Annotated in this window: 51 protein-coding genes, 1 tRNA gene and 2 pseudogenes (1 of these 54 only partly in view); 21 read left to right on the top strand and 33 right to left on the bottom strand. The window is 67.2% G+C overall.

Going from position 1 to position 56,658, the window contains the following annotated elements; all coding sequences use genetic code 11:
• The 3 genes and pseudogenes from E3D03_RS09725 to E3D03_RS09715 form a co-directional block, all read right to left on the bottom strand.
• Nucleotides 1-2,191, bottom strand: a pseudogene (locus E3D03_RS09725) (DUF4159 domain-containing protein) (it extends 574 nt beyond the left edge of the window).
• Nucleotides 2,191-3,060 carry a DUF58 domain-containing protein gene (locus E3D03_RS09720; protein WP_263566790.1) on the bottom strand — a complete coding sequence of 290 codons (870 nt, stop codon included), beginning with the start codon at nt 3,058-3,060 and terminating at the stop codon, nt 2,191-2,193. The pseudogene E3D03_RS09725 and the gene E3D03_RS09720 overlap by 1 nt, the downstream one beginning before the upstream one ends.
• Nucleotides 3,057-4,058 carry an AAA family ATPase gene (locus tag E3D03_RS09715; RefSeq protein ID WP_263566789.1) on the bottom strand — a complete coding sequence of 334 codons (1,002 nt, stop codon included), beginning with the start codon at nt 4,056-4,058 and terminating at the stop codon, nt 3,057-3,059. The genes E3D03_RS09720 and E3D03_RS09715 overlap by 4 nt, the downstream gene beginning before the upstream one ends.
• Nucleotides 4,059-4,119: 61 nt before the next feature.
• On the opposite strand from E3D03_RS09715, the gene E3D03_RS09710 reads away from it, so the two are divergent.
• Together E3D03_RS09710 and E3D03_RS09705 are read left to right on the top strand one after the other, a co-directional pair.
• Nucleotides 4,120-4,665, top strand: coding sequence for a DUF1285 domain-containing protein (locus E3D03_RS09710; RefSeq protein WP_263566788.1), 546 nt, complete (start codon nt 4,120-4,122; stop codon nt 4,663-4,665).
• Nucleotides 4,666-4,667: 2 nt separating this feature from the next.
• Nucleotides 4,668-5,423, top strand: coding sequence for a hydroxypyruvate isomerase family protein (locus E3D03_RS09705; RefSeq protein ID WP_263566787.1), 756 nt, complete (start codon nt 4,668-4,670; stop codon nt 5,421-5,423).
• A gap of 120 nt (nt 5,424-5,543) precedes the next feature.
• On the opposite strand, the gene E3D03_RS09700 is transcribed toward E3D03_RS09705, so the two are convergent.
• The 5 genes from E3D03_RS09700 to E3D03_RS09680 all read right to left on the bottom strand — a co-directional run bounded on the left by E3D03_RS09700 (nt 5,544) and on the right by E3D03_RS09680 (nt 10,088).
• Nucleotides 5,544-5,741, bottom strand: a complete 198-nt coding sequence (locus E3D03_RS09700; RefSeq protein WP_062560930.1) for a hypothetical protein — start codon at nt 5,739-5,741, stop codon at nt 5,544-5,546.
• 128 nt (nt 5,742-5,869) lie between these two features.
• On the bottom strand, nt 5,870-8,188 hold the full coding sequence (locus tag E3D03_RS09695) for an aldehyde dehydrogenase family protein (protein ID WP_263566786.1): 2,319 nt from the start codon (nt 8,186-8,188) through the stop codon (nt 5,870-5,872).
• Nucleotides 8,189-8,190: 2 nt separating this feature from the next.
• On the bottom strand, nt 8,191-9,135 hold the full coding sequence (gene deoC, locus E3D03_RS09690; protein WP_263566785.1) for a deoxyribose-phosphate aldolase: 945 nt from the start codon (nt 9,133-9,135) through the stop codon (nt 8,191-8,193).
• A gap of 1 nt (nt 9,136) precedes the next feature.
• A complete protein-coding gene (locus E3D03_RS09685) occupies nt 9,137-9,796 on the bottom strand; it encodes a DUF1523 family protein (RefSeq protein WP_263566784.1) in 660 nt (219 codons plus the stop codon).
• Between the two features lie 10 nt (nt 9,797-9,806).
• The gene (locus tag E3D03_RS09680) at nt 9,807-10,088 is read right to left on the bottom strand and encodes a hypothetical protein (protein WP_026155393.1); all 282 of its coding nucleotides are present in this window, start codon (nt 10,086-10,088) and stop codon (nt 9,807-9,809) included.
• Nucleotides 10,089-10,194: 106 nt separating this feature from the next.
• Here E3D03_RS09680 and E3D03_RS09675 point away from each other — a divergent pair, with 106 nt between their 5' ends.
• The 5 genes from E3D03_RS09675 (at nt 10,195) to E3D03_RS09655 (ending at nt 15,718) form a co-directional block, all read left to right on the top strand.
• Nucleotides 10,195-11,487, top strand: coding sequence for an acetylornithine deacetylase/succinyl-diaminopimelate desuccinylase family protein (locus tag E3D03_RS09675; protein WP_263566783.1), 1,293 nt, complete (start codon nt 10,195-10,197; stop codon nt 11,485-11,487).
• 25 nt (nt 11,488-11,512) lie between these two features.
• The gene (locus E3D03_RS09670) at nt 11,513-11,806 is read left to right on the top strand and encodes an FtsB family cell division protein (RefSeq protein ID WP_263566782.1); all 294 of its coding nucleotides are present in this window, start codon (nt 11,513-11,515) and stop codon (nt 11,804-11,806) included.
• A gap of 204 nt (nt 11,807-12,010) precedes the next feature.
• Nucleotides 12,011-13,021 (top strand): pyruvate dehydrogenase (acetyl-transferring) E1 component subunit alpha, encoded by a 1,011-nt coding sequence (pdhA, locus tag E3D03_RS09665; RefSeq protein ID WP_062560936.1) that lies wholly within the window; start codon nt 12,011-12,013, stop codon nt 13,019-13,021.
• Between the two features lie 12 nt (nt 13,022-13,033).
• A complete protein-coding gene (locus tag E3D03_RS09660; protein WP_263566781.1) occupies nt 13,034-14,407 on the top strand; it encodes a pyruvate dehydrogenase complex E1 component subunit beta in 1,374 nt (457 codons plus the stop codon).
• A 12-nt stretch (nt 14,408-14,419) separates the two neighbouring features.
• Nucleotides 14,420-15,718 (top strand): pyruvate dehydrogenase complex dihydrolipoamide acetyltransferase, encoded by a 1,299-nt coding sequence (locus E3D03_RS09655; protein WP_263566780.1) that lies wholly within the window; start codon nt 14,420-14,422, stop codon nt 15,716-15,718.
• Nucleotides 15,719-15,822: 104 nt separating this feature from the next.
• Here the strand turns inward: E3D03_RS09655 and E3D03_RS09650 are convergent, their stop codons facing one another.
• From E3D03_RS09650 to E3D03_RS09640, 3 genes are all read right to left on the bottom strand, one after another.
• Nucleotides 15,823-18,885: an efflux RND transporter permease subunit gene (locus E3D03_RS09650; protein ID WP_263566779.1), complete on the bottom strand. Its 3,063-nt coding sequence runs from the start codon at nt 18,883-18,885 to the stop codon at nt 15,823-15,825.
• Nucleotides 18,882-20,057, bottom strand: coding sequence for an efflux RND transporter periplasmic adaptor subunit (locus E3D03_RS09645; protein ID WP_263566778.1), 1,176 nt, complete (start codon nt 20,055-20,057; stop codon nt 18,882-18,884). The genes E3D03_RS09650 and E3D03_RS09645 overlap by 4 nt, the downstream gene beginning before the upstream one ends.
• Before the next feature lie 71 nt (nt 20,058-20,128).
• Entirely contained in the window at nt 20,129-20,911 is a 783-nt protein-coding gene (locus E3D03_RS09640) for a division plane positioning ATPase MipZ (protein ID WP_263566777.1), read from the bottom strand.
• 267 nt (nt 20,912-21,178) lie between these two features.
• Here E3D03_RS09640 and E3D03_RS09635 point away from each other — a divergent pair, with 267 nt between their 5' ends.
• Nucleotides 21,179-21,403, top strand: a complete 225-nt coding sequence (locus E3D03_RS09635; protein WP_263566776.1) for a hypothetical protein — start codon at nt 21,179-21,181, stop codon at nt 21,401-21,403.
• Nucleotides 21,400-21,606: a hypothetical protein gene (locus tag E3D03_RS09630; protein ID WP_018000124.1), complete on the top strand. Its 207-nt coding sequence runs from the start codon at nt 21,400-21,402 to the stop codon at nt 21,604-21,606. The genes E3D03_RS09635 and E3D03_RS09630 overlap by 4 nt, the downstream gene beginning before the upstream one ends.
• Before the next feature lie 113 nt (nt 21,607-21,719).
• Here the strand turns inward: E3D03_RS09630 and rpmE are convergent, their stop codons facing one another.
• From rpmE to ffh, 8 genes are all read right to left on the bottom strand, one after another.
• A complete protein-coding gene (gene rpmE, locus E3D03_RS09625; RefSeq protein WP_062560942.1) occupies nt 21,720-21,941 on the bottom strand; it encodes a 50S ribosomal protein L31 in 222 nt (73 codons plus the stop codon).
• Nucleotides 21,942-21,952: 11 nt separating this feature from the next.
• A complete protein-coding gene (rplS, locus tag E3D03_RS09620) occupies nt 21,953-22,333 on the bottom strand; it encodes a 50S ribosomal protein L19 (protein WP_018000122.1) in 381 nt (126 codons plus the stop codon).
• On the bottom strand, nt 22,330-23,193 hold the full coding sequence (trmD, locus tag E3D03_RS09615; protein ID WP_263566775.1) for a tRNA (guanosine(37)-N1)-methyltransferase TrmD: 864 nt from the start codon (nt 23,191-23,193) through the stop codon (nt 22,330-22,332). Before trmD ends, rplS begins: the two co-directional genes overlap by 4 nt.
• Nucleotides 23,190-23,696 carry a ribosome maturation factor RimM gene (gene rimM, locus E3D03_RS09610; protein ID WP_263566774.1) on the bottom strand — a complete coding sequence of 169 codons (507 nt, stop codon included), beginning with the start codon at nt 23,694-23,696 and terminating at the stop codon, nt 23,190-23,192. The genes trmD and rimM overlap by 4 nt, the downstream gene beginning before the upstream one ends.
• 4 nt (nt 23,697-23,700) lie before the next feature.
• Complete coding sequence (rpsP, locus tag E3D03_RS09605) at nt 23,701-24,063, bottom strand: 30S ribosomal protein S16 (protein ID WP_062560944.1); 363 nt, start codon at nt 24,061-24,063, stop codon at nt 23,701-23,703.
• Between the two features lie 47 nt (nt 24,064-24,110).
• Entirely contained in the window at nt 24,111-24,407 is a 297-nt protein-coding gene (locus tag E3D03_RS09600; RefSeq protein ID WP_062560945.1) for a chorismate mutase, read from the bottom strand.
• A gap of 88 nt (nt 24,408-24,495) precedes the next feature.
• Nucleotides 24,496-25,026 (bottom strand): GNAT family N-acetyltransferase, encoded by a 531-nt coding sequence (locus E3D03_RS09595; RefSeq protein WP_263566773.1) that lies wholly within the window; start codon nt 25,024-25,026, stop codon nt 24,496-24,498.
• Nucleotides 25,027-26,523, bottom strand: coding sequence for a signal recognition particle protein (gene ffh / locus E3D03_RS09590; protein ID WP_263566772.1), 1,497 nt, complete (start codon nt 26,521-26,523; stop codon nt 25,027-25,029).
• Nucleotides 26,524-26,751: 228 nt separating this feature from the next.
• Here ffh and E3D03_RS09585 point away from each other — a divergent pair, with 228 nt between their 5' ends.
• Nucleotides 26,752-27,321: a peroxidase-related enzyme gene (locus E3D03_RS09585; protein ID WP_263566771.1), complete on the top strand. Its 570-nt coding sequence runs from the start codon at nt 26,752-26,754 to the stop codon at nt 27,319-27,321.
• Nucleotides 27,322-27,441: 120 nt separating this feature from the next.
• Here the strand turns inward: E3D03_RS09585 and E3D03_RS09580 are convergent, their stop codons facing one another.
• Nucleotides 27,442-29,400 carry a protein meaA gene (locus E3D03_RS09580; protein WP_263566770.1) on the bottom strand — a complete coding sequence of 653 codons (1,959 nt, stop codon included), beginning with the start codon at nt 29,398-29,400 and terminating at the stop codon, nt 27,442-27,444.
• Nucleotides 29,401-29,632: 232 nt separating this feature from the next.
• Here E3D03_RS09580 and E3D03_RS09575 point away from each other — a divergent pair, with 232 nt between their 5' ends.
• From E3D03_RS09575 to E3D03_RS09555, 5 genes are all read left to right on the top strand, one after another.
• Nucleotides 29,633-30,529, top strand: a complete 897-nt coding sequence (locus E3D03_RS09575) for an alpha/beta hydrolase (protein ID WP_263566769.1) — start codon at nt 29,633-29,635, stop codon at nt 30,527-30,529.
• A gap of 177 nt (nt 30,530-30,706) precedes the next feature.
• Nucleotides 30,707-31,996 carry a crotonyl-CoA carboxylase/reductase gene (gene ccrA, locus E3D03_RS09570; RefSeq protein ID WP_062560950.1) on the top strand — a complete coding sequence of 430 codons (1,290 nt, stop codon included), beginning with the start codon at nt 30,707-30,709 and terminating at the stop codon, nt 31,994-31,996.
• A gap of 146 nt (nt 31,997-32,142) precedes the next feature.
• Complete coding sequence (locus E3D03_RS09565) at nt 32,143-33,318, top strand: hypothetical protein (protein ID WP_263566768.1); 1,176 nt, start codon at nt 32,143-32,145, stop codon at nt 33,316-33,318.
• A 149-nt stretch (nt 33,319-33,467) separates the two neighbouring features.
• Complete coding sequence (gene gdhA / locus E3D03_RS09560; RefSeq protein WP_263566767.1) at nt 33,468-34,820, top strand: NADP-specific glutamate dehydrogenase; 1,353 nt, start codon at nt 33,468-33,470, stop codon at nt 34,818-34,820.
• Between the two features lie 102 nt (nt 34,821-34,922).
• A complete protein-coding gene (locus tag E3D03_RS09555) occupies nt 34,923-35,528 on the top strand; it encodes a gamma-glutamyl kinase (protein WP_263566766.1) in 606 nt (201 codons plus the stop codon).
• Here E3D03_RS09555 and E3D03_RS09550 read toward each other — a convergent pair.
• Nucleotides 35,516-35,968 carry a type II toxin-antitoxin system RatA family toxin gene (locus tag E3D03_RS09550; protein ID WP_263566765.1) on the bottom strand — a complete coding sequence of 151 codons (453 nt, stop codon included), beginning with the start codon at nt 35,966-35,968 and terminating at the stop codon, nt 35,516-35,518. The two genes, E3D03_RS09555 and E3D03_RS09550, sit on opposite strands and share 13 nt — an antisense overlap.
• A gap of 55 nt (nt 35,969-36,023) precedes the next feature.
• On the opposite strand from E3D03_RS09550, the gene E3D03_RS09545 reads away from it, so the two are divergent.
• The gene (locus tag E3D03_RS09545; protein ID WP_263566764.1) at nt 36,024-36,212 is read left to right on the top strand and encodes a hypothetical protein; all 189 of its coding nucleotides are present in this window, start codon (nt 36,024-36,026) and stop codon (nt 36,210-36,212) included.
• Nucleotides 36,213-36,331: 119 nt separating this feature from the next.
• On the opposite strand, the gene E3D03_RS09540 is transcribed toward E3D03_RS09545, so the two are convergent.
• Nucleotides 36,332-37,180, bottom strand: coding sequence for a neutral zinc metallopeptidase (locus tag E3D03_RS09540; RefSeq protein WP_263566763.1), 849 nt, complete (start codon nt 37,178-37,180; stop codon nt 36,332-36,334).
• A 162-nt stretch (nt 37,181-37,342) separates the two neighbouring features.
• Between E3D03_RS09540 and E3D03_RS09535 the strand changes: the two genes are divergently transcribed.
• From E3D03_RS09535 to E3D03_RS09520, 4 genes are all read left to right on the top strand, one after another.
• On the top strand, nt 37,343-37,939 hold the full coding sequence (locus E3D03_RS09535) for a DedA family protein (protein WP_062560956.1): 597 nt from the start codon (nt 37,343-37,345) through the stop codon (nt 37,937-37,939).
• 54 nt (nt 37,940-37,993) lie between these two features.
• Nucleotides 37,994-38,488, top strand: coding sequence for a disulfide bond formation protein B (locus E3D03_RS09530; protein WP_263566762.1), 495 nt, complete (start codon nt 37,994-37,996; stop codon nt 38,486-38,488).
• 72 nt (nt 38,489-38,560) lie between these two features.
• Nucleotides 38,561-41,311, top strand: coding sequence for a DNA gyrase subunit A (gene gyrA, locus E3D03_RS09525; RefSeq protein WP_411969813.1), 2,751 nt, complete (start codon nt 38,561-38,563; stop codon nt 41,309-41,311).
• A 46-nt stretch (nt 41,312-41,357) separates the two neighbouring features.
• Entirely contained in the window at nt 41,358-42,431 is a 1,074-nt protein-coding gene (locus E3D03_RS09520; protein WP_253879866.1) for an AI-2E family transporter, read from the top strand.
• Between the two features lie 14 nt (nt 42,432-42,445).
• On the opposite strand, the gene E3D03_RS09515 is transcribed toward E3D03_RS09520, so the two are convergent.
• The 3 genes from E3D03_RS09515 to E3D03_RS09505 form a co-directional block, all read right to left on the bottom strand.
• Nucleotides 42,446-44,968: a DUF3772 domain-containing protein gene (locus E3D03_RS09515; protein WP_263566761.1), complete on the bottom strand. Its 2,523-nt coding sequence runs from the start codon at nt 44,966-44,968 to the stop codon at nt 42,446-42,448.
• A 7-nt stretch (nt 44,969-44,975) separates the two neighbouring features.
• Nucleotides 44,976-46,007, bottom strand: coding sequence for a cysteine synthase A (locus E3D03_RS09510; RefSeq protein ID WP_263566760.1), 1,032 nt, complete (start codon nt 46,005-46,007; stop codon nt 44,976-44,978).
• A gap of 78 nt (nt 46,008-46,085) precedes the next feature.
• Complete coding sequence (locus E3D03_RS09505) at nt 46,086-47,147, bottom strand: NUDIX domain-containing protein (RefSeq protein WP_062560960.1); 1,062 nt, start codon at nt 47,145-47,147, stop codon at nt 46,086-46,088.
• A gap of 128 nt (nt 47,148-47,275) precedes the next feature.
• On the opposite strand from E3D03_RS09505, the gene E3D03_RS09500 reads away from it, so the two are divergent.
• A tRNA-Ser gene (locus E3D03_RS09500) sits at nt 47,276-47,365 on the top strand.
• Nucleotides 47,366-47,644: 279 nt separating this feature from the next.
• On the opposite strand, the gene E3D03_RS09495 is transcribed toward E3D03_RS09500, so the two are convergent.
• From E3D03_RS09495 to E3D03_RS09460, 8 genes and pseudogenes are all read right to left on the bottom strand, one after another.
• Entirely contained in the window at nt 47,645-50,584 is a 2,940-nt protein-coding gene (locus E3D03_RS09495; protein ID WP_263566759.1) for a type I restriction endonuclease subunit R, read from the bottom strand.
• Nucleotides 50,584-51,648, bottom strand: coding sequence for a macro domain-containing protein (locus E3D03_RS09490; RefSeq protein WP_263566758.1), 1,065 nt, complete (start codon nt 51,646-51,648; stop codon nt 50,584-50,586). The genes E3D03_RS09495 and E3D03_RS09490 overlap by 1 nt, the downstream gene beginning before the upstream one ends.
• Before the next feature lie 17 nt (nt 51,649-51,665).
• Complete coding sequence (locus E3D03_RS09485; RefSeq protein ID WP_263566757.1) at nt 51,666-52,193, bottom strand: DUF4433 domain-containing protein; 528 nt, start codon at nt 52,191-52,193, stop codon at nt 51,666-51,668.
• Nucleotides 52,183-53,601, bottom strand: a complete 1,419-nt coding sequence (locus E3D03_RS09480) for a hypothetical protein (protein WP_263566756.1) — start codon at nt 53,599-53,601, stop codon at nt 52,183-52,185. Before E3D03_RS09480 ends, E3D03_RS09485 begins: the two co-directional genes overlap by 11 nt.
• Nucleotides 53,598-55,736, bottom strand: coding sequence for a class I SAM-dependent DNA methyltransferase (locus E3D03_RS09475; RefSeq protein ID WP_263566755.1), 2,139 nt, complete (start codon nt 55,734-55,736; stop codon nt 53,598-53,600). The genes E3D03_RS09480 and E3D03_RS09475 overlap by 4 nt, the downstream gene beginning before the upstream one ends.
• Nucleotides 55,733-56,002: a helix-turn-helix domain-containing protein gene (locus E3D03_RS09470; RefSeq protein ID WP_263566754.1), complete on the bottom strand. Its 270-nt coding sequence runs from the start codon at nt 56,000-56,002 to the stop codon at nt 55,733-55,735. Before E3D03_RS09470 ends, E3D03_RS09475 begins: the two co-directional genes overlap by 4 nt.
• 15 nt (nt 56,003-56,017) lie before the next feature.
• Nucleotides 56,018-56,407: a hypothetical protein gene (locus E3D03_RS09465; RefSeq protein WP_263566753.1), complete on the bottom strand. Its 390-nt coding sequence runs from the start codon at nt 56,405-56,407 to the stop codon at nt 56,018-56,020.
• Nucleotides 56,404-56,658, bottom strand: a pseudogene (locus E3D03_RS09460) (recombinase family protein); the annotation flags it as partial. The pseudogene E3D03_RS09460 and the gene E3D03_RS09465, both read right to left, overlap by 4 nt.

The following is a 56,658-nucleotide window of genomic DNA, read 5'->3' as shown; positions in this document are numbered from 1 at the left end:
AGAAAGGTCAGCAGCGACAGGTCGTCGCTGTCGGGGTCGATGCCAACGGGCGGGCCGGGCTCGACCGTGGTGCGTTGGGTCAGCACCTGCGAGAGGCCGCGCAGCCCCGCCTCGGAGGCGATATCGACATCGGCGTCGCCTGTGATCACATAGGCCAGCGTCACCTCGTCGGCGGCGCGGGTCAGGCGCGGGTCGGGCGCCTCTTGCGCGCCAAGCGCCGCGGCCCAGAGCAGTGCGGCCAGGAACGCGAGCCATCTCATGCAAGCCCCCTGTCCGGTCTGCTGCGGCGCGTGCCCCGTTGCAGCCAGGCGCTGCCCAGGGCGTCCAGCGCGAACAGCGCCGCCGCGAAGGCCAGCAGCCAGCCGCGCAGATCCAGCCCGGGCGCCTCGGCCGCGCTTTCGATGCGGGCGCCGGGCCATTCGGCCAGCGCCATGGCGCCGCCGGCGTTCAGCGCCGCCATGCGCTCGCCGCCGCGATACAGCCCGGCCGGTGCGCCCGGCGCCGGCCCCTGCGCGAAATCGGCGGCGGCGACCGGCACCGGATCGGCGGGCGGCGCAGCGCGGCCGAAGCCGTCCAGCACCAGCTCGGGCAGCCAGAAGGGCTGCTCGGCCTGGTCCTTTTCCGGCTCGGCCAGGCTGACGCGGGCGCTACGCACCAGCCGGTCCAGCATCTCGACGAACAGGCCCGACAGCGCCAGCGAGGACCACTCGGCATTCGCCGTGGTATGGAACAGCACCAGCTGCCCCTGCCCCAGCGCCGCGCGCGTGACCAGCGGCGTGCCGTCGGTCAGCTGGGCGATGCTGCGCTCGGCCAGATCCGGCGCCGGCTCGGCCAAGAGCTGCGCGCGCACGGTGGCATCCCTGGGCACGGCCAAGCCGGCGAACAGGCCCTCGGGGGCGAAAGGCGCGATGCCGCGCGGGTCGCCCCAGCTCAACGCGCCGCCGATGTCGCGGCCGCCGGCGCGCAGGCGCACGGGCAGCAGCGGCTCCTCGGACAGCCGGTCCGAAGCCGCCATGCGCGGTCCGGCGAAGCGGATCAAGAGCCCGCCTTTCTCGACCCATTCCCGCAGCGCCGGCTCCTCGGGCAGGCTCAACTGGTCGGCGATGACGATGACGTCGGGCGCGGCTTGCAGCACGTCGCCCAGGCCGCCCTCGATCAGGTCGGTCGAGGGCGCCAGAGCCCGGCGCAGGTAATGCAGGGGCGAGAGCAGCCGCTGCCCCTCGCTGGCGCGGTCGTCGCCGACCAGCGCCACCTTGCGCCGGCGCAGGCTGTCGTCGGCCAGCACCACGGCACCGGCGGAAGCCTGGCCCTCGATCTCGTAGCGGGTGACGCGGTTGCGCAGTTCCGAAGGCAGGTCGATCGGCACCGGATGGCTGGCTACGCCGGCCTGGGTTTCCGCCGCCCCGGGCTTCAGCCGCGCCAGTTCGCGCGGCGTGCCCTGCGGGTCGAGACCGATGGCCAGCACGTCGGGCGCCGCGCCGCCGGTCGTGCGCAAGAGCAGCGCCGGCCGGTCGCCGGTCCCGGTTTGCAGCGACAGGCGCGGGCCCTGCGGCGGCACCACGCTGACCGGCCCGCGCGCGGCAAGCGCATCGAGCCATGCGGCGCGGTGGTCATGCTCCAGCCCGTCGCTGAGCCACAGGGTCGAGAAGCGCGCCGGCGCCTCGGCCAGCACGGCCGGCGGATCGGCGGGATAGCGCGTCTCCCAGGCCGCGGGACGCAGCGCACGCAGTTGCGCGGCAAGCTCGGGCGCCGGCTGGAAGGGCAGCGCGCCGGCGGCCTGCCCGTCCGCGACCAGCAGCGCCGCCGGCTGGCCGGCCGCGCCCGCCGCGTCCAGCGCCCGCAGCGCACGGTCCTGGCGCTGCGCCCAGTCGGGGGCGGCAGCCCAGCCGGCATCCATCACGATCAGCAAGGGCCCCTGCCCGCCCTGGTCCGGCGCCGGCTTCCAGACCGGGCCGGCAAAGCCCAGGATCAGCGCCGCAATCGCCAGCACCCGCAGCAGCAGCAGCCACCAGGGCGTGTGCCGCGCCACCGGACGCGCATCCCGAAGGCCCAAAAGCAGCCGGGTGCCCGGGAATCGCACCTGCCGCGGCGAAGGCGGCATGGCGCGCAGGATCAGCCACAGCACCGGCAGCGCCACCAGCGCCGACAGGATCCAGGGCGCGACGAAGCCGATGGGGCCCAGGACCAGCATCAGCCCTCCAGCACCGACCAGAGCCACAACAGCGCCTGCGCGGGCGGCTGGCCGGTGTCATGCGTGCCGAAATGCCAGCCCGAGGCCAGCGCGGCGCGGGAAAGCAGCGCGCGCCGCTCGGCCAGCCGCGCCAGATAGGCGTCGCGCAGCCCGGCCGCGTCGCGCGTATCGTGCCGCAGCGCGCCCGAGCCCGAGCGGAACAGCACCGCCCCCTCCCAGGGAAAGCCCTCTTCGTCGGGGTCGAGCACCTGCATCAGCGCCCCGCCGATCCCCAGCCCGGCCGCATGCGCGAGATAATCCAGCACCGGCTGCGGATCGCCCAGGAAATCGTCGAAAAGCACCACGCGCTGACCCGGCCGCAGCGCCTCGGCCGGCGGCGCATCCTCGTCGCCCGGCAGCGCCGGGCGCGAGACCAGCGCCTCGGCGATGCGCTCGGCCTGCATCCGGCCGGGGCGCGGCAGTTGCCCGGCCAGCGCCACGCGCTCGCCCCCCGCCAGCAGCGCCATGCCCAGCGCCAGCGCCAGCAGGTCGGCGCGGTCGCGCTTGGCTGGTCGCGACGGCGCGCCGGCGTAATCCATGCCCGCGGCCGCGGAAACCCAAAGCGAGGCCGATTGCGCCACCTGCGCCTCGCGGTCGCGGACGAACTGCCCGTCCGAGCGGGCCGAGCGGCGCCAGTCGATGCTGCGCGCGGTGTCGCCGGCCGTCGCCGGGCGGTATTGCCAGAAATCCTCGCCCGTGCCGGCGCGGCGCTGGCCATGGGCGCCGGGAACCAGCGCCGCCGCCAGCCGCTCGGCCGAGAGCATCAGCGCCGGCAGGCCGGCCGAGGCCGCCTCGGCCCCCGCCCGCAGCTGGTCGGGGCGCGTGTTCACGCCGCGGCCCGCATCCGGTCGCCCAGCAGCCGGGCGATGACGCCTTCGATGGTTTCGCCGCGGGCGCGGGCGGCAAAGCTCAACGCCATGCGGTGGCGCAGCACCGGCGCGGCCATGGCCTCGACATCGTCGAGCGTCGGCGCGAAGCGACCGTTCAGCGCCGCCCGCGCCCGCGTGACCAGCGTCAGCGCCTGTGCCGCGCGCGGCCCCGGGCCCCAGACCAGGGTGTCAGCCACCCAGACCGGCGCCTCGGGCGCACCGGGACGGGCCGCGCGCACCAGGTCGAGAATGGCGTTCAGCACCGATTCGCCGACCGGCATGCGCCGGATCAGCGCCTGGGCCGCAATCAGCCCCTCGGCGTCGAATACGGCATGCGATTGCCCCTGCTCGGTGCCGGTGGTGGCCAGCAGGATGGCGCGTTCAGTGTCGCGGTCGGGATAGTCCACGTCGATCTGCAGCAGGAAGCGGTCGAGCTGCGCCTCGGGCAGCGGATAGGTGCCCTCCTGCTCGATCGGGTTCTGGGTGGCGAGAACGTGAAAGGGCCGGCCCAGCGGGCGATGCTCGCCACCGATGGTGACCTCGCCCTCCTGCATGGCCTGCAGCAGCGCGGATTGGGTGCGCGGGCTGGCGCGGTTGATCTCGTCGGCCATCAACAGGCGGGTGAAGACCGGCCCCTGGATGAAGCGGAAGGCGCGGCTGCCGTCGGGCAGGATGTCCAAGACTTCCGAGCCCAGGATATCGGCCGGCATCAGGTCGGGGGTGAACTGGATGCGCGCGGTATCAAGGCCCAGCACGGTCGCCAGCGTATCGACCAGCATGGTCTTGCCAAGGCCCGGCTGGCCGACCAGAAGCGCGTGGCCGCCGGACAGGATCGCGGCCAGCACCTGCTCGACCACGGCGTGCTGGCCGACGAAGCGGCGCTCGACGCTGGCGCGGGCGCGGCCCAGCCTTTCGGTCAGCGTCAGGATTTCGGAAACCAGTTTTTCATCCTCGGCCATGACAACGCCCCGTTTCTGCTTTAGGACAGCATAAAGCCAGGCGTGACGGGGTCCACAGGGAATGGTGGAAAAGACTGACAATGCTGTGAGCGACGCGGCCGGAATCGCCGCCGCCGCCAGCCGCGCCTCGGCCAAGGGGCCGCCGCCGGTGCATCTGTGGAATCCGCCCTTCTGCGGCGATCTCGACATGGAGATCCGGCCCGACGGCAGCTGGTTCTACAACGGCACCCCCATCGGCCGGCCCGAGATGGTGCGACTTTTCGCCTCGATCCTGAAGCGCGAGGGTAACGATTACTTCCTGGTCACCCCGGTCGAAAAGGTCGGCATCCGCGTGGTCGACGCCCCCTTCGTCGCCGTCGATGCCGATATCGGCGCGGGCATCGACTTCACCACCAATGTGGGCGACCGCGTGACGGCCGGCCCCGACCACCTGATCGAACTGCGCGGCACGGTCGAGGAGCCGCGGCCCTATGTCCACATCCGGCGCGGGCTGTGGGCGCTGATCGACCGCAAGACATTCTACCGACTGGCCGATGCGGCTACGCCCGGCGAAAGCGGGCGTATGGAAGTGCATTCGGAAGGGGCGGTCTTTGCCCTGGAGCCCTGAGCATGGCGCGTTTCGCGGCCAACCTGACCTATCTCTTCACCGAGCTGCCGATGCAGCAGCGCTTCGCCGCCGCGCGCAAGGCCGGCTTCGACGGGGTCGAGATCCTGTTTCCCTATGACCTGGCGGTCAAGGAGCTGAGCCAGGCCGCGCATGGCGCCGGGGTCGAATTCGTGCTGATGAACACGCCGCCGCCGAACTGGGCCGGCGGCCCGCGCGGCTTCGCGGCCGAGCCGGGCAACGAGGCGCGCTTTCGCAGCGATTTCGACCGCGCCCTGCGCTATGCCCAGGCGCTGCGGGCCCGGCACCTGCATGTCATGGCCGGCAAGGCCCAGGGCAATGAGGCGCGCCGCACCCTGATCGAGAACCTGAAATGGGCCTGCGCCCGCGCCCCCCAGGCCAGCCTGACCATCGAGCCGATGAACAAGGCCGACATGCCGGGCTATTTCCTCGACAGCTTCGATCTGGCGGCCGAGATCATCGCCGCCGTGGACGCGCCGAACCTGGGGCTGCAATTCGACGCCTATCAGGCGCAGATGATCCATGGCGACGCGCTCGAGGTGTGGCAGCGCCATGCCGCCCTGGTGCGCCATGTCCAGATCGCCAGCTGCCCCGGCCGGCACGAGCCGCGCCAGGGCGACATCGACTTCGCCGCCTTCTTTCGCGCCGTGGACGGGTCCGGCTACCAAGGCTGGGTGGGGGCGGAATACACGCCGCTGACCTCGACCGAGGCGGGGTTGCGCTGGCTGCGCTCGGCCTGACGGGGCAGCCTGGCGCGACAGCAATGGCCCGGCCGGATGCAGGGGACCGGCGGGATGCGGTTCCACGCCTGCAGGACTTCCGCGGGCGGGCGTGGCCGGGATGACCGCAGGCCTGCCCGATCAGCCTTCGTCCGGCCTCGATAGTGCCGCGTCAAGGCATTGATCAAGTCCGATCACCAAGGTCTCGTCGTTCAGCGCCTGGCGCGCCCGCACGATGACAGGGCCGCTCATGACTTCGATGCCCAGGCCGCTGCGGACAGCCCACGTGATCGTCCGGCCAAGGTCGGACCTCGGCCCGCCCGAACTCGCATCGGCCATCAAGCAAGTCCGCGCCCACCTTAAGCCATTCTCTTTTGTGAAAATATCCTGCGGGGGAAGCCCGTCGGACCGCAGGGCCGATGGGCGTGGGGGCGCAAAGCCCCCATCTTCAAGACGGCGCCCTTGCTTCAATAGACCGCGCTGCCGGTCCCGGCAGGAAGCGCGCCATAGGGCAGCCAGATCGTCTTGATCCGGCTCGCCGCGCGCAGGAATTCCCGACCCTGCGCGGCCGGATCGCTCCAGTCGCGCGGCGGCGGCACCCAGACCGGGATCAGCGTCGCGCCCGCCAGGCCTTGGGTCGCGGCCAGCCCCTCGCCCTGCCCGGCATGCCAGATCGCCGAAACCCCGTCATGCCCGGCCAGCGCTGCCGACAACGCATCGCGCGGGCCGGTAACGATATTGACCACGCCGCCCGGCACATCCGAACAGGCCAGCACCTGCGCCAAGGTCAGGGCCGCCATCGGCCGGTCCTGCGAGGGCACCGCCACCACGGCATTGCCCATGGCGATGGCCGGCAGCACCAGCGACAGGAACCCCGCCAGCGGCGCCGCGACCGGGGCGATCAGCCCCATGACGCCATGCGGTTCGGGCTGGACATGGCACAGATGCCCGGGCTTCGCCGCGACCGTGGCACCGTCGTATTTGTCGGCGAAGCCGGCGTAGAAGAAGCAGCGGCGGATGGCGGCATCGACCTCGGCGGGGCTCGCGTAGCCGGCGAATTCGGCCCGGCGCTGCGCCAGGTTCTCGGCCAGGAAATACAGCACCTGCGCCCGGCCGTGACCGCCCAGACCCTGCCATTTCGCCAAGCTGCCCTGCGCCGCCTCGACGGCGTTGCGAATGTCCTTGCGGTTGCCCAGCGGGATCAGCTCGTCCTGGGCCAGATAGCTGGCGCCGCCATCCGGCCGCTTCTGCGCGCCGCCGATATAGAGCTTGACGGTGCGGTCTATCCCCGGGGCCTCGGCCGGCACGATCTCGGCCGGCAGCGGGTCGCGTTGCGCCGCGACGGGCGCGGCGAGATAGTCCAGCATGCCCTCGCGCCCGCCTTCGCGGCCATAGCCCGAATCGCGCATGCCGCCAAAGGGCGCCGCCGCGTCGAAGAGATTGGCGCAATTGACCCAGACCACGCCGGCCTTGATCCGCGCCGCAAGGTCGGTCGCCACCGCCGCATTCTCGGACCAGACCGAGGCCGCCAGCCCGTAGCGGGTATTGTTGGCCAGATCCGCCGCCTCGTCCGGGGTGCGGAAGGTCGAGAGCGTGGCGATGGGACCGAAGATCTCCTCGATCATGCCGGGGTTCGCGGGCGCGATATTGCGCAGATAGCCCGGCGCGATGAAACAGCCCTTGCCGGGCAGGCCGCCGACCAGCTCCGCCCCCGCCTCCACCGCGCGGTCGAGGATGCAGAGGATGCGCTCCTTCTGCACCGGATCGACGATGGCGCCGATGTCGGTGGACTTGTCCAGCGGCGGGCCGGTGCGCAGCCGCGCCATCCGGGCGCGCAGCAGGGTTTCGAACCGGGCCGAGACGCTTTCCGCGACCAGGATGCGCGAGCCGGCGCAGCAGACCTGGCCCTGGTTGAACCAGATGGAATCGACGACGCCCTCGACCGCGGCATCCAGATCGGCATCCGCCATGACGACGAAGGGCGACTTGCCGCCCAGCTCCAGCGTCAGCTTCTTGCCCGAGCCGGCGCAGGCGCGGGCGATCTGGCGCCCGACCTCGGTCGAGCCGGTGAAGGCCAGCTTGTCGACCGGGGCCGCGACCAGCGCCTCGCCGGTGTCGCCGTCGCCGGTGACGATGTTGACCACGCCCGCCGGCAGGCCGACATGGGCGCAGATCTCGGCAAAGGCCAGCGCGGTCAGCGGCGTATATTCGGCCGGCTTCAGCACCACGGTATTGCCGGCCGCCAGCGCCGGCGCCACCTTCCAGGCCAGCATCAGCAGCGGGAAATTCCACGGGATGATCTGGCCGCAGACGCCCAGGGCGCGGTGGCCGGGAAACTCGGTCTCGGCCAGTTCGGCCCAGCCGGCGTGATGATAGAAATGCCGCACCACCAGCGGCACGTCGGTGTCGCGGCTTTCGCGGATCGGCTTGCCGTTGTCGAGCGTCTCCAGCACCGCCAGGAACCGCTCGCGCTTCTGGATCGTCCGCGCGATGGCGTAGAGAAAGCGCGCCCGGTCGTGGCCCGGCATGGCCCCCCAGCCGCGTTGCGCCCGGCGCGCGGCGCGCACGGCCTTTGCCACGTCCCGCGCGGTGCCCTGCGTGACCTGCGCCAGTGCCTCGCCGGTCGAGGGGTCGCGGCTGGCGAAGGTCTCGCCCGCCCTGGTGAAGCGGCCGGCGATGAAATGGCCGAATGCGCCGCGTTCGCGCAGCCAATCGCGGACGGCGGCCGAATCCTCGGGCGCGGGGCCGTATTCCATGCTTTCCATGATCTCTGCCACCTTCGGCATGCTCACCCCGCCGCCAGCCTGTGGGCGCTGGCATAGCGCCCGGTCACGAAATGCGAGATCTGCCGCTCGATATCGCCCAGAAGCGAGCTGGCGCCGATGCGGAAGAGGTCGGGGCGCAGCCAGTCGCGACCCAGTTCCTCGGCCATCAGCACCTGCCAGTTCAGCGCGTCCTTGGCCGTCTTCAGCCCGCCGGCCGGCTTGAAACCCACGGCAAAGCCGGTGCGGTCGCGATAGTCGCGGATCGCGCGCAGCATGACCAACGAGACCGGCAGCGTGGCGTTCACCGGCTCTTTCCCGGTCGAGGTCTTGATGAAATCCGCCCCCGCCTGCATGGCGACATGGCTTGCGCGCGCGACATTGGTCAGGGTCTTCAGCTCTCCCGTCGCCAGGATCGCCTTCATCAGCGCCGGGCCGCAGGCCTCGCGCATGGCGCAGATTTCGTCGTAAAGCGCCGCCCATTCGCCGCGCAGCGCATGGGCGCGGGAAATCACGATGTCGATCTCATCGGCGCCCTGGTCCAGCGCATAGCGGATCTCGGCCAGCCGCAGGTCCAGGGGCATCAGCCCGGCCGGAAAGCCGGTCGCGACCGAGGCCACCGGCACGCCCGTGCCCTCCAGCGCCCGTTTGGCGGCCGCCACCATGGTGGGATAGACGCAGACCGCGCCGGTGGTCAGACGCTCGACCCCCATCAGCGCCAGGTCGCCGGCATCGACCGGCTGGCGCGCCTTGGCGCAAAGCCGGGCCACGCGGTCGGCCGTATCGTCGCCCGACAGCGTGGTCAGGTCGATGCAGCGCACCGCGTTCAGAAGCCAGGCCGCCTGCCATTCCTTCTTGAGGCTGCGGCGCGCGGGCAGGCTGGCGGCGCGCCGCTCGGCCGCGGGGGTGTTGACGGTGATGCCCTCGAACCAGTCGAGGCGGAAGTCGGTGCCCGGGTTCCTGGTCGGCATCTCAGCGGCCCTTGAGCCCGTTCCACCAGCGCCGCATCCGCCCCTGGGCACGGTCGCGGGCGGCATCGGCGCGGGCGTCGAGCCGGTCCCAGGCCTGGTCGGCGGACCGCACGGCCGGGTCGATGGTGCGCTCGCGGAACTGGTTCCACATGCGCCAGATCAGGAACAGCAGCCCGCCCAGCAGCAGCAGGATGATCTGCGCCGCCCAGTTGAAGGGCTTCACCTCGGGCCCCGCCACCGGCTTCACCGAGATCGCGTTGGGATAGACCGAGAGCCAGGCCACCCGCCAGCCGTATGAGGTCACGCCGACCCATTCCGGCTTGGCCGAGGTCGAGCGCAGGTCGGTCGCCTGGGCATGCAGGTTCGAGCTGTCGTATTTGAAATAGGGCGGCCAGATCCAGCCGGTATCCTCGTTGCGATAGACATAGGGCTTGCCGTTCGGCCGCACCGTGTCGATGAAACGCACGTCGCGCTGGCCTGCCGCATTCTGCACCGTACCGGTGTCGGGCGAGGCATAGAAGATGCGGTTCGCGCCGATGTCGGTCAGCCGGTTGTAGGTATTGGTGATGCGCACCGTCTGCTTCGAGGGCAGCGCGTAATCCAGGAACAGAAAGACCACGATCCCGAAGATCACCCCAAGAACGGTCAGGAACCAGCGCATCGGCGCCCCCTCAGTTGTAATTCACGATGACGACGATCGCGACAAAGGCGACCAGCGGCAGGACCAGCACCAGAAGCGCCAGCCGCGCCCGCAGCGTCCGGCTGAAGCCTGTCATGCAACGCCGCACGAACTCGCGTCGTTCCGGGCTGGCGCCCGCCCGCTCGGGATGCCGGCGATCCCATTCCTTTTCAAGCGCCTCGCGGCGCAGGCTGCGGATATAGATCGAGATCAGGGCGTAAAAGATCAGCTCTACAACCAGCACCATGCCGATCAGGCGAAGAAAGGCGATCATCGGGCAAGGCTTTCGCTGCGGCTCATGGCCCGCATGGAAGGCCGGCGCGGCGCGCATGTCAATGACCCCATTGCGACGCGGCCGGGCCCGGCCTAGCCTGCGGGCCATGGACCCGCTTCGCCTGGAAATCGAGAACCGCCGCGACGATCTGATCCGCCTGACCCAGGATTTGATCCGCATCCCGACGCTGAACCCTCCGGGCCGGCACTATCGCGACATCTGCGAATACCTGCGCGCCCGGCTGGCGCCGCAGGGCTGGGACTGCGCGCTGGTCCGCGCCAAGGGCAGCCCCGGCGACAGCGAGGCCTTTCCGCGCTGGAACCTGGTCGCCCGCCATCACGGCGCCACCCCCGGCGCCTGCGTGCATTTCAACAGCCACCACGACGTGGTCGAGGTCGGCCACGGCTGGACCCGCGACCCGTTCGGCGCCGAAATCGACGGCGACCGCATCTATGGCCGCGGCGCCTGCGACATGAAGGGCGGCCTCGCCGCCAGCATCATCGCGGCCGAGGCCTTCGTCGCGCTCTATCCCGACCATCCCGGCCAGATCGAGATCAGCGCCACCGCCGACGAGGAAACCGGCGGCTATGGCGGCGTGGCCTGGCTGGCCGAGCACGGCGCCTTCGCCCATGTCGATCACGTCATCATCCCCGAGCCGCTGCACAAGGACCGCATCTGCCTGGGCCATCGCGGCGTCTGGTGGGCCGAGATCGAGACGCAGGGCCGCATCGCCCATGGCTCGATGCCCTTCCTGGGCGACAGCGCCATCCGCCACATGGGCGCCGTGCTCGAGGAAATGGAACGCAGCCTATTCCCGCTGCTGCTGACCCGGCGCACCGAGATGCCGGTGATCCCCGAAGGGGCGCGCATCCCGACGCTGAACATCAACGCCATCCACGGCGGCGAGCCGGACCTCGGCCCGGAGTTCACCGGCCTGCCCGCGCCCTGCGTGGCCGACCGCTGCCGCATCGTCATCGACCGCCGCTTCCTGATCGAGGAGGATCTGGCCGAGGTCAAGCGCGAGGTCACGGCGCTGCTGGACAAGGTCCGCGCCCAGCGGCCGAATTTCCGCTACGAGATCCGCGACCTGTTCGAGGTCATCCCCAGCATGACCGACCGCGAGGCGCCCGTCGTGCGTTCGACCGCCGCCGCGATCCAGCGCGTGCTGGGCCGCGAGGCGGGCTATGTCGTCAGCCCCGGCACCTATGACCAGAAGCACATCGACCGCATCGGCAAGCTGAAGAACTGCATCGCCTATGGCCCGGGCGTGCTGGACCTGGCGCATCAGCCCGACGAATGGATCGGCGTGCGGGACATGCTGGATTCGGCGCGGGTGATGGCGCTGGTTCTTGCCGACATCCTGATGGGGGATTCCCCCGGCGCGCCGCCTGTGGCATGATCGCGCGCAAAAGCACGAGCAGCACATGACCCAACGCCTGTCGATCAGCGCCATCATCTTCTTCGTCGGGGCTGTCCTGCTCGGGGTCTATTTCGCCTTCGCCGCCGTGCAGGGCCCCTCGGGCATCCTGCGCCGCGTGCAGTTGCAGGCCGAGACCCAGGACCTGGCCCAGCAGCGCGACAGGCTGCAGGCCGAGGTCGACCGCATGCGCAACCTGACGCGGCGGCTGTCGAACGATTATCTCGACCTCGACCTTCTGGACGAGCGCGCCCGCGACGTGCTCGGCCTGGTGCGCGCGGACGAGATCATCATCCGCTGAACCGGCCGGCGTCTTTTCCGTTTTCCAAATACCCCTGCGGCCTTGCCGCCACGCAATGCGGCCCCTGCCCGGAAAATCACCGGCAAGGGCAGGATTCCGCATCTGCCCTCTGGACCTATGCACAAGGCCGGTTTACTTCCCCCGCGAGCTTGCCCTAGAATTAGTTTAACGCTGAACTATTCCTGCCCCGAGGAGGAGGCCCGTATGGTCAGAAAGCCCGCAGCCAAGGAAAGCACGTCGAACGTGTCCCGTGACGAGCTGCTCAAATACTATCGCGACATGCTGTTGATCCGCCGATTCGAGGAAAAGGCCGGCCAACTCTACGGCATGGGCCTGATCGGCGGCTTCTGCCACCTCTACATCGGGCAGGAGGCCGTCGTCGTCGGCCTGGAGGCCGCCGCCAAGGAAGGCGACAAGCGCATCACCTCCTATCGCGACCATGGCCACATGCTGGCCTGCGGCATGGAAGCCCGCGGCGTCATGGCGGAACTGACCGGACGCTCGGGCGGCTATTCCAAGGGCAAGGGCGGCTCGATGCACATGTTCAGCCGCGAAAAGCACTTCTACGGCGGCCACGGCATCGTCGCGGCGCAGGTGCCGCTGGGCGCCGGCCTCGCCTTCGCCGACAAATACCGCGGCAATGACAACGTGACCTTCGCCTATTTCGGCGACGGCGCCGCCAACCAGGGCCAGGTCTACGAGACCTACAACATGGCCGAGCTGTGGAACCTGCCGGTCGTCTTCGTGATCGAGAACAACCAGTATGCCATGGGCACCTCGATGAAGCGCTCGACCAAGTCGACGACGCTCTTCGGCCGGGGCGAGGCTTTCGGCATCAAGGGCGAACAGGTCGACGGCATGGACGTGCTGGCGGTCAAGGCCGCCGCCGAAAAGGCCGTGGCGCAATGCCGCGCCGGCAATGGCCCCTATATCCTGGAAGTGATGACCTATCGCTATCGCGGCCACTCGATGTCCGACCCGGCGAAATACCGCACGCGCGAGGAGGTGCAGAAGATGCGCGACGAGCGCGACGCCATCGAGCATGTGCGCGACCTGCTCTTGACCGGCAAGCACGCCAGCGAGGATGACCTCAAGGCCATCGACAAGGAAATCAAGGATATCGTGAACGACTCGGCCGAATTCGCCAAGGAAAGCCCGGAGCCCGCGCTGGAGGAACTCTGGACCGATATCTACGCCGAAGAGAAAAGCGCCTGAGGGAGGGCAACCATGGCAACCGAAATCCTGATGCCCGCCCTGTCGCCGACCATGGAGGAAGGCACGCTGGCCAAATGGCTGGTCAAGGAAGGCGATACCGTCAAATCCGGCGACATCCTGGCCGAGATCGAAACCGACAAGGCCACGATGGAATTCGAGGCCGTCGATGAAGGCATCGTCGGCAAGCTCTTGATCGCCGAGGGCACCCAGGGGGTCAAGGTGAACACCCCCATCGCCGTGCTGGTCGAGGAAGGCGAATCCGCCGATGCCGCGCCCGCCGCCAAGGCCGAACCCGCTCCCGCCGCCGCAGAAGCGCCCGCCGCTGCACCGGCACAAGCTGCGGCCCCCGCCCCCGCCCCGGCCCCGGTCGTCGACCAGTCGCCCGACTGGCCCGAAGGCACGCCGATGAAGACCATGACCGTGCGCGAAGCCCTGCGCGAGGCCATGGAAGAGGAGATGACGCGCGACGGCACCGTCTTCCTGATGGGCGAGGAAGTCGGCGAATACCAGGGCGCCTACAAGATCAGCCAAGGCCTGCTCGACAAGTTCGGCCCGCGCCGTGTGGTCGACACCCCGATCAGCGAAATCGGCTTTGCCGGCATCGGTACCGGCGCCGCCATGGCCGGCCTGCGTCCCATCGTCGAGTTCATGACCTTCAACTTCGCCATGCAGGCGATGGACCACATCATCAACTCGGCCGCGAAGACGCTTTACATGTCCGGCGGCCAGATGGGTGCGCCGATGGTGTTCCGCGGCCCGAACGGCGCTGCCGCCCGCGTCGCCGCCCAGCACAGCCAGGACTATGCCGCCTGGTTCGCCCAGATCCCGGGCCTGAAAGTCGTCATGCCCTATTCGGCCGCCGACGCGAAGGGCCTGCTCAAGACCGCGATCCGCGACAACAACCCCGTGGTCTTCCTGGAAAACGAAATCCTCTACGGCCGCAGCTTCGAAGTGCCGGATCTGGAAGATTTCACCATCCCCTTCGGCAAGGCCAAGGTCGTGCGCCAGGGCCGCGACGTGACGCTGGTCAGCTTCGGCATCGGCATGACCCACGCGCTTGAAGCCGCCGAGAAACTGGCCGGCGAAGGCATCGAGGCCGAAGTCATCGACCTGCGCACCCTGCGCCCGATCGACTACGCGACCGTGATCGCCTCGGTGCAGAAAACCAACCGCTGCGTGACGGTGGAAGAGGGCTTCCCGGTCTGTTCGATCGGCAACCACCTCTCGGCCTATATCATGGAAAACGCCTTCGATTATCTCGACGCGCCGGTGATCAACTGCACCGGCAAGGACGTGCCCATGCCCTATGCCGCCAACCTGGAAAAGCACGCGCTGATCACCTCGGACGAGGTGGTGGCGGCGGTCAAGAAAGTCACCTACCGTTAAGGAGCAAGCGAGATGCCGACAGAAATCCTGATGCCCGCGCTTTCTCCGACCATGGAGGAGGGCACGCTGGCCAAATGGCTGGTGAAGGAAGGCGACGCGGTGAAATCCGGCGACATCCTGGCCGAGATCGAGACCGACAAGGCGACGATGGAATTCGAGGCCGTGGACGAAGGCACGGTGGGCAAGATCCTGGTGGCCGAGGGCACGGCGGGCGTGAAGGTGAACACGCCCATCGCCGTCCTGCTGGAAGAGGGCGAAAGCGCCTCCGACATCGGCTCGGCCCCGGCGCCGAAAGCCGAGGCAGCCGCCCCCGCGAAACCCGAGGCCGCCCCCGCTCCGGCGGCGGCAGCCCCTGCCCCAGCGGCACCGAAGGCGGCGGATGGCGGGCGGGTCTTCGCCTCGCCGCTGGCGCGCCGCATCGCGGCCGAAAAGGGCATCGACCTTGCCGGCGTGACCGGTTCCGGCCCGCGTGGCCGCATCGTCAAGGCGGATATCGAAGGCGCCAAGCCCGGCGCAGCCAAGCCCGCCACCGCCGAGTCCCCGAAAGCCGCCGCCCCTGCCCCGGCAGCGGCCGCCCCGGCCGGTCCTTCGGCGGAAACCGTGCTCAAGATCTATGCCGACCGCGAGACGACCGAGGTGGCGCTGGACGGCATGCGCCGCACCATCGCCGCCCGCCTGACCGAGGCTAAGCAGACCATTCCGCATTTCTACCTGCGCAAATCGGCCAAGCTGGACGAGCTGATGAAGTTCCGCGCCATGCTGAACAAGCAGCTGGAATCGCGCGGCGTGAAGCTGTCGGTCAACGACTTCATCATCAAGGCCTGCGCGCTGGCGCTGCAAGAGGTGCCGGATGCCAATGCGGTCTGGGCCGGCGACCGCATCCTGAAGCTGAAACCCTCGGACGTCGCCGTTGCCGTCGCCATCGAAGGCGGGCTGTTCACCCCGGTGCTGAAGGACGCGCAGCAAAAGACGCTGTCCGCCCTCTCGGCCGAGATGAAGGACCTGGCCAACCGCGCCAAGACCAAGAAGCTGGCACCGCACGAATACCAGGGCGGCAGCTTCGCGATCTCGAACCTCGGCATGTTCGGGATCGAGAACTTCGACGCGGTCATCAACCCGCCGCATGGCGCCATCCTCGCCGTCGGCGCAGGGATCCAGACCCCGGTCGTCGAAAACGGCGAGGTGGTGATCCGCAACGTCATGTCGATGACGCTCTCGGTCGATCACCGGGTCATCGACGGTGCCCTCGGTGCCCAACTGCTCGACGCCATCGTCAAGCACCTGGAAAACCCGATGGGCATGCTGGCCTGACCCGCATCCGCCATGAAACGCCAAGGGGGCCGCCACGGCCCCCTTTCTCTTTTGTGCAGAAATATCCTCGGGGGTCCGGGGGCAGACAGCCCCCGGCAGCGACCTCACTCCCCGGCCGGACGTGCGTTCAGCCCGATCCGCCGCACCAGCCAGCGCCCGACCCTGACCTGCCCGCCATGCACCACCGAAAACAGCGAGGGCACGAACAACAGCGACAGCAGCGTCGAGAGCAACAGCCCGCCGATCACCGAAATCGCCATCGGCGCGCTGAACTCGGCGCCCTCGCCCGTTCCCAGCGCCGAGGGCACCATGCCCGCGGTCATGGCGATGGTCGTCATCACGATGGGCCGCGCCCGCTTGTGCACCGCATCCAGGATCGCCGCGCGCTTCTCGACGCCGCGCTCGATGGCGCTGACCGCGAATTCGACCAGCATGATCGCGTTCTTGGTCACGATGCCCATCAGCATCAGGAAGCCGATCACCACCGACATGCTGATCGAATTGCCGGTCAGGAACAGCGCCAGGATCGCCCCGCCGATGGCCAGGGGCAGCGACATCAGGATCGAGACCGGGGTGATGAAATTGTGAAACAGCAGCACCAGCACGACATAGGTCAGCACCACGCCCGAGACCATCGCGACCGAGAAGGCCTGGAACACCTCGGCCATGATCTCGGCATCGCCCGAGGGCTTGATCTCGGTCCCCGCCGGCAGCTCGATCCCCTGCTGCAAGCCGGTGACCTGGGCGCTGACCGGACCCAGCAGCGCGCCCTCGGCCAGGTTGCCCGAGACGGTGGTCTGATAGCGCCGGTCATAGCGGCCGATCTCGGTCGCGCCGGCCGAAAGCGTCACATCCGCCACCGCCTCCAGCGGCAATTGCCCGGCCGAGCTTGGCACGCGCAGGTTGCGAACCGTCATCAGGTCGCGCCGCGCCGCCTCGTCCAGCCGCACCATGATCGGGATCTGCTTGTCGCCGGCGTTGAACTTGGCAAGGTTCGATTCCGTGTCGCCCAGCGTTGCCACCCGCAGCGTCGTCGCCAGCGCGCTGGCGGTCACGCCCAGCTGCGCCGCGACCTCGGGCCGCGGATGGATCTGGATTTCCGGCCGTTCCAGGCTGGCCGATGACCGCACCCCCTCCAGCGCCGGCAGGGTCTTCATCGCCGCCATCAGCCGTTCGGCCGCCTCGGCCGCCGCATCCTCGGTATCGCCCAGGACCGAAATCGACAGGTCGGCATTGCCCTCTTGGTTCTGGAAGTCGATGCGCAGGTCGGGGATGGCCGCCAGATGCTCTTTCAACTCGTCCTCGACGGCAAAGCTCGAGCGCTCGCGCTCATCCTTGGGGCCATAGTTCACCATCAGCTTGGCCTTGGCGACGTCATCCTCGCCGCCATTGACGAAGACCGAGCGCACCTCGGGCGCCGCGCCGATGCGCTGCGAGATCATGGCGGCGGCGGCTTCGGTCTCGCGCGGGGTGGCGCCGGGCGGCAGCTCGATGCTGACCTGGCTGCGGCCGACGTCCTGGGCCGGGATGAACTCGGTCGGCAGCAGGGTCGCGGAAAAGATCGAGAGCGCGAACACCCCCATGCCCATCAGCAGCGTCAGCCCGCGGTGGCGCAGGGTCCAGCCCAGCACGGCCATCAGCCCGCGCAGCACCGGACCGTCCCTCTCCTCGGGCAGATGCGTGCTGTCGCGCAGGAAATAGGCCGCCAGCATCGGCGTGATCAGCCGCGCCACCAGCAGCGAGAACAGCACCGAAACCGCGACCGTCAGCCCGAACTGCTTGAAATACTGCCCCGGGATCCCGCCCATGAAGCTGACCGGGGCAAAGACCGCGACGATGGAAAAGCTGATCGCGATCACGGTCAGGCCGATCTCGTTCGCGGCCTCCATGCTGGCGTCATAGGCGGGCACGCCCATGTTGATATGGCGCACGATATTTTCGATCTCGACGATGGCGTCATCGACCAGGATGCCGGTGACCAGCGTGATCGCCAGCAGGCTGACCCCGTTCAGGGTAAAGCCCAGCATGTGCATGACGAAAAAGGTCGGGATGATCGACAGCGGCAGCGCCACAGCGGCGATCAGCGTCGCGCGCCAGTTCCGCAGGAACAGGAACACCACCACCACCGCCAGCGCCGCGCCCTCATAGAGCGTGTCCATGGTCGAATGATAGCTGTTCGAGGTGTGGCTGGTCGCGTCGTCGATCAGCTGGATGCGGGTGCCGGGATGGCGCGCGGCGATCTCGGCGATGCGGGCCTTGGCGCCGTCCCCGGCCACCAGGTCAGATTCGCCCGAGGCGCGGAAGACGCCGAAGGCCACCACCGGCTGGCCGTCGAGCAGGGCAAAGGTGCGTTCCTCGCTGGCGCCGTCGCTGACGCGGCCCAGTTGGTCCAGCCGCACCGTGCGCCCGCCGGTATCACCGCCGCCGATCAGGATCGGCGTCTCGGCCAGCCGTGCCACGTCGCCGGCCGATCCCAGGGCGCGGATCGAGAATTCGGTCCCCGCCAGGTCGCCGCGCCCGCCGCCCAGGTCGATGTTCTTGGCCCGCAGCTGGTCCGAGATTTCGGCCGCCGTCAGGCCGAAGGCCTGGATGCGGGCCGGGTCCAGATCGACGTTGATCTGGCGGTCGGCGCCGCCGATGCGGGTGATCGAGGCCACGCCCGGCACCGTGGACAGATCGCGCGCCACCACGTCATCGACGAAATCCGACAGCTGCTCGATGGTCTTGCCGGGGTCGCTGACGGCATAGGTCAGGATCGCCATGCCCGAGACGTCGATGCGGTGGATCAGCGGCTCGACGATGGATTCGGGCAGGTCGGCGCGGACATTGGCCACCGCGTCCTTGACGTCGTTCACGGCGCGGTCGGTGTCGGTCTCCAGCTCGAACTCGACATAGATCCGCGCCGAGCCGTCCAGCGCCGTCGAGGTGATGTGCCGCACCCCGGTGATCGAGGCGATGGAATCCTCGATCGGCTGCACCACCTGCCGGGTCAGCTCGCTCGGCGCCGCGCCGGGCTGGCTGACCACGACGCTGACCAGGGGCAGGTCGATGTTCGGCATCGCCGTGACCGCCAGCCGGCTGAAGCTGTAGAGCCCCATCATGACCAGCACCAGAAAGACCGCGATGGCCGGCACCGGCTGCCGGATGGACCAGGCCGAGAAGTTCATGGCGCCGCCCTGACCCGGTCGCCGCTGCGGAAGAAGGCGCCGGCCCTGGCCACCACCTGCTCGCCCTCGCGCAAGCCCTCGAGGATCTCGCGCCGGTCCTGCCAGATCAGCCCGGCCTTGACCGGCCGGGTCTCGATCACGCCGTCCTTGACCACCTGCACCCGCTCGCCCCGCTCGTCGGCCAGGATCGCCGACAGCGGCACGGTCAGCGCCTCGCGCCGGTCGGTGACGATCCAGCCGCTGGCAAACAGCCCCAGCCGCAGCCGCGGATCGGGGTCCAGCGCCACCCGCGCCGTGCCGAGCCGGGTGACCGGATCGACCGAGGCCGGCACCAGCCGCAGCCGGCCGGCGACCGGGCCCAGTCCCGCCACGTCGATCAGGGCGGTATCGCCCGGCGTCAGCTGCGCCAGCGCGGTTTCGATCACATCGGCGGCGAGCTCGATCTCGCCCGCCGCGATGAGAGTGAAAAGCGCATCGCCCCCGGTGCCCGAGATCGCGCCCAGCTCGGCGGTGCGCGCCACCACCACGCCATCGACCGGCGCGGTGATGCGGGCATGGCCCAGGTTCAGCCGGGCGATCCGGCGCGCGGCATCGGCCTGCGCCAAGGCCGCGCGTGCCACCCCCAGCCCGTCCGAGGCCGAGGCCGCCGCCGCCCGGGCCGAGGCCTCGGTCGCGACCGCCTGGTCCAGTACCGCCTGGCTGGCGTTGCCGCTGCGGCGCAGGCTGCGCGTGCGCTCCAGGGCCGAAGCCGCCTCGGTCGCGGTCGCCTCGGCACTGGCGATCTGGCTTTCGGCCTGGCGGATGCCGGCCTCGGCGCGCTGATATTCGGCCTCGGCCTGCGCCAGCTGCGCCTCCAGCGTCTCGTCGGAAAGCTGCGCCAGCAGCGCGCCGGCCCTGACGCTGTCGCCGACCTCGGCCGCAATCTGGGTGATCTCATAGCCCGCGACATTGGCATGGACCTGCACCGCCTGCCGCGCCACCAGCGAGCCCGAGACCGGCACCCGCGCCTGCACCGGGCCGCGCTCGGCCTTGGCCAGCGTCACCAGCGGCGCCTCGGCCGACGGCTCGGGCTGGGCGGCGGCGCCCGCCGTCTGCGCCATGGCCGGCAGCGCGGGAAGCGCCAGGACCAGGCCCAACAGGGCGGCGCAAATGCTGCGGCGAACGGCCGTCATCGTCCCCTCCTCGAGGAAATCCGGCGCAGAGCATAGCCGCGCCCCGGGGTGGCAACAATGGCGGCCGGGAATCAGAACGAGATCGTGACGCCGGGTAGCTTCAATTCGCCGATCAGCTCGCGCAGTTCCTGGCGGGCGGCGATGTTCGACATGCTCAGCTGCTCGGTGCCGATGTCTTTCAGGTCCAGCAGCGTCAGCCCGCGCGGGAACAGCTCGCGAAAGATCACCCGCTCGGAAAAGCCGGGGGCGACGCGGAAGCCGATGCGTTTCGACAGCGTGGCCAGCGCGCCGCCGACCTTGCGCTTGTTGTGCATGGCCTGGGTGCCCAAGCGGTTCCGCAGCACCAGCCAGTCGATCGGGCCGGCGCCGGCCTGTCCGCGCAATTGCCGCGCTGACCAGACCATCTCGGCATAGATCGAGGGGCCAAGGATCTTGCCCTCGGGCGAGAGCCGCGCCAGCAGGTCGAAATCGACGAAGCTGTCGTTCATCGGCGTGATCAGCGTATCGGCCAGCGTATGCGCCATCTGGCTGAGCCGGGTATGCGAGCCGGGGCAGTCCAGCAGGATGAAGTCGCAGTCGCGGTCCAGTTCGGCCACCGCCTGGGACAGCGGATCGCTGTCCGGCCCGGTCTCGGCCGGCAGGTGGCCCAGGATCGGCGTCGGCAGGTCCAGCCCCTCGCGCTGGGTGAAATGGGCGCGGTTTTCCAGGTAGCGGCCAAAGCTGCGCTGGCGCACGTCCAGATCCAGCGCGCCGACCCGGTGGCCCATGCGCGCCAGCGCCGTCGCGACATGCATCGAGGTCGTGGACTTGCCCGAACCGCCCTTTTCGTTCCCGACCACGATGATATGCGCCACGAATCCCCCCGGGCCTGCGCCAGTTCCGCCGGGGACCATAGGCCGCGCCCCCGGCGATGAAAAGCGCCGTGCAGGCGCGAATCATCGGCAACGTGGCGTTTTTCCCGCACCCGGCGCCGCTGCGGCCGGCCGCGCAAGCATTTGTTCCGGCTTCATTCTTTCATCACGACAATCCGAGTCGAGTTTTATCTTGCAAAACACGACTGTCTATGTCGTTATATAAGGGCCGGAACGTCCCGGCAGGTCAGCCAGGGAAAGGAGACCAGGATGCCCATGCTGAACCATCTGACGGCTTCTGCCGCCGGCCTGCCCCGCTATGCGGTCAGCCTGATCGATCGCCGCACGGGCAGGCCGCACCGGATCTCGGACATTCCGCTGCGGCTGATCACCTGCGAGCCGTTCGAGGCCGCGCGCGACCTGATGCGCGACCGCGACCCCTCGCTTTGGGACACCGCCATTCACCGCCTTGACCAGAAGGGAGCCCTGCAATGATCCGCGCCGTTTTCCCGACCCCGATCCGCAGCTATGCCACCATCGCGCTTTCGGCCTATCGCAGCGTGCAAGGCCCGGTGCTGCGGGAATATCGTGACGGCCGCGTCATGATCGACACCGGCCATGGCCCGATGACCGGCCAGCCGCTGAACCGGCCGCCGCGCGCGCCCAGCTGGATGCCGATCCTGGGGCTCGGCTACTGACCCCGCCGCGCGTCGGCACACCTCTCTCCCGTCCGGGGCCGCCCACCGCCCCGCTGAAAACGCAAAACGCCGCCCCTCGGGGCGGCGTTTCCGTTGGCGCCGGTGGCGAGGGCTCAGAAGCCCAGGCCGGCGTATTTGTTCTTGAACTTCGACACGCGGCCGCCGGTGTCCATCAGCTTGGCCGAACCGCCGGTCCAGGCCGGATGCACGGTCGGGTCGATGTCCAGCGACATGGTGTCGCCTTCCTTGCCCCAAGTCGAGCGCAGCTGATAGGTGGTGCCGTCGATCATCTTCACGGTGATGAAGTGGTAGTCGGGGTGAATTTCTGCTTTCATGGCGCGTCTCCTCAGGCCTTGGCGTCGGCTTTGGGCTTGTAGTTGCTGACTTCGGCGATGCGGGCGGATTTGCCGCGACGGTCGCGCAGGTAGTACAGCTTGGCGCGGCGGACGCGGCCACGGCGCACGACGGTGATCGAGTCGATATTGGTCGAATACAGCGGGAAGACGCGCTCGACACCCTCGCCGAACGAGATCTTGCGCACGGTGAACGAGGCGCCGATGCCGCCGCCCTTGCGCGAGATCACGACGCCTTCGTACATCTGCACGCGGGTGCGGGTGCCTTCGGTCACTTTATAGCCGACGCGGACGGTGTCGCCGGCCTTGAAGTCCGGGATTTCCTTGCCGAGCGAGGCGATCTGCTCGGCTTCCAACTGGGCGATCAGGTTCATCGCTTTGGTTCCTCTTGATGCTCGCGGTGATCCCGCGATTGGTCTGATGCGCCCGAGAGCTGTCGGTCCTTTGCCGGGTCCATGCGGGTTTCCCCGTATGCCCGCCACAGGTCGGGGCGGCGTTCCTTGGTCAGCCTTTCGGCCATGTCGCGCCGCCATGTGGCAATAGCCGCGTGATTTCCCGAAAGCAGAACCTCGGGTATCGCGCGGCCTTCCCATAGGGCGGGCTTCGTGTACTGGGGGTGCTCAAGCAGGCCATCGGAAAAGGATTCCTCGGCCAGCGACTCCTGATTCCCCAGCACGCGCGGTATAAGCCGAACCGTCGCATCGATCAAGACCTGAGCAGCAAGCTCGCCGCCGGTCAGGACATAGTCGCCGATGCTGATTTCCTCGACATCATGGGCGTCCAGCACGCGCTGGTCCACGCCTTCGAAGCGGCCGCAGATCAGGGTCATGCCGGGGCCGTTCGCCAGCTGGCGGGCGCGGTCCTGCGTGAAGGGCTTGCCGCGCGGCGACAGATAGATCACCGGCAGGCCGGGGCCGGCCTCGCGCAGGGCGGCATCCATCACGTCGGGGCGGATCACCATGCCGGCGCCGCCGCCGGCGGGGGTGTCGTCCACATTGCGGTGCTTGCCGATGCCGAAGGGGCGCAGGTCGGTGGTGCGCAGGTTCCACAGCCCCTCGGCCAGCGCTCGGCCGGTCAAGGAAAGTCCCAGAACCCCCGGAAAAGCCTCGGGGAAAAGCGTGATGACCTGCGCGGTCCAGGCGCCCCTGACCTGCGGCTCGGCCAGCAGGTCGCGCGGCTGCCGGCTTTCACGGATCGAGAGCCGGCCGTGGGATTTCATCCCTTCCGCGCTCATTCCTCGGCGTCCTCGGGCGGGTCGGCGATGATGCGGCCGGCGGCCAGGTCCACCGTCGGCACGAAGGCGCGGGTGAAGGGCAAAAGCAGGTTCTGCTTGCGGCCGGGGCCATGGATTTCCAGGATGTCGCCCGCGCCATGGTCATAGATGGCGCGGACCTTGCCCAGCAGCACGCCGCCGGCGTCATAGACGGAAAGGCCGATCAGATCCGTATGATAGAATTCGTCGTCGGGCAGCGAGGGCAGCCGCTCACGGTCGGCCCAGAGCGTCACGCCCTTCAGCGCCTCGGCATCCTCGCGCGTCTCGACGCCCGAGAGCCGGGCGCCCAAGCCGCCGGTCACCGGCCGGGTCAACCGGAGGGTGAAGCTGCGCTTGCCATCCTCGGACCAGAGCGGACCATATGCAGCGATATCATCAGGTTGCGAGGTAAAGCTCTTGAGCCTTACCTCGCCCCGGACGCCGAAGGCGCCCGCGATCGCGCCGACACAGATCCGCTCGGCCATGGGATTATTCCGAAGCGGCTTCCGAGGCGGCGGCTTCGCGGGCGGCGCGCTTCTCGGCACGCTCTTTCGCGGCCTTGCCCGGCTCGCCTTTCTTCAGGTTCTTGCGCTCGGTTTTCTCTTTCGCGCCAGAGGCTTCCAGGAAACGCGCCACGCGGTCGGTCGGCTGGGCGCCCTGGGCGAGCCAGTATTGCACGCGCTCGAGGTCCAGCTTGACGCGGTCTTCCGAGTCTTTCGCCAGCAGCGGGTTGTAGGTGCCCAGCTTCTCGAGGAAGCGGCCGTCACGCGGCATGCGCGAATCGGTCGCGACGATGGCGTAGTGCGGACGTTTCTTCGAGCCACCACGGGCCAGACGGATCTTCATTGCCATTGGTTTTCTCCTTTGAAATGGCGGGGTTGACGCGGGCAGGCCCTGCGTCAGGTCTGGAAGGTCTCGTGATGCCGGATCACTTCGGCAATCACGAAGTTCAGGAATTTGCGCGCGAATTCCGGGTCGAGATCGGCCTCGCGCGCGAGGCGTTCCAGCCGCTCGATCTGGCTCGCCTCGCGGGCGGGATCGGACGGAGGAAGGTCGTGTTCGGCCTTGAGGCGGCCGACGTTCTGGGTGTGCTTGAAGCGCTCGGCGAGCGTATAGACCAGGATCGCGTCCAGACGGTCGATGCTGGCGCGATGCTCTTTCAACAGAGCGGCGGCGCGGGCGGCGTCAGTGGTCACGCGGAAATCTCCAAGCCTTTGATTTCGTTCAGGGCGGCTGTCCACCGCCCGTACACCGGGCGTACACCGCGGGTGCAGCGCGCGTCGCTCATGCGAAGGCCTCCGCCGGGTGGCGCCAGACGTCGCAGGGCTCGGCCCCGGGATGCGCGGCGGCGGGATCGCGCTCAGCCCCCAGCCGCCGGGCCAGCGCGGCCGAGCGGTCGTTGGCGGGCAGGATATAGCTGACGGCGGTCGTCCAGCCGAGCCGGCGCGCCGCGAAGTCGCGGGCGGCCCGCGCCGCCTCATGCGCGATGCCCCTGCCTTCGGCGGCGGCATCCCACAGCGTCCAGCCGATCTCGGGCTCGGGCCAGCCGTCGGGAAACCAGGGCCCGACCCCGCCCAGCGCGGCACCGCTCGCGCGGTCGGTCACGGTGAACAGCCCATAGCCGCGCAGCACCCAATGACCGACGATATGGCCGAAGGCGCGCCAGGCCAGGCCCGGCGCCAGCAGCGGCCCGCCGACCCAGGCCGAGCGTTCGGACGCGGCAAAGTCACGCCAGACCGGCCAGTCGCCGGCCTGCGGCGCGCGCAGGACCAGACGCTCGGTCGTCAGCACAGGCGTGTCGGAAAGCGTGACCACCTATTTCTTCCCGAACAGCCCGGACAGCCCGCCGGGCAGGTTCAGCTTGCCGAGATCGCCGCCCAGGCCCTTGGGATCCTGCAGCATCCTGGTGGCCTCGGCCATCTTGGCCGGATCGACGTCGGCCATGTCGGGCAGGCCGCCGCCCTTGCCGCTCATCGCGCGCATGGCCTGTTTCAGCATGCCGCCCTTGCCCATCTTGCCGAGCTTCTTCATCGTGTCGGCCATCTGTTTCTGCATCTTCAGCAGCTTGTTCAGATCGGCCACCTCCATGCCGGCACCGGCGGCGATGCGCTTCTTGCGGCTGGCCTGCAGCAGGTCCGGGTTGGCGCGTTCCTTTTTCGTCATCGAGTTGATCAGCGCGATCTGGCGCTTGATCGCCTTGTCGTCGAAGCCGGCGGCCTCGGCCTGCTTGGCCATCTTGCCCATGCCGGGCATCATGCCCATGATGGACTGCATGCCCCCCATCTTCATCATCTGTTCCAGCTGGCTCTTCAGGTCGTTCATGTTGAACAGACCCTTCTGGAAGCGCTTCATCATGCGCTCGGCCTGCTCGACCTCCAGCACCTCCTGCGCCTTCTCGACCAGGGCGACGATATCGCCCATGCCGAGGATGCGGCCGGCGACGCGGCTGGCGTCGAAGGCCTCCAGCGCGTCCATCTTTTCGCCCAGGCCGACGAAGCGGATCGGCTTGCCGGTGACGGCGCGCATCGACAGCGCAGCACCACCGCGGCCGTCGCCGTCCATCCGGGTCAGTACCACGCCCGAGATGCCGACCTTGCCGTCGAACTCGGCCGCGACGTTCACCGCGTCCTGGCCGGTCAAGCCATCGACGACCAGCAGGGTCTCGCGCGGGTTGGCCACGTCGCGAACCGCCTGCACCTCGTCCATCAACACTTCGTCGATATGCAGCCGGCCGGCGGTGTCGAGCATATAGACGTCATAGCCACCGAAGCTCGCCTGCTGCCTGGCGCGCTTCGCGATCTGCACCGCATTCTCGCCCGGCACGATCGGCAGCGTATCGACGCCGATCTGTTGGCCCAGGATCGCCAGCTGCTCCATGGCGGCCGGGCGGTTGGTGTCGAGCGACGCCAGCAGCACGCGCTTCTTCTCGCGGTCCTTCAGCCGCTTGGCCAGTTTCGCGGTGGTGGTGGTCTTGCCCGAGCCTTGCAGCCCGACCATCAGGATCGGCGCCGGCGGGTTGTCGATCCGCAGCGCGTCGGGCGCACCCTCGCCCTGCAGCACCTTGATCAGCTCGTCATGGACGATCTTCACGACCTGCTGGCCGGGGGTGATCGACTTGGTGACGGCGCTGCCGGTGGCCTTGGCGGTGACGGTTTTCACGAAATTGCGCGCGACGGGCAGCGAGACGTCGGCTTCCAGCAGCGCGACGCGCACCTCGCGCATGGCGGCGGTGACGTCATCCTCGGTCAGGGCGCCCTGCTTGGTCAGCCGGTCGAAGACGCCGCCAAGGCGGTCGGACAGGTTTTCAAACATCGGCGGCCCTCCAATGGTTGCCGTTGCCCGCAAGGGCGCGAATAAACAGGTGCGCCCCCGTGGGCGCGACGCGCTGACGGGGGGCGATCCCCGGCAAGCGGGGACCGGAAGGCCAGACCTTCCGGGAATTGCGGGCTGAATAGGCCGAAATCCGGGCCAAGTCAACCGCGGCCCCGGATTGACCCCGCCGCGGCAATGGCCAAAGCTTGGGCGGCAGAGGAGACAGCCATGACCCATCCGATCAGCCGCTTCCCGGTGCCCTCGCTTGACGAGATGCCCGAGGACATCGCCGCCCGCATCCGCAAGGTGGCCGAGAAATCCGGCTTCGTGCCGAACGTCTTCCTGGCGCTGGCGCATCGGCCGGACGAATGCCGCGCCTTCTTCGCCTATCACGACGCGCTGATGGAGCGCGAGGGCGGCCTCAGCAAGGCCGAGCGCGAGCTGATCGTGGTCGCGACCTCGGGGCTGAACCAGTGCCAGTATTGCGTGGTGGCACATGGCGCGATCCTGCGCATCCGGGCGAAGAACGCCCTGATCGCCGACCAGGTGGCGGTGAACTGGCGCAAGGCCGATCTGACGCCCCGCGAACACGCCATGCTGGCCTATGCCGAGAAGGTGGCGCTGCGGGCGCAGGACATTGAGGCAGGCGACCATGCCGCCCTGCATGATGCCGGCTTCTCGCAGGACGAGATCTGGGACATCGGCGCCATCGCCGCCTTCTTCGGCATGTCGAACCGGCTGGTCAATGCCGGCGACGTTCGCCCGAACGACGAATTCTACATGCTGGGCCGGGCCTGATCCCGGCACGCCGGCCCGAGCGGCGCTGTCGCGTCCTGAGTATTTATGAAACGGTGAAGCATTGCGCTCGGCGCCCGTCTTTCACCGTTTTCCAAATACTCATGCGAGCGTGCGACCGGCTCAGGCGGCGGCCTCCTCGGGCTCGACCAGCGCCACGATGTCCATCATGATGCGGTTGAGCTCGAAATCCTTCGGCGTATAGACGCGGGCCACGCCCATCTGCCGCAGCCGCGCCGCATCGTCATCGGGGATGATGCCGCCGACGACCACCGGCACATGCACCAGGCCCGCCGCGCGCATGCGCGCCATCAGATCCTCGATCAGCGGCAGGTGGCTGCCCGACAGGATCGAGAGGCCGACGATATGGGCGTCCTCCTCTCCCGCGCGGGCGACGATCTGCTCGGGCGTCAGGCGGATGCCCTCATAGGTGATGTCCATGCCGCAGTCGCGGGCGCGGAAGGCGATCTGCTCGGCGCCGTTGGAATGGCCGTCGAGGCCCGGCTTGCCGACCAGGAACTTCAGCCGCCGGCCCAGGCGCTGGCTGACCGCATCCACCGCCTCGCGGATCGGCTCCAGCCCCTCGGTGCGGTTCGAGGGCGATTGCGAGACGCCCGTGGGCCCGCGATATTCGCCATGCACCTGGCGCATGACCTGGGCCCATTCGCCGGTGGTGGCGCCGGCCTTGGCGGCGGCGATGGAAAACGGCATCACGTTCTGGCCCCTCTGCGCGGCATCGCGCAGCGCGACGAGAGCGGCCTCGACGGCCGCTTCGTCGCGAGCCCGCCGCCAGGCGTCCAGCCTGGCAATCTGGTCCTGCTCGACCGCCGGATCGACGACCATGATGCCGCCGTCGCCCGCCGTCAGCGGCGAGGGCTCGCCCTGCTGCCAGCGATTGACGCCGACCACCACGGTCTCGTTCGCCTCGATCCGGTTCAGCCGCGCGGCGTTCGATTCGACCAGCCGCGACTTCATGTATTCGATGGCGGCGATGGCGCCGCCCATCTCGTCCAGCGTCGCCAACTCTGACCGCGCGCCGGCCTTCAGCTCCTCGACCTTGGCGGCGATGGCCGGGTTGCCGTCGAAAAGGTCGCCGTATTCCAGCAGGTCGGTCTCATAGGCGACGATCTGCTGCATCCTCAGCGACCATTGCTGGTCCCAGGGCCGCGGCAGGCCCAGCGCCTCGTTCCAGGCCGGCAGCTGCACGGCGCGGGCACGGGCGTTCTTCGACAGCACCACGGCCAGCATCTCCAGCAGGATGCGATAGACGTTGTTTTCCGGCTGCTGCTCGGTCAGGCCGAGGCTGTTCACCTGCACGCCATAGCGGAAGCGGCGGTATTTCTCGTCCTCGATGCCGTAGCGCTCGCGGCAGATCTCGTCCCAGAGCTCGGTAAAGGCGCGCATCTTGCAGAGCTCGGTCACGAAGCGGATGCCGGCGTTCACGAAGAAGGAAATCCGCCCGACCATGGCCGGGAAATCCTGGGCCTCGACCTTGCCCTTGAGGTCGTCGAGCACCGCGATGCCGGTCGCCAGCGCATAGGCCAGCTCCTGCTCGGGCGTCGCGCCGGCCTCCTGCAGGTGATAGGAACAGACGTTCATCGGGTTCCATTTCGGCAGGTTCCGTGCCGTATAGGCCGCGACGTCGGTGATCATCTTCAGCGAGGGTTTCGGCGGGCAGATATAGGTGCCGCGCGACAGGTATTCCTTGATGATGTCGTTCTGCACCGTGCCTTGCAGCTTGGTCACATCCGCGCCCTGCTCCTCGGCCACGGCGATATAGAGCGACAGCAGCCAGGGCGCCGTCGCGTTGATCGTCATCGAGGTGTTCATCTGCTCCAGCGGGATCTGGTCGAACAGCGCGCGCATGTCGCCCAGGTGGCAGACCGGCACGCCGACCTTGCCGACCTCGCCCCGCGCCAGCACGTGGTCGCTGTCATAGCCGGTCTGGGTCGGCAGGTCGAAGGCCACCGAAAGCCCGGTCTGGCCCTTGGCGAGGTTCGAGCGATAGAGCGCGTTCGATTTCTCGGCGGTCGAGTGGCCCGCATAGGTGCGGAAGAGCCAGGGTTTGTCTTTCTCGGCCACGGGATTCCCTCGCAAGATTATTACGACGCGACAAGCGATAGCGTAACATTCCTGCGCCGTCAATTCGCCGCATTGCAGAAAGAACCATGCTGCGCAACGACTGCGCATGTGGTGAATCGGCAGGCGATCAAGGCTCTCGCGGCAAGGCCCTGCGCCACGACAGGCGCCGTTGCAGAGGTGGGACCGGTTCTGGCTTTGACGATCAATGCGCCTGGAGCCTAAGGTGTCGGCCATGCAGACGAACGAGGGGGCAAGACGGATGCCGATGACGCGCCGGGCGGCGCTGGCGCTGCTGGCCGGGCTGATGGCGGGGCCGGCGCTGGCCGGGCCGGGGCTGGTCGATCTGGCCTATTCCCCAGCCTCGCCGCGCAACCGGCTGGACGTGCATCTGCCCGAGGGCGACGGGCCGTTTCCCTGGCTTCTGGACCTGCACGGCGGCGGTTTCCTGGCCGGCGACAAGCGCAGCCTGCCGGTCCCGGCGCCGGTGCTGGCGCGGGGCAACGCCGTGGTGCGGATGAACTATCGCCTGTCGCACCAGGCGCTGTGGCCGGCGCAGGAGCAGGATGTGCTGGCGGCGCTGGATTTCCTGCACCGGCGCGGGCCGGAGCTGGGGCTGATCCCGGACCGGATGGCGCTGGGCGGGCGCAGCGCCGGGGCGTTCCTGGCGGTCTCGGCGGCGCTGACCCTGGCCGAGGCCGGGCGGGCGCCGCGCGCGGTGGTGGATTTCTATGGCCCGATGGATTTCGGCAGCATGGATGCCGACATGGCCCGCCTGGGCCGCAAGGTGCGGCGCGCCCCGGCCGATTCGCCGCGCAGCGTCGAATCGCTGCTGGTCGGCTATCCGGTCGGCGCGCGCCGGGCCGAGGCCACCGCGCTGTCGCCGGTCGGCCGGCTGGGCGCCATGGCGCCCGGACGGCGCCTGCCGCCGCTGATAATCCGGCACGGCGCGCAGGACAGCATCGTCTCGGCCGGTCAGGCCGAGCGGCTGCGCCGGGCCTGGAAGGCCGCGGACCCGCATGCCGAGATCGACTTCGCCCTGCTGCCGCACGAAGGCCATGGCACCGCCGCCTTCGGCCGGGACGCCGTGCTGCGCCCGCTGGCGGATTTCCTAGCGCGGCATCTGGCCTGAGCGCAAGCACCGGGATTTGCTGCCGCATCGCGGCGTGGCCCTGGCGAAAACGACAGAATATTACAAATTCTGCATCTGCGATGTTGCAATATTGCGCAGCCATTCGTAAAACAGGCCCTGCACCCCGCGTCGATTCTGCGCCGCGGCACGAGGAACGCGCAGCAAGAGGAAAGCAAGATGGCCCTGGACCAACCGACCCCGATCGCGCCCTATGATGCGCCGGAAAAGGACCTCTACGAGATCGGCGAGATGCCGCCCCTGGGCTACGTCCCCAAAGAGATGTATGCTTGGGCGATCCGGCGCGAGCGGCATGGCGAGCCCGACAAGGCCATGCAGGTCGAGGTGGTCGAGACGCCGCCGATCGACAGCAACGAGGTGCTGGTCCTGGTGATGGCGGCGGGCGTCAATTACAACGGCATCTGGGCCGGCCTCGGCGTGCCGATCAGCCCCTTCGACGGCCATGGCGCGCCCTATCACATCGCCGGTTCCGACGCCTCGGGCATCGTCTGGGCGGTGGGCGACAAGGTCAAGAACTGGAAGGTCGGCGACGAGGTCGTCATCCATTGCAACCAGGACGACGGCAATGACGAGGAATGCAACGGCGGCGACCCGATGTATTCGCCCAGCCAGCGCATCTGGGGCTATGAGACGCCGGACGGCAGCTTCGCCCAGTTCACCCGCGTGCAGGCCCAGCAGCTGATGCGCCGCCCGCAGCACCTGACCTGGGAGGAATCGGCCTGCTACACGCTGACGCTGGCCACCGCCTATCGCATGCTCTTCGGCCATGAACCGCATGAGCTGAAGCCGGGCATGAACGTGCTGGTCTGGGGCGCCTCGGGCGGGCTGGGATCGTTCGCGATCCAGCTGATCAACGCGGCCGGCGCCAATGCCATCGGCGTGATTTCGGACGAGGACAAGCGCGAATTCGTCATGTCGCTGGGCGCCAAGGGCGTCATCAACCGCAAGGACTTCAAGTGCTGGGGCCAGCTGCCCACGGTGAACACCCCGGAATACAAGGAGTGGTTCACCGAGGCGCGCAAGTTCGGCAAGGCGATCTGGGACATCACCGGCAAGGGCAACAACGTCGACATCGTCTTCGAGCACCCGGGCGAGGCGACCTTCCCGGTCTCGACCCTGGTCTGCAAGAAGGGCGGCATGGTGGTGATCTGCGCCGGCACCAGCGGATTCAACTGCACCTTCGACGTGCGCTACATGTGGATGCACCAGAAGCGCCTGCAGGGCTCGCACTTCGCCCACCTGAAGCAGGCGTCGGCCGCGAACAAGCTGATGCTCGAGCGCCGCATCGACCCCTGCATGTCCGAGGTCTTCCCCTGGGCCGAGATCCCGGCCGCGCATGTCAAGATGCTGCGCAACGAACACAAGCCCGGCAACATGGCCGTGCTGGTGCAGGCCCCCGTCACCGGGCTGCGCACCTTCGAGGACGCGCTGGAAGCCGGCCGGCGCTGAGACCGGATAGCCTTAAAAGGCATATTGACGGCCGATGAAGCGGAATGCTTCATCGGCCTCGTTTTTGTGTTTGGAGACGGATCGTGAATCGGGTTGCAGCTTTTGTAAACTGTTCCATAGCACTGGTTCTATCAGCAAATGGCGCCTTGAGCGCGCCGCAATTTCCACCGACACGAAATGTGGTCGGCGCTGACGAATACTATTTGCTCGAGGAATTCGACGACTGGGTCACGTCATGCCTTCGCACCGAAGACGACATGGACCTCTGCGAGGCATCGACCACATTGTCTGCTCTGGATCAAGGCCTTGAACTTGACCTGGCCTTCACGCCCTATGCGCATTATCAGGACCGGGCCGATGCGGATGTCAACCTGCTGCCCGTGGCTGCGGTGGAGATCTTGCCCTATTCGCAATCACCGCACTACGAAACCTATTCTGCCGCCATAACCAAGGTCGATGGAGAACCATTTGGTGGATATTGGTGCCCGCTGACGACAGAGAATTGCCTGCGCGGTCCGGAGTTTGACTGGGACACCATGTCGGCCGTTCTGGAGGCGCGCACGATTACCGTTGCCGTCTACGACGTCTATCCCGAAGTCGCCGAGGAGGTCGCGAGCATCAGCAAGAGCTTCGAGCTCAAGCCGGTCGTGGAGTTCGAGGTGCCGATGCAGGGCTTTCGATCGGCCTATGATCGCGCGAACAGCTTTACCGCGGAGATCTGGGAGATCGATCTTTCGCAAAACGATGTCCAGGTCAACGAATGCTCGTTCAGTTTCCAAGGTAAACAGAAAACCGTTCGCTACACCTATGACGAGGACTACGACATCGACCAGACGTCCATTCGGGAAATCCTCCGAGGGCCGCGCGGCGGTGGCGACTGCCCCGGCTACGTCATGCTGGCCAGTTTGACCACCGACATGACGCAATCGCAGCGCGAATTGTTCTGCCTTGATTATGACAAGGAGACGGAAACGTATCTGGGGTTTCAGCTGGGAAAAGGCAACGCCTACTCGATCTGCAAAAAACCCTCTAAAAGTTTTTGCGAACACGTCGACAATACCAAGTCCGCAGCAATGGCGATCACCGGCTTTACGACCGGAGCAGTCGGCGGCACTTTCGGCGCCACAACTGCGACAGGAACCACGGTGGTAGCACACAGTTCCGGCGCCGCGATCCTGACAGGCTCGGGTGGATATGTCGCCGGCACCTTGGGCACGATCGGCACCTCGGCCCTTGCCGTCCTGACCGCACCGGCCACGGTTGCGGCCGCCGCCGTCTCCGTCATTGCGGTCGGCGGTGCCGTCTATGTCTGCTCGGATTGACTGCCATGGGACCGCCCACCGGGCGGCCCCCTGCCCGGCAATCCGGCAGAAAATTCGGCAGATTGCCTGAAAACTGTCACTTGCTTATTCAAATTGCTGAAACCTTGGGCTATGCGCGACTCCGTCTCTTTGAGGAAGGATTGCGCGCCATGCCGCAGATCGATGACAAACTTGCGCCCATTTATGAACAGGTCGTCCGCCGCAACGCCGGCGAGCCCGAGTTCCACCAAGCGGTGCGCGAGGTGCTGGAAAGCCTGGGCCGCGTCGTGGCCAAGCGCCCCGACTATCTGGAAGACGCGCTGATCGAGCGCCTCTGCGAGCCCGAGCGGCAAATCATCTTCCGCGTGCCGTGGACCGACGACAAGGGCCAGGTGCAGATCAACCGCGGCTTCCGGGTGCAGTTCTCCTCGGCCATGGGCCCCTACAAGGGCGGGCTGCGATTCCACCCCTCGGTCAATGTCGGGATCATCAAGTTCCTGGGCTTTGAGCAGATCTTCAAGAACGCGCTGACCGGCCTGCCGATCGGCGGCGGCAAGGGCGGCTCGGACTTCGATCCCAAGGGCCGCTCGGACGGCGAGGTCATGCGCTTCTGCCAGAGCTTCATGACCGAGCTTTACCGCCACCTCGGCGAATATACCGACGTGCCGGCGGGCGACATCGGCGTCGGCGGGCGCGAGATCGGCTATATGTTCGGCCAGTACAAGCGCCTGACCAACCGCTACGAGGCGGGCGTGCTGACCGGCAAGGGCCTGTTCTATGGCGGCTCGCTGGCCCGGACCGAGGCCACCGGCTATGGCAACACCTATTTCACCCGCGCCATGCTGCAGACCGGCGGCGAGGATTTCGACGGCAAGACCACCGTGGTCTCGGGCTCGGGCAACGTGGCGATCTACACCATCGAGAAGGTGCAGTCCTATGGCGGCAAGGTCATCGCCTGTTCGGACAGCTCGGGCTATATCGTCGACGAGAACGGCCTCGATCTCGACCTGATCAAGGAGATCAAGGAGGTCCGCCGCGGCCGCATCGGCGAATATGTCCGGCTGAAGGGCCAGGGCTATTTCGTCAAGTCCGGCGAAGGCTCGATCTGGGACGTGCCCTGCCAGGTCGCCATGCCCTCGGCCACGCAGAACGAGTTGACCGGCAAGGACGCCGCGAAACTGGTCAAGAACGGCGTGCAGGCGGTCGGCGAAGGCGCCAACATGCCCTCGACCCCCGAGGCGATCCGCACCTTCCAGCAGGCCGGCGTCAAGTTCGGCCCCGGCAAGGCGGCGAATGCCGGCGGCGTCGCCACCTCGGCGCTGGAGATGCAGCAGAACGCCTCGCGCGATCGCTGGAGCTTCGAGCAGACCGAGGCGCGGCTCGCCACCATCATGCGCGACATCCATGACAGCTGCTACGAGACGGCCGAGGAATTCGGCGCGCCCGGCGACTATGTGATCGGCGCCAATATCGCCGGCTTCATCCGCGTGGCCGAGCCGATGCGCGCCTTCGGCGTGATCTGAGCAAGCCGGGTGGGCCGGGATCAGCCGGCCCGCCCGCAACCCGCTTGCCAGCCCCCATCACGGCCGCTAATCCGCACGGATGTTTTCGACCGTGAGTTGTTCATGCTGATCTTCGTCAAGCCCCGGATCGTGCTCCTGTCGGTGCCCAAGACCGGCACCACGGCGCTGGAACAGGCGCTGTCCGAGCGCGCCGAGATCGCCTTTCGCGGCCGGCCCGAGATCAAGCACCTGAACCTGCGGCAATATATCAACAAGATCCGGCCGCTGCTGCATCCTCTGGGCGGGCCGCGCTTCGAGACGGTGGCGGTGATGCGCGAGCCGCTGGACTGGCTGGGCAGCTGGTATCGCTTTCGCGCCCGCGACGCGCTGATCGGCCGGCCGAACAGCACCGCGCACCTGTCCTTTTCCCGCTTCGTCGAGGATTACCTGCACCCTGGCGAGCGCCCCAGCCACGCCAATCTGGGCCGGCAGTCGGACTTCCTGATCGACAACGACAACCGCATCGCCGTCGACCACATCTTCCGCTACGAGGCGATGCCGGCCCTGGTGGATTTCCTGGCCGCGCGCCTGGGCCAGGCGATCACCCTGCCCCGCGTCAATGTCTCGCCCGAGGCCGCGACCGATCTCGATGCCGGAACCGAAACCCGGCTGCGCGCCGCCATGGCGCCGGAATACGCGATCTGGGAACGGGCGCGTCAGGCGCCGTAAAGCGCGCGGGCCCGGTCCTCGAAGGCGCGGACGATGCGGCTCATCGCCTCGCCGAAGACCACGCCGATGACCTTGCCCAGGATGGCGTTGCGGAATTCGAAATCGACGAAGAATTCGACCTTGCAGCCGCCTTCGGGCAGGTCGGCAAAGCTCCAGCCGCTGCGCAGATATTTGAACGGCCCGTCCAGATATTCGGTGTCGATGCGCCTGCCGGCCGGCCACAGCGTCACGCGGCTGCCGAAACGCTCGCGGAATACCTTGAAGCTGATGACCAGATCGGCCTCGATCACCTCGCTGCCGCCCTCGCCCGGACGGCGGGCGCGGATGCGGGCGGCGGAATTCCAGGGCAGGAACTCGGGGTATCTTTCGATATCGGCGACCAGCGCATACATCTGGTCGGCGGTATAGGGCAGGATGCGGCTGTCGCTGTGCTGAGGCAAGACGTGGTCCCGGGCGGTTTTCCGTTTGGGCGATCCCTAGCAAAGGAAGGGGCGCATGAACAACCTCCTCTGGCTGATCCGGGCATCGCGCTGGGCGCGCAACCCGCCCAGCACGCCAATGGTCAAGCTGGTGCTGGCCATCGTCGCCCTGGGCCTGGTGCTGGTCGCCCTGGAGCATTTCGGCCTCTGGCCCGACTGGGCGACCATGGACCGGCCGCGCGGCATGCCCCGCATCCGGCCCTGACCGCCCGGCTTCTTTGCTCCGCAAATACCCCTGCGGCCGCGCCGCCCGCGGCACCGCCCGCGCCTTTCACCGTTTGCCAAATACTCCGGCAACGGCGCCATGCGCGCGGGCCCGCCGGCCTACATCCCGGCCGCCTTGAACGTGTCGCATTGCGCCATCTGACCCGAACTGAAGCCGCGCTTGAACCATTCCTGCCGCTGCGCGCTCGACCCATGGGTAAAGGCATCGGGCATCGGCGCGCGGCCGGCCTTTTCCATCAGCGTGTCGTCGCCCACGGCGGCGGCGGCATTGATCGCCTCGTCGATGTCGCCCTCGTCGATGCTGTTGAACTGCTGGCTGGCGTGGCTGGCCCAGACCCCGGCAAAACAATCCGCCTGCAATTCGGTCAGCACCGAGATCCGGTTCGCCGTGGCCTCGTTCGACTGCTGGCGGGCCTGCATGGTCTGGCTCAGGATGCCCAGCTGGTTCTGGACATGGTGGCCGACCTCATGCGCGATGACATAGGCATAGGCGAAGTCGCCGCCCGCGCCCATCTTCTGGCTCATGGTGCGGAAGAAATCGGTGTCGAGATAGACTGTGCGGTCCAGCGGACAATAGAACGGTCCCATGGCGGATTGCGCACCGCCGCATTTCGATTTTGTCGCCCCCGAGAACATCACCAGCCCCGGCTCGGCATATTGCTCGCCGGCCTGCTCGGGCAGGACGCGGGCCCAGACCTCCTCGGTATCGGCCAGCACCACGCTGACGAACTGGCCCGATTCCTTTTCCTCGGCGGTCAGCTCACGCGGCTCGCCCGATTGGCTGCCCTGGTCCAGCCCGCCGACGATGGGCGAGATGTCGATGCCGAAGAAATAGCCCACCGCCAGGATCGCCAGCATGCCGACGATGCCGACGCCCCCCGCGCCGGCCCGGCCCATGCCGCGCCGGTCCTCGACATTGCGGCTGCCGCGTCTGCCCCGCCATTCCATCGCACCCCTCCCGCCGGCGGCCGCGCCGGTCAAATCGCCGTCATGCCAGCTTTATCCAAAGCCCTGCCCGGCGCAACACCGACGCGGGCCTGACAGTTCCGCCGCCCCCTTGACAGTTCCGGCCCGGCCCCGCAGCACGGGGCGCAAACGAAGAGGGCGGGCATGTTCGACTGGGTGGTTTCGACGATCGAAAGCTGGGGCTATCTGGGCGTCTGGGCGCTGATGGTGGCCGAGAACGTCTTTCCGCCCATCCCGTCCGAGGTGATCATGCCGCTGGCCGGTTTCCTGGCGGGCGCGGGCAAGCTGTCGCTGACGCTGACCATCCTGGTCGGCACGCTCGGCTCGGTTCTGGGCACGCTGATGTGGTATTGCGTCGGCCTCTGGTTCGGCGAGGAGCGGCTGAAGCGCTTCGCCGCCCGCCACGGCCGGCTCTTGACCCTGTCGCCCGGCGACATCGAAGCGGCGCATGACTGGTTCCAGCGCCACGGCGCCATGGCGGTGTTCTTCGGCCGCATGATCCCGGCGATCCGCACGCTGATCTCGGTCCCCGCCGGGCTGGCGCGGATGCCGCTGTGGAAATTCCTGGCCTATACCACGGCGGGCAGCGCGCTCTGGACCGGGGTGCTGACCTTTGCCGGGCTGATGCTGCATGAAAATTATGCGCTGGTCGCCCACTGGATCGACCCGCTTTCGAAGCTGGTCGTGGTCACGGTCGTGGCGGTCTATGTCTGGCGGGTGATCCGCTGGAAGCCGCATTGACGCTCACGCATTTGGCACTTGCCGAGCGCGCGCCGCCGGCCTAACCCAAGGCGCATGAACGGATTTCCAAGCCAATCGCTGGCCGTCGCGGCCGGCGCAGGATCGGCCGTGCTGCTGGCGGCGGCGCTGACCTTCCAGGCCATGGGCTATGCGCCCTGCGAGCTCTGCATCCTGCAGCGCTGGCCGCATCTTGCCGCCGCGATCATCGGCGGGCTGATCTGGGCCTTCGGCTGGCGGCGCTGGCTGGCCGCCCTCGGCCTGCTGGCGGCGCTTTGCGCCACCGGCTTCGCGATCTACCACGCCGGGGTCGAGCTGAAACTCTGGGCCGGGCCGCAGCATTGCTCGGGCGGAGTCTCGGGCCTGGCGCAGCTGTCGACGCAGGACCTGATGGCCGCCATCGAGGCGGCGCCGCTGGTGCGCTGCGACCAGGTGGCCTGGAGCCTGTTCGGCATCTCGATGGCCGGCTGGAACGCGATCTGCTCGGCGGCGCTCTCGGGGCTGTGGCTGGCCTCGGTCCGGGGCCGCAACCGCGTTCCCGGCACCGCCTGAGGGCCGCTAAAGATTGCGCCGGCTGCTGGTATGGGATAGACCGTCACCCAACAAGATGTTGAGGCGAACCCCGTGGCTGATACCCCCGAAAACGACGACGATTCCCCCGAGAACGGCACGGCCGAACGCGCGGTGATGCATCACGACGGGCCGGTGATCGACATCTCGCGCGAGATGCGCTCGTCCTATCTGGACTATGCCATGTCGGTCATCGTCAGCCGGGCGATCCCGGACCTGCGCGACGGGCTGAAGCCGGTGCACCGGCGCGTGCTTTTCGCCATGCACGAGACCGGCAACACCCATGACAAGCCCTATCGCAAGTCGGCCCGCCCGGTCGGCGACACCATGGGCAAGTATCACCCGCATGGCGACGCCTCGATCTATGACGCGCTGGTGCGGATGGCGCAGCCCTTCTCGATGTCGCTGCCGCTGCTGGACGGCCAGGGCAACTTCGGCTCCATGGACGGCGACAGCCCGGCGGCCATGCGCTATACCGAGGTGCGGATGGACAAGCCCGCCGCCTATCTGATGATGGACATCGACAAGGATACCGTCGATTTCCAGGACAACTACGACGGCAAGGACCGCGAGCCGACCGTCCTGCCGGCACGCTTCCCGAACATGCTGGTCAATGGCGCCGGCGGCATCGCCGTCGGCATGGCGACGAACATCCCGCCGCACAACCTGGGCGAGGTCTGCGACGCCACCCTGGCCCTGATCGAGAACCCGGACCTGCCGACCGAACGGCTGATGGAGATCATCCCCGGCCCGGACTTTCCGACCGGCGGCGTGATCCTGGGCCGCTCGGGCATCCGAAAGGCCTATCTGGAGGGCCGCGGCAGCGTCGTCATGCGCGCCAAGACCCGGATCGAGGAAGGCCGCAACGGCCGCCAGCTGATCGTGCTGGACGAGATCCCCTATCAGGTCAACAAGGCCACGCTGATCGAGAAGATCGCCGAACTGGCCAAGGAAAAGCGCATCGAGGGCATCGCCCATGTGCAGGACGAATCCGACCGCATCGGCGTGCGGGTGGTGGTCGAGCTGAAGCGCGACGCCACCGCCGAGGTGGTGCTGAACCAGCTGTTCCGCTTTACGCCGATGCAGACCAGCTTCGGCTGCAACATGCTGGCGCTGAACGGCGGCCGGCCCGAGCAGCTGACCCTGCGCGACTTCCTGACCCATTTCATCGCCTTCCGCGAGGAGGTGGTCGCCCGCCGCACCGCCTATGAACTGCGCAAGGCGCGCGAGCGCGCGCATGTGCTCTGCGGGCTTGCCGTCGCGGTCTCGAACGTCGATGAGGTGGTGGCGACGATCCGCAGCTCGGCCGACGCCGCCGAGGCGCGGGCGCGGCTGATGGAGCGGCGCTGGCCGGCGCATGAGATCGTCGAATACCTGCGGCTGATCGACGACCCGCTGCATCCGGTGAACGAGGACGGCACCTACAACCTGTCCGAAACCCAAGCCCGCGCCATCCTGGAACTGCGCCTGCAGCGCCTGACCCAGCTCGGCGTGCAGGAAGTCACCGACGAGTTGAAATCGCTGGCCGAGTCCATCCGCGACTATCTCGCCATCCTGGCCTCGCGCGAGCGGATCATGGCCATCATCTCGGGCGAGCTGGCCGAGGTGAAGGGGCTTTTCGCCGTGCCGCGCCGCACCGAGATCGTCGACTGGGCCGGCGACATGGACGACGAGGACCTGATCGAGCGCGAGGACATGGTCGTCACCATCACCTCGGGCGGCTATATCAAGCGCACCGCCCTGGCCGAATTCCGCAGCCAGCGCCGCGGCGGCAAGGGCCTCTCCAGCATGGCGACCAAGGAGGACGACCTGGTCACCACGCTGTTCGTCGCCAATACCCATACCGAGCTTCTGTTCTTCACCACCGACGGCATGGTCTATCGGCTGAAGACCTGGCGCCTGCCGCTGGCGGGCCGCACCTCGAAGGGCAAGGCCATCGTCAATATCCTGCCGATCCAGGCCGGGGTCTCGATCGCCGCGCTCTTGCCGATGGATGCGCCCGAGGCGGATTGGGACGATTACCAGGTGGTCTTTGCTACCTCGGACGGCGATGTCCGCCGCAACGCGCTTTCGGATTTCACCAATATCATGCGCAACGGCAAGATCGCCATGAAGCTGCCCGAGGGCGTCGAGTTGATCGGCGTGCGGCTGGCGACCGAAAATGACGACGTGATGCTGGTCACCGCCTCGGGCCGGGCGATCCGCTTCCAGACCACCGACGTGCGCGTCTTCAAGGGCCGCGATTCCACCGGCGTGCGCGGCATCCGGCTGGTCAACAAGGGCGACCGCGTGGTCAGCATGTCGGTCATCCGCCACTTCGAGGCCGATCCGGCCGAACGCGCCGCCTATCTGAAGATGCGCCGCGCCGTCGAGGGCGCGCTGGACGACGGCGCCGAGGCCGACGAGGACGAGGATGCCGTGGCCGAGGGCAACATCACCCAGGAACGCTATGCCGAGATGTCGGCGGCCGAGGATCTGATCCTGACCATCACCGCCAAGGGCGCGGGCAAGATCAGCTCCAGCTTCGACTATCCGCTGCGCGGCCGCGGCGGCCAGGGCGTCACCGCCATGGACAAGGCGATGCGCGGCGGCCCGCTGGTCGCCAGCTTCCCGGTGGAACGCGACGACCAGATCATGCTGGCGACCTCGACCGGGCAGTCGATCCGGGTTCCGGTCGACGGCATCAGCTTCCGCTCGCGCTCGGCCGGCGGCGTGCGCGTCTTCAATACCGGCACCGATGAAACCGTTGTTTCTGTTGCCCGCATCGCCGAGAATGGCGAGGATGACGAGGCCGAAGAGGCATAGGCAAAACCGGGGCGCCCTGCCCCGGTCCTCAGCAACGGGGACGGGATTGAGGCCAAGCGACTCGCAACTGGCGGAACGGTTGCAGACCGGCTTTCTGGGCGTCATCGCCTTTGGCCTGGTGCTGGCGCTGATGGTGCAGGCGCGCTTCATCCTGATCTGCCTGGTCTTTGCGATCATCATCTTTTCGCTGACCTCGGACGCGATTTCCGCCTTTGCCCGGCTGAAGGTGCCGAACTGGCTGGCGACCACGCTGGCGCTGATCGCCATCGCCATCGGGCTGCTCTGGACCGCGACCACGGTGGTGGCGCAGGTCAACGAGGTGCTGTCCACCGCGCTGAACTATGCCGACCGCGCCCAGGCCGCGCTGGAGCGGCTGAGCCAGCGCTGGGGCCCGAACGTGCAAGAGGCGATCAACACCTTCCTCGGCAGCGTCGATTTCGCCGGCTGGATGCGCTCGGCCGCCGGCCAGGCCTCGAACCTGGTCTCGGCCTCGGTGCTGATCCTGACCTTCGTCGGCTTCATGTTCAGCGAGCGGATCTGGTTCCCGATCAAGATCGAGCGGCTGACCGGCGACCCCGACCGTGCCCGGCAGGTGCTAGCGACGGTGCACAAGATCATGCGGCGGGTGAACCGCTATCTGGTGGTCAAGGCCGCGATCAGCGCGGTCACGGCGGCGCTGATCTGGCTGACCTTCCGCTTTTTCGGGCTGGAGCTGGCGGGCGCAGTCGCCATGCTGACCTTTATCCTGAACTTCATCCCGACGCTGGGCTCGATCATCGCCACGGTCATCACCGTCGCCATCGTGCTGGCCCAGACCGGCGATCCGACCACGACGCTGGTGATCGGCAGCATCACCACGGCGGTGCATTTCATCATCGGCAATGTCTTCGACCCGATGCTGCTGGGCCAGACGCTGCGGCTGTCCTCGTTCGGGATCATCCTGTCGCTGGCGTTCTGGGGCGCGGTCTGGGGCATCTCGGGCACCTTCCTTGCGGTGCCGATCATGGTGGCGGTGATGATCGTCTGCGCGCAGATCCCCTGGCTGCGGCCGGTGGCGATCCTGCTGTCGCAGGAGGGCGTGCCCGAGGCCGAGCCGCGCCACCCCCGCCTGCGCGGCTGACCGCAGCGCCAGGATCAGTCGCGGTCGGTGTCGTCGCGGCCGTCGTTGTTGACGCCGGCGGGACCGTATTCGCCGCTTTCATGGCCCTCGAACTCCTGCGTGGGCCGCTGGTCCTCTGCGACCGGCCGCGCGGGCGCCTCGGGCGGGATCGCGGGGGTGGCGGCGGGCGCCTCCTCGGCCGCAGGCTCGGCGCGGTGCAGGTAGATGTCCTGCGATCCCCTGACGATGCCGGGCAGGACGATCCCCGCGGCGGCAAAGCGTTCCAAGATCTGGTGGTTGATCTCGGAGACGACCGAGACGCCGGCATTGATGTCCGACAGCATCGCGCGCAGCTCGTAATTCTGTCCCGTCGGGGTGATGCTGCGCAGCAGGACGGCGGGGGCCGGGTTGACCAGCACGGTCGGCTGGTCCTCGGCGATGTCGCGCAGCAGGGCGGCGACCATGCGGCCGTCCGAGCCGACGCCGACCGTGATCGGCACGATGATCCGGCCCTGCAGGCTGCCGCGCGTCCAGTTCGTCACCGGCTGCGTGATCAGGTTCGAGTTCGGAACGATGATCTGCGTGCGGTCGAAGGTCTGGATCTGGGTGGCGCGCACCGCCATCTTCTTGACCACGCCCTGCTGGCCGCCGACCTCGATCCAGTCGCCGACGGCGATCGGGCGCTCGACCAGCAGGATGATGCCCGAGACGAAGTTCGACACCACCTGCTGCATGCCGAAACCGATGCCGACCGACAGGGCACCGGCGACCACGGCCAGCGAGGTCAGGTTGATCCCGGCCGCGGTGATCGCCAGCAGCGCCGCCAGCCCCAGCCCGCCATAGCCGATCATCGAGACGACCGCGTTCTGCCCGCCGCGGTCCAGCCGCGTCTTGGGCAGGATCGAGCTGCGGAAAGCGCCCTGGATGAAGTTGGTCAGGAAATAGCCGACGGCAAAGACCAGCACGAAGGTCAGGATCGCCATCGGCGACAGCGTGACCCCGCCCAGGCTGAAACCCTGCTGGGTGCGGGTCCAGGCCTCGGCCAGGTCGCTGACCCGCGCGCCCCAGATCAGCGCGAACAGCGGCAGCGAGGCCAAGACCAGGGCAAAGCCGATCAGCGCCGGCATCAGCGCGTCGCGGGCCGCGGCGCCGCCGCCCTTGGCCATGGCATAGAGGTCGCCGATGAAGTCCTGCAGCACGATCAGCAGCCCCGCCAGCCCCAGCGTCATGACCGAGGACCACAGCGCCGCATTGGCCGCCGTGACATAGCCCACCGCCGCGGCCAGCGGTGCGGCCAGCGCCACGATCCGCGCCATCGCGCCCAGGAAGGCTACGATGCGCACGCGGTAATCCGGCGCATCCGACACCTCGGACGGGCGCAGCCGGCGCAGCAGATTCGCCAACTGGAACAGGCAGAAGGCGCCGAACAGGATCAGCAGGAAATGCCAGACTCCGGCCGAGGCCTCGCCCAGCCGTTCCGGCACGGTATTCGCGTCATTGTCGCTGTTGAAGCCCGAGAGCGGCAGCACCGAGCGCGCGATGAGCTGGTGCAGCGCCAGCGACATGGCCAGCAGCGTGGCGCGGAACCGCGACCGCCGCCGCTGCGCCTCGTTCATCGGCAGCGGCGCCTCGCCCGCGGTGCCCTCCTCGGGAAACAGCCGGCGCGCCAGCCAGATGCCGCCGAAGAACGACAGGCCCGAGGCCGGCACCGAGCGCAACAGCGGCATGCCCCAGTCGTCGAAGAGATCGGTGGCGATCAGCGTCGCCGCGGCCAGCATCACCCCGATCAGCGGAATCGCGATCTGGCCCAGCGACACGCCAAAGACCAGCGCCGCGCGCGAGCGTTCGCCGGCCCGCGCCGACAGCCGCGAGGGCAGCGAGTCGATCCAGTGCCGCCCGCGCGTCAGCAGGATCAGCGCCACCAGCAGGAAGCCCCCGACCAGCGGCAGCCGGTCGGTAAAGCCCGAAAGCCCGCCGATGTCGTCCCAGCGGCTCCGCGCCTCGGCATAGATCTGCCGGCCGACATTGGCCGCCTCGACCATCGCCGGGCCCCAGTTCGCGGGGTTCAGCGGCGAAGGCGTCTTGCGGATCAGCGCATGCGCCTGGCGCTGGCGGATGGTCTGGTCGATCTGGGTGACGATGCCGTCGGCGCGGCCATAAGCCTCGACCGCCTGCAACCCCGGCGCCTGCAGGGTCGAGAGTTGCTCGTTCAGCTCCTTGCGGCGCGCGGCGATGTCGTCGGATTCGGTCTGGCCCTCGGCCGGGGGCGGCCCCAGGGCGTTGATCTGGTCCTTCAGCGTCGCGATCCGGGTCGCGTTGATGCCCTGGGCCTGCTTCAGCCGCTCGCGCCACTCGACCACGGAATCGCGGATGGTCTGCAGCCGCTTGTCGTTGGCCTGGTCGGATTGCAGGATCTGCTCGGCCTGGTCGGCGAGCTTGTTCCAGGCGTTGTAATCCGGCGCCTGCGGGTCCTGCGCCACGGCCGGCAGGGTCAGCGCCAGAAACAGCGCGACGACAAGCGCGGCGAGGCGCGGCAGCACGGCAGCAAGACGGGGCATGGGTCGGTCAGTCCTCGAACACTTCGGGCAGATCGGCGGGTTTGCGCGCCATCCATTCCGGCACCGGCAGGCCCTTGGCGCGCAGGAACTCTGGGTTGAACAGCTTGGTCTGGTAACGCGTGCCATAGTCGCAGAGCACCGTCACGATGGTGTGACCCGGTCCCATCTCGCGCGCCATGCGGATCGCGCCGGCGACATTGATGCCGGACGAGCCGCCCAGGCACAGCCCTTCGTGTTCCAGCAGGTCGAAGATCACCGGCAGCGCCTCGGCGTCCGAGATGCGCCAGGCCATGTCGGGGGTGAAGCCCTCCAGGTTCGCGGTGATGCGGCCCTGGCCGATGCCCTCGGTGATCGAGGAACCGGGGCTCTCGAAGACGCCCTCGGTATAGAAGCTGTAGAGCGCCGCGCCTTCGGGGTCGGCCAGGCCGATCTTCACGCCCTTGGGTTGCAGCGCCATGGCGACGCCGGCCAGCGTCCCGCCCGAGCCCACGGCGCAGACGAAGCCGTCTACCTTGCCGCCGGTCTGTTCCCAGATCTCGGGGCCGGTGGTTTCCAGATGCGCCTGGCGGTTGGCGATATTGTCGAACTGGTTGGCCCAGATGGCGCCGTTCGGCTCGGTCCGCGCCAGTTCTTCGGCCAGCCGGCCGGAATAGCGCACATAGTTGTTCGGGTTCTTGTAGGGCTGCGCCGGCACTTCGACCAGTTCGGCCCCGGCCAGGCGCAGCATGTCCTTTTTCTCCTGGCTCTGGGTTTCCGGGATCACGATGACGCTGCGAAAGCCCATCGAGGCGCCGACCAGCGCCAGGCCGATGCCGGTGTTGCCCGCCGTGCCCTCGACGATGGTGCCGCCCGGCTGCAATTCGCCCCGCGCTACCGCGTCCCTGATGATGTAGAGCGCGGCGCGATCCTTGACCGACTGGCCTGGGTTCATGAACTCGGCCTTGCCCAGGATCTCGCAGCCGGTCTCTTCCGAGGCGCGGTTCAGCCGGATCAGGGGAGTATTGCCGATGGCAGAGGCGAGGTCGGGGCAGATGCGCATGGCGTGGCCTTTCGCGGAAGGGATCGCCCTTGGTTTACACGCCACAACCGGATGGCGGCAACCCCGCCCCGGCGCAGGTCACGACCCGCGTCGCAACGCCTCGTGGCGCAGTTCCAGCCACAGCGCCAGGTTCAGCAGCGGCCCGTTGCGGATCTCGCCCGCCAGCGCCATGCGGGTCAGTTCGGCGCGCGGGATCAGGTGGCTGCGGATGTCCTCGTCCTCGCTGTCAAGCCCGCCGATGCCGGCCGCCTCGTCCGGCAGATCGGCGATGCCGATGTAAAGATACAGGTATTCCGCCACCGCCCCCGGGCTGGGATAGTTGTGCGGGCCGGGAATCAGCCTCTCGATCCGGAGCCCGGCCTCTTCGACCGCCTCGCGCAGCGCCGCCTCGGCCGGGGTCTCGAGCGCATCGACGCGGCCGGCCACGGTCTCGTGCAGCCAGGGCTGGGCATCGCCGCGCAAGGCCGGGCCGGCGCGGAACTGGTCGATCAGCATCACCCGGTCACGGCGCGGATCCCAGGGCAGCACCACCGTCGCGTCGCCCGAGACGAAGACCGCCCGCAGCAACTCGGGCGTCCAGCCGCCGCCGTGGCGCAGGTGACGCAGCCGCGCCTCCTCGACCGAGAAATAGGCGGCATATGGCTCGCTGATCGAGAGCAGGTCCCAGCGCCCCTGCCCCGCCGGCCCGACGCCGGGCAAGGCGGCGGTCTCGGCGGCGCGCAGCCGCGAGGCGACCCAGGTCGCGATCATCGGCAACCGGCGCCGGACCTGTTCGGCCGGCTGGTCCTGGGGCAGCGCGAGCAGTTGGTCGGCCATGGCGGCGGCCAGTTCGGGCTGCCAGCCGGTCTGGTCCTGCGGACCCGGACCGTCGAGCGAAGCCCCCAGCGCGTCGCGCCCGCCGACCTGGCAGGGTTCCAGCTTCAGGATCGCGGCATAGCGGCGCAGCGCCGGCGTCCATTCCGCCTGCCACAGCGGCAAGTCGGTTCCGGCCGGTTGCAGGCGCGGCCAGCAGCCGGCCGCAATGCCGGCGCATGGCTCCGGCACCAGCGCATGCCCGACCAGTGGCTCGGCCGGCGTGGCCTCGGGCGCAAGGCGTTGGCGCAGCAGGGGATGGGCCAGCGGCCCGATCAGCAGCGGCATCGGCGGGTTCCTTTTCTGCGGCCGCGACGGGAGTTCAGGACCGGTTGCAAAACTTTCGCGTTTTTGGCGCGAAGCCCCTTGCGCTTCAACCCCGCTGCGGCTAAATCCCCGCCACCACCCAAGAGCGCGGAGAGGTGCCGGAGTGGTCGAACGGGGCGGTCTCGAAAACCGTTGAGCCTTCACGGGTTCCGTGGGTTCGAATCCCACCCTCTCCGCCAGTTGCCCCCGCGAAAGCGTTCTGCCGATCCGGCCGCGGCCGGATTTTTCCGTTGTTTTCAAGGGTTATGCGGGATGGGCTGAACACTGACCCTGCCGCCAATAAGCCTGAAAGTGTTCTCTCGGGGCCGATATTCTCCAGACCTGTTGACTGCGCCGCTTCGGTGAACAGCCTGTAATCATCTGACTATAAACGATTTTATTTCGCGCCAGCGCGGACTCCGATCCCGGTTCCCTTCGCTTCCTATGGCCCCTCACGTCGAACTTTTCCGGTCTCGCCGTTACGATGCATCGGCGTATGTCGCTGTGAAGATCGTTTCGGACAGCCATTTCTTGAACGACGGGTTGTCGGAGAACTGCTTGAACAACTCGGTATGATCGGAGAGCAGCTCGATCACTGCGCGTTCAAGTGCCTTGTCGTGCTCGATCCGGGCGTTCTGCTTGTCCGAGTTTTTCATGGCGTTCTGATACGCCCTGTCCGCCGAGACTTTCGCGGGCAGTTCCTCTGCAATCACCTTCCCGATCTTGTCCTTGTCCTTCCACTCGATATTGCCGAACATCTCGTTGAAAATCTTTAAAATATTGCTCAGGAGATCAAGCTCTGGATCGGGCCGGCCGCCGCCCCCCGTGGTCGGCACGGGCTCGATTTCTGCGTCTGCGTCGGGCAACACGATGGCCATGGTTGCCTGAGCTTCGACCCGATAGCTGTCCATGTCGATTGCCTCGAGAATACCCTTTGACAGGTCCGGCTCCTCCGGGGCCGGCAGCTTCGGCGTCAGGAAATTCAGGAAGATCGACAGCTTCTCCCAATCGGCATTGCTGAAGGGAAGGATCGCAGCCAGGAAGCCGTATGTCCTGGTGAACGCCTTCGCCTTGCCCTTGAAGTCGACCTGTCCGTCCTCGTCGAGGTCTGCCTTGTATACGGCCACGCAAGCGTCGAGGATCGGGTCGAGCTTGTCCCGGTCTGCGCCGCCGAGGTAGAGCGCCACCAAGTCCTCCACCTGTTCCCAAGAATAGACCTGGTAGCCGTCCAGTGAGGCCTTCAAATCGTGCAGCTTGTTAGGATCGGTCTCTTCGCTGAGAATCGTGGTCCGATAGTACGGCTCGAAGGATGCCTTGATGGCGTCGAAGTCGTTCATGAAGTCGAGAACAAAGGTGTCGTGCTTCTGCGGATGTGCCCGGTTCAGCCGCGACAGGGTTTGCACCGCCTTCACGCCGGACAGCGTCTTGTCCACGTACATCGTGTGCAGCAGCGGCTCGTCATAGCCGGTCTGAAACTTGTCCGCGACAATCAGGAAGCGATACGGATCCTTTTGAATCAGCTCCTCGATCTGGCTGCTCGGAAAGCCGTTCATCGTCGCTTCCGTGACCTTCTGGCCGCCATACTCATGTTCGCCCGAGAAGGCGACGATGGCTTGGTACGGGCTCTTGCGTTCCTTCAGATAGGCCTGGAAGGCGTGGAAGTACTGGATCGCGCGCTGAATCCCGTTGGTGATGACCATCGCCCGGGCCGCACCGCCGATCTTGCGGTGCGCGATGACCTGGTCGTGGAAGTGATCGACCATGATCTCGGCCTTCTTCCGGATCGCATGGTCATGGGATTCCACATACTTGCGCAGCTTTTTCTGCGCCCGCTTCGTGTCGAACTTGGGATCGTCCTCAACCGTCTTCATGAGCCGGTAGTAGCTGTCGACCGGCGTGTAGTGCTTCAGCACGTCGAGGATGAAGCCCTCCTGAATCGCCTGCTTCATCGTGTAACTGTGGAAAGGCACGTGCTTGACCTTGTCGCCCTGCGGGACCGGAGCGCCGAATACCTCCAGGGTCTTGTTCTTTGGCGTGGCGGTGAACGCGAAATAGCTGGCGTTCGACAGCACCTTCCGAGCTTCCATCAGCCGGTTGATGGCATCCTCGACCGTCTCGTCCTCCTCCTCGGCGCCATTCGCCGCGAGCGCGATGTTCATCTTCGCGGCAGTGCGGCCGCCCTGGCTGGAATGGGCCTCGTCGATGATGATGGCGAAGGTTCGCCCACGGTGCTCGTCGCCGATCTCGTCGAGGATGAAGGGGAACTTCTGCACCGTCGTGATGATGATTTTCTTGCCGGCCTTCAGGAAGGCGCGCAGGTCGCCAGACTTTTCGGCGTGGCCCACGACGGATGACACCTGCGCGAACTGTTTGATCGTATCGCGGATCTGTTTGTCCAGAACGCGCCGGTCGGTGACCACGATGACGGAGTCGAAGGTCATCGTTCCGGCCGTCTCCAGGCCGATCAACTGGTGGGCGAGCCAGGCAATCGAGTTGCTCTTGCCCGAACCGGCCGAGTGCTGGATCAGGTACCGCTTTCCGGCCCCTACGGCTTCGGCATCGGCCAGCAGCTTGCGCACCACGTCAAGCTGGTGAAACCGCGGGAAGACCTGCTTCGGCGGCTTCTTCTTGCCGCGCTCGTCGACCTCCTCGACCACCTGCGCATAGTTCTCAAGGATGTCGGTGAGGTTTCGCTTCGTCAGGTACTCCTTCCACATGTAGTCGGTCTTCAGCCCATGAGGGTTCGGCGGATTGCCCGCGCCGTCGTTCCAGCCCTTGTTGAACGGCAGGAACCAGGACGCCTTGCCCTTCAGCTGGGTGCACATCCGTACCTCGTGATCGTCCACGGCGAAGTGGACGACGCAGCGGCCGAACTGGAACAGTAACTCCTTCGGACTGCGGTCGCGCTTGTATTGCTCGATCGCGTCTTCGACCGTCTGCTTGGTCAGGCTGTTCTTCAGCTCGAAGGTGGCAACCGGCAGGCCATTGATGAAGACGGCCACGTCGAGCGACAGCTTGGTGGCGTCCTTCGAATAGTGCAGCTGGCGGGTGACGCTGAAGATATTCGCGGCGAACAACACCTCGGCCTTGGCGTTGCCCGGGGTGGGCGTGCCGAAGAACAGCTCCACCGAGCCGGGGCCGTGCTTCACGCCGTTGCGCAGCACGTCGATGACGCCGCGCTTGGCGATCTCGCCCTGCAGCCGGTGCAGGAACTGCAGCCGCTTCGGTCCATCCTCGCCGATGCCGAGCGCCTCGACGGCCTCGGGCTGTGTCGCGTTGAGGAAGTCGGACAGCTTCGTCAGGTCAACGGCGTGGTCCCGGTCGAAATCCTTCGAAGCCCCGGCAACGTAACCCGCCTCGTCAATGAGCGAGCGGACGATGAGGGCTTCGAGGCCTTTCTCGCTGGTGTCCGTCGTCATCAGCCCGCCTGCAATGCACCGGCATCTATCCAGCCCTTCTTCTGAAGGACCTCCGCCGCCAGTGCGACTTGCCTCGGCGAGAACTGTTTCTTGCGATCATTCCACCCGTAGACCTTGGAGACCGCCTCATTGATCGAGTGCGGGGACTCGTGCGTGATCACCCAGTGGACCGTTGACAAAAGCTCAAGCCCGAAAGGCGTCTCGAAGCCTTCGACGAGGCTGGCCACCTTGTCGAAACGGGCCCGCGTGTCCGGATGCTCTCCGAGGAATTCGTCGGCGTCCTTCACCGCTCCCGGCACAAGCTCGAGCTGCTTGTTGGGCGCATCGCCCCCGTCGCGGTAGCCGGAGACGAAATATCCTTCGATCTCGCGCAGGACGTGGGTCAGGTTCTCCGAATACGGGCCGTACGGGCCCTTCACCACCCGGAGCCGTTCCATGGACGGCTCGCCGCTGACTTTCATGAAGTACATGAGCTTGTGCACTTCAAGCAGCGTCACGAACGGATCCAGCAGCCCGCTGAGATACCTGTCCATCAGCCCGACCAGCGCCGCACGGCCGGGGGTCATGTTCGGCGCCGTCTGCCGCCTTGCAATCTGGGCCGCTTCCGGTGCGCCATTCGGCTGGAAGATGATGACATGCAGGTCGTTGAAGCCGCACAGCGCCGCTTCGATCCTTGGTCGGACCTCATTCCAGTCGAGGCCACCCAGCCCACTGCCAAGTGGGGGAATGGCGATCGAGCGAATCTTCTTTTCCCGGATCACGCGCTGCAGGTCCTTCAGACCCGCGTCGATGTCTTCCATACGGCTCTTGCCGCGCCAGTGACGCTTGGTCGGGAAATTAATGATGTATCGCGGGCTGGTCAGCTGGCCGGTCTCGAAGACGAACATATGGCCGGGCCGGACTTCATCACGCTTGCAGGCTTGCTCGTAGGCGCGGAAATTCTCTGGAAACGCGTTCTTGAACTGAAGCGCGATCCCTCGGCCCATTACGCCGACGCAGTTCACCGTATTCACCAGGGCGTCGGCATCAGCGGCCAGAATATCGCCCGTCTTGTATTCGAACATCGCTGCCTCCCTCCCCATCAATAGTACCAATCCGGCTTGATTTCGACATGCAGCTTATGGCCCGCCGCCTGCAAGGCCGCTCTGACCTGCCCGTAGACCTGCTGCGACCTTACCCCGATCCGGGTCACAAGCTGCCATGGAAAAGCCCGTTCCATGAGAAATTCCGCCTGCTTGCCTTCCTTGACCGAGCGCGAGATGCCGTTCCCCGCCCAGCGGTTCGTCTGGACCGCGTCCCAGTTGATGGCATCAAGCTGCCCGAGGTCGGCCCTGTCCTCGAAGTAATAGGCCCCGGCGTTCGACAGGGTGAAGGCCCAGCGGGACCGGTTCTGATCCGCCCAGGCCACGCTGTCGCGCAGGTCGGCCTCCAGATGGACGATCGGTCCCTGGCCGCCGCGATAGGCAAGCTCGGCATGGTTCGCGCAATGGATCAGATAGAGCATGATCGAGCGCGGGCAGAAGTAGAAGGGCACGCAGCCGCCGACCCGCAGGCCGGGATGGCTGGATAGATCTTCGGGGCGGCGGGCGGCGGCATGGTCAGTCCTCATCCTCCGCCAGTTCGTCGGTGCCCTCGGCGTCCAGGTCCTCGTCCAGCGCGTCGTCCTCGTCGATGGCCGGTTCGTCGGCGGGTGCCACGATCTCGATGTGGCGCACGTCCAGTTTGCCGGTGACGACATCGGCGATCAGGCGTTCACGGTATTCGCGGATCAGTGCAGTCTCACTTTCCAACCGAATTTGCAGTTGGCTGAGTTCGTGAGTCTCATCCTCAATATGCTCCAAAATCTGCCGTTGCTCGATAATGCCCGGAGCGACAATCGAGATGCCACCCATTGTCGGCGTGTAGAGCCGATTGAACCCATCGCCAATGCCTTGAGAGCGTATCGCGAATTGCTGAACGAATATTGGCGTCTTGAAGAGTGTCGCAAGATATTCCGCGTCGCAGTCTCCAGTCGGCACAAACACCGCGTAATCTGGGCTGACCATACCTTCTTCACTTGCCAGCCCGAACATTCCTGACCATGCTTGCATCCGGTTCATTACAATCTCGCCCGGCAGGCACACTTTGTAATTCGTAAAATCTGCCGCGCTCGCCGGTCGGCTGGCTACATCAGAATGTCGAACAAGACCATGCTTCCGCGTAAGCGATAGCAATTCGTGCTGGCCCGTCCCGCTTCTGGTATCCTTTTCGCGAACGACATTCTTTATCCGCTTCACCTCCCAATGCACCGGAACTTCGGGCATCCAGTCGATGCCGGTGGGCTTCATCGGGGCGGCGGGGTTCAGGCCGCGCGTGACGGCGCGGTTGATGATCGCCTGGCGTTGCTCGTTCAACAGCCCGATCAGCCGCCGCTTGTTGCGGATCAGGCGGGCCGTCCGACGACCGTGGGCATCGAGATACTCCGCGATTCGCGCCTGCTCCCCGGTCGGAGGAAAGGCAGACGGCATCTGCTTGAACTCGTCCCAATAAAGCCGGTTGCGATCCGAGACGATGCCCCGCGAGAACTTGTTCACCTCGCGCGTGTAGGCGGATGTGCGGAAAAGATAGGTGAAGTAGCGCGGATCGACCCCGGGGAACGGTCGCGCGACGACATAGGCCGGGCTGATCAGGCCGTCCTCGGGTGCGACGCCCACCGCGCCCTGCCACATGCGCATCATGTTGTAGGCGATGTCACCTTTGGCGGCACGCTTGTACTTGCTGCGATCCGCCATCTGCTGTTTCCGCGCGCCGTTCTCCATGTCACGGACCCGGACGCCCGTGCGCAGCGAAACCTCCAGGATCGGCAGATCCTCGAAGCCGGTCTCGACTCTCTCGGCAAACAGGCGGCCGTTGCGCCGTACATCCCAATGGGACGGGATCGCGCCGAGCCAAGGCAACCCGCTGTCGCGATAGGAGGCATAGGGGGCAAGTCCCCCACATTCCGCCGACGGTGCCAAGGTGAGCGCGCGCGCCGTCATGCGCCCCGGCCCCCGATCAGCACATCCTCCAGCAGGCCCTCGGCCTGCCTCTCCAGCGCGCGGATGTCCGCCTCGATCTGGTCCAGCGAACGCAGCGGCTGCGGCTTGTAGAAATGCCGGGTGAAGCTGATCTCGTAGCCGATCACGGTCTTCGAGGCGTCGATCCATGCGTCGGGCGCATGGGGCAGCACCTCGCGTCGCACGAAGGCTTCGATGCCGCCATCCTCAAGGAACGGCACCTGTTCGGTGTCCCGCAGGTCGCTATCCGGCTCGTATTCCACCACCACCGGCTTGCCGTCGATGCTGGTGCGATAGCTGCCGTGCAGCGCGTCATGGTCGATATCGGCGCCGGGTTTCGGCTTCGTGACCTTGCGGATCACCGGCGCTGCCTCGGCCGCCTTCACCCCCAGCGCCGACATCAGCAGCTTCTGCCGCTTGGCGGTCATCCGGATGCCAAGCCCGGCGGCCGCCGCCTCAACCTGCTCGGCGAGGCGGTTGAAGTCGAGATGCGGGCCGGCGCCCGCATGTTCGGCGACGGCCTCGACAGCGCGCGCCAGATCGGCCTCGCCCACATCGGCGCAGGACTTGCGGAAGCGGCGCAACGCGACGTCCGACAGTTCGACCTTCAGGCGCAACGGGCGTTCGATGGTGGCCTTCCAGTAGCCGAACGCCGCGTTGGGGAAAATTTTCGACGTCTCGTCCTCACGGCCCTGCATGAAGGCGTCGGTGATCCGGCGAAGATCGTCGGGCCCCAGTTCACAGTTCTTCTTGCCCAGGTTCTTGCGCAATGGCCTGAACCAGGACGTGGCGTCGATGAGTTGCACCTTGCCGCGGCGGTGTTCCGCCTTGCGGTTGCTCAGCACCCAGATGTAGGTCGCAATCCCGGTATTGTAGAAGATGTTCAGCGGCAGGGCGACGATGGCCTCCAGCCAGTCATTCTCGATCACCCAGCGCCGAACGTTGCTCTCGCCCGATCCGGCGTCGCCGGTGAAAAGCGACGATCCGTTGTGGACTTCGGCGATGCGGCTGCCGAGGGGCGAGGCCGTCTTCATCTTGCTGAGCATGTTGGCCAGAAACACCATCTGGCCGTCGCTGGAGCGGGTTATCAGGCTGAATTCCGGGTCGCCGCCATGTTCGATCAGGAAGCGAGGATCGCGAATGTCCTTCTTCCCGCCCATGCGTTCGAGGTCGGTCTTCCACGATTTGCCATAGGGCGGGTTCGACAGCATGAAGTCGAACTCGTGGGACGGGAAAGCGTCCGACGAGAGCGTGGAGCCGAATTTCATGTTCTCGGCTTCGAGCCCTTCGCCCTTCAGGATCAAGTCGGCCTTGCTGATGGCGAAGGTCTCGGGGTTGACCTCTTGGCCATAGAGATGGACCGAGACCTCCTTGCTGTGCTCAGTCGCGAGCCTGGTGAACGTCTCTTCCGCCACGGTCAGCATGCCGCCGGTACCACACGCCCCGTCATAGACGAGATAGGTGCCCGACTGGATGTCGTCGGCGATCGGCATGAAGATGAGATGGGACATGAGCTCCACCACGTCGCGCGGGGTGAAGTGCTCGCCGGCTTCCTCGTTGTTCTCTTCGTTGAAGCGCCGGATCAGCTCCTCGAAGATCGTACCCATGGAGTGGTTGTCGAGGCCCGGCAGGCGCACGGTGCCATCGGCATGCAGCACAGGCTTCGGGCTGAGGTTGACCGATGGATCGAGGAATTTCTCGAGCAGGAAACCGAGCGCGTCAGCTTCGACCAGGGTCGGTATCTGATTGCGGAACTTGAACTTGTCCAGCACCTCCTGGACGTTCGGCGAGAAGCCATCGAGGTAAGCTTCAAAATCCGCCTTCAACTGCTGGCGCCGCGCGCGGGATGTGAGGTCGCGCAGGCGGAACTGCGAGGTGTTGTAGAACGCTTCTCCAGAGGCTTGGCATAACGCGGCGTGCTGATTGGCAACGCCAGCCTTGTCGAGCTGCGTCTTCATTGCGAGCACGGCGTCCTTGGTTGGCTCCAGCACCGCATCAAGACGCCGAATCACCGTCATCGGCAGAATGACATCCCGATACTTTCCCCGGACATAGACGTCGCGCAGGATATCGTCGGCGATGTTCCAGATGAAATTGCTGATGTTCAGTTCACTCAATGCCCGCCCCCGGAATTATCTTGCGCAGCCTGCTTCTGCTGATCGATCCATGCGTCCAGATCGGCCCTCTTGAAGCGCCACGAGCCTGCAACCTTGAAGCCGGGCAGTTCACCCCTCTTGGCCAGGCGGTAGACCGTCTTTTCATCGACGTTCAGGTAGCCAGCGACGTCGCGAACAGTCATCGCGGGTTCGGGCTGCATAACCATCCCTGTCCTCTCGAAGATTTCGGGGATCCTAGCAGGGTAAGCCGGGGCAAGCCAGTCCATCAGTGCCCATTCTGGTCACTGCTTGTTATCAAGGGCCCCTTGCGCTTGCCACTCCAATGGGAACGGCTCTATCAACCGCGCCAGCGTCACCTCCGGCCCCTGCCGCCCGTCGAGAATGGCCTCCACGATGTCTGGCGCAAGCAGCGTCAGTCGTAGAAGCCGGGTGACGTACGACACCGCGATTCCTTCACGCTCAGCCAATTCAGCGATGGTGGTGACCTCACCCGACTCGAGCATCCGCTTCCATCGGAAGGCCCGGGCCAGCGCCTTGACGAGGGCATTGTCGGGGCGGCGCTGAGTCGGGACGTCTGCAGGCAGCTGCATCTCCTTCCGTCCGCCGCGCTTGATGATGCGGAATGGAACGTGGATGGTGACGGTGTCGGGGATCGGCGTGGCGCGGGTCATGCGGCAGCTCCAATGTCGGTGGTGATTTCGCGCGCCAGTGTCGCCAGCCCGTCCATGCGCAGGCGGACGTTCAGCCCTTCGGTGCCGATCTCGACCCGCTCGACCAGCAGCCCGACGATGCGCGCCTGCTCGGCCGGGAAGAGTTCGTCCCAAAGGGGATCGAGCCGGGTCAGCGCCTCGCGGGCGTCGGTCTCGGTGATCTCGCCATCCTCCGCCCGCGCCGCCTTCCATGTCCCCGCCACGATCTCCGG

The organism is Paracoccus sp. DMF (assembly GCF_004407025.1).
Taxonomy (GTDB): Bacteria; Pseudomonadota; Alphaproteobacteria; order Rhodobacterales; family Rhodobacteraceae; genus Paracoccus; species Paracoccus aminovorans_B.
The sequence above is the reverse complement of the archived record's forward strand: the minus strand, read 5'-3'. Positions and strand labels throughout refer to the sequence as shown.

Coding starts and splice junctions, on each gene's coding strand:
- E3D03_RS09685 (WP_263566784.1), bottom strand. CDS start 9,796: ATGCGCTGGTTCCTGACCGTTCTTGGGGTGATCTTCGGGATCGTGGTC.
- E3D03_RS09495 (WP_263566759.1), bottom strand. CDS start 50,584: ATGACGACGGACACCAGCGAGAAAGGCCTCGAAGCCCTCATCGTCCGC.
- E3D03_RS09710 (WP_263566788.1), top strand. CDS start 4,120: ATGGTGGAAAAGACTGACAATGCTGTGAGCGACGCGGCCGGAATCGCC.
- E3D03_RS09675 (WP_263566783.1), top strand. CDS start 10,195: ATGGACCCGCTTCGCCTGGAAATCGAGAACCGCCGCGACGATCTGATC.
- pdhA (WP_062560936.1), top strand. CDS start 12,011: ATGGTCAGAAAGCCCGCAGCCAAGGAAAGCACGTCGAACGTGTCCCGT.
- rplS (WP_018000122.1), bottom strand. CDS start 22,333: ATGAACCTGATCGCCCAGTTGGAAGCCGAGCAGATCGCCTCGCTCGGC.
- E3D03_RS09540 (WP_263566763.1), bottom strand. CDS start 37,180: ATGGAATGGCGGGGCAGACGCGGCAGCCGCAATGTCGAGGACCGGCGC.
- deoC (WP_263566785.1), bottom strand. CDS start 9,135: ATGCCGACCAGGAACCCGGGCACCGACTTCCGCCTCGACTGGTTCGAG.
- E3D03_RS09655 (WP_263566780.1), top strand. CDS start 14,420: ATGCCGACAGAAATCCTGATGCCCGCGCTTTCTCCGACCATGGAGGAG.
- E3D03_RS09660 (WP_263566781.1), top strand. CDS start 13,034: ATGGCAACCGAAATCCTGATGCCCGCCCTGTCGCCGACCATGGAGGAA.
- E3D03_RS09695 (WP_263566786.1), bottom strand. CDS start 8,188: ATGCCGAAGGTGGCAGAGATCATGGAAAGCATGGAATACGGCCCCGCG.
- E3D03_RS09630 (WP_018000124.1), top strand. CDS start 21,400: ATGATCCGCGCCGTTTTCCCGACCCCGATCCGCAGCTATGCCACCATC.
- E3D03_RS09555 (WP_263566766.1), top strand. CDS start 34,923: ATGCTGATCTTCGTCAAGCCCCGGATCGTGCTCCTGTCGGTGCCCAAG.
- trmD (WP_263566775.1), bottom strand. CDS start 23,193: ATGAGCGCGGAAGGGATGAAATCCCACGGCCGGCTCTCGATCCGTGAA.
- E3D03_RS09575 (WP_263566769.1), top strand. CDS start 29,633: ATGCAGACGAACGAGGGGGCAAGACGGATGCCGATGACGCGCCGGGCG.
- E3D03_RS09545 (WP_263566764.1), top strand. CDS start 36,024: ATGAACAACCTCCTCTGGCTGATCCGGGCATCGCGCTGGGCGCGCAAC.
- ffh (WP_263566772.1), bottom strand. CDS start 26,523: ATGTTTGAAAACCTGTCCGACCGCCTTGGCGGCGTCTTCGACCGGCTG.
- gdhA (WP_263566767.1), top strand. CDS start 33,468: ATGCCGCAGATCGATGACAAACTTGCGCCCATTTATGAACAGGTCGTC.
- E3D03_RS09700 (WP_062560930.1), bottom strand. CDS start 5,741: ATGGCCGATGCGAGTTCGGGCGGGCCGAGGTCCGACCTTGGCCGGACG.
- E3D03_RS09535 (WP_062560956.1), top strand. CDS start 37,343: ATGTTCGACTGGGTGGTTTCGACGATCGAAAGCTGGGGCTATCTGGGC.
- E3D03_RS09515 (WP_263566761.1), bottom strand. CDS start 44,968: ATGCCCCGTCTTGCTGCCGTGCTGCCGCGCCTCGCCGCGCTTGTCGTC.
- E3D03_RS09645 (WP_263566778.1), bottom strand. CDS start 20,057: ATGACGGCCGTTCGCCGCAGCATTTGCGCCGCCCTGTTGGGCCTGGTC.
- rpmE (WP_062560942.1), bottom strand. CDS start 21,941: ATGAAAGCAGAAATTCACCCCGACTACCACTTCATCACCGTGAAGATG.
- E3D03_RS09705 (WP_263566787.1), top strand. CDS start 4,668: ATGGCGCGTTTCGCGGCCAACCTGACCTATCTCTTCACCGAGCTGCCG.
- E3D03_RS09505 (WP_062560960.1), bottom strand. CDS start 47,147: ATGCCGCTGCTGATCGGGCCGCTGGCCCATCCCCTGCTGCGCCAACGC.
- ccrA (WP_062560950.1), top strand. CDS start 30,707: ATGGCCCTGGACCAACCGACCCCGATCGCGCCCTATGATGCGCCGGAA.
- E3D03_RS09470 (WP_263566754.1), bottom strand. CDS start 56,002: ATGGACTGGCTTGCCCCGGCTTACCCTGCTAGGATCCCCGAAATCTTC.
- E3D03_RS09530 (WP_263566762.1), top strand. CDS start 37,994: ATGAACGGATTTCCAAGCCAATCGCTGGCCGTCGCGGCCGGCGCAGGA.
- rimM (WP_263566774.1), bottom strand. CDS start 23,696: ATGGCCGAGCGGATCTGTGTCGGCGCGATCGCGGGCGCCTTCGGCGTC.
- E3D03_RS09585 (WP_263566771.1), top strand. CDS start 26,752: ATGACCCATCCGATCAGCCGCTTCCCGGTGCCCTCGCTTGACGAGATG.
- E3D03_RS09635 (WP_263566776.1), top strand. CDS start 21,179: ATGCCCATGCTGAACCATCTGACGGCTTCTGCCGCCGGCCTGCCCCGC.
- E3D03_RS09490 (WP_263566758.1), bottom strand. CDS start 51,648: ATGTTCGAATACAAGACGGGCGATATTCTGGCCGCTGATGCCGACGCC.
- E3D03_RS09480 (WP_263566756.1), bottom strand. CDS start 53,601: ATGACGGCGCGCGCGCTCACCTTGGCACCGTCGGCGGAATGTGGGGGA.
- E3D03_RS09680 (WP_026155393.1), bottom strand. CDS start 10,088: ATGATCGCCTTTCTTCGCCTGATCGGCATGGTGCTGGTTGTAGAGCTG.
- E3D03_RS09465 (WP_263566753.1), bottom strand. CDS start 56,407: ATGACCCGCGCCACGCCGATCCCCGACACCGTCACCATCCACGTTCCA.
- rpsP (WP_062560944.1), bottom strand. CDS start 24,063: ATGGCAATGAAGATCCGTCTGGCCCGTGGTGGCTCGAAGAAACGTCCG.
- E3D03_RS09715 (WP_263566789.1), bottom strand. CDS start 4,058: ATGGCCGAGGATGAAAAACTGGTTTCCGAAATCCTGACGCTGACCGAA.
- E3D03_RS09670 (WP_263566782.1), top strand. CDS start 11,513: ATGACCCAACGCCTGTCGATCAGCGCCATCATCTTCTTCGTCGGGGCT.
- E3D03_RS09650 (WP_263566779.1), bottom strand. CDS start 18,885: ATGAACTTCTCGGCCTGGTCCATCCGGCAGCCGGTGCCGGCCATCGCG.
- E3D03_RS09485 (WP_263566757.1), bottom strand. CDS start 52,193: ATGAGGACTGACCATGCCGCCGCCCGCCGCCCCGAAGATCTATCCAGC.
- E3D03_RS09510 (WP_263566760.1), bottom strand. CDS start 46,007: ATGCGCATCTGCCCCGACCTCGCCTCTGCCATCGGCAATACTCCCCTG.